Genomic DNA, 56,298 nt, shown 5'->3' on the forward strand with positions numbered 1-56,298 from the left:
CGGCAGGACAGAGGGGGGTGGGGGGGAACGCAGCGCTGGCGACTAACCTGGACCATCCCCATGAACTGGGATGATGTCCGCATCTTCCTCGCCGTGGCGCGCGCCGGCCAGATCCTCGGCGCGGCAAAACGGCTGGAGCTTAACCACGCCACCGTCTCGCGACGGCTCGCGGCGCTCGAGGAAGCGCTGCGGACGAAACTCTTCCGTCGCCTGACCACCGGCAGTGAGCTGACGCCGGCCGGCGAGCGCTTCCTCGACATCGCCGAGCGCATGGAGAGCGACATGATCGCAGCGCGCTCGACCATCGCCGGCGAGGGCGACGACGTCTCCGGCACGGTGCGCATCGGCGCTCCCGACGGTTTCGGTGTCGCCTTCCTCGCCAAGCGTTTGGGCGAGCTGACGGCGCTCCACCGCGAGCTCACGATCCAGCTGGTGCCGGTGCCGCGCTCCTTCTCCCTGTCGCGGCGCGAGGCCGACATCGCGATTACCGTCGAGCGGCCGACCGAGGGTCGATTGGTGGCAGGAAAGCTGGTCGACTATACGCTCGGCCTGTTCGCCTCCCGCACCTATGCGGAAGCCAACGGCCTGCCGAAGTCAGCAGCCGAGCTCGATCGGCACACGCTGATCGGCTATGTGCCCGACCTCATCGTCAGCCCTTCGCTCGACTATGCCGCGGAGTTCAGCCCGGACTGGCGCACCAGCTTCGCCATCTCGTCAGCGCTTGGCCAGGCGGAGGCGGTGCGCTCGGGCGCCGGCATCGGCATCCTGCATACCTTCGTCGCCCGCTCGATGCCGGAGCTGGTGCCGGTAGACATCGTCGCGCCCATCCGCCGCGCGTACTGGCTGGTCTATCACGAATCGGTGAGGCCGCTGCGCCGGGTCCAGCTCGTCGCCAATTTCATCACCAGGGCGGTGGAGCGGGAAAAAGGGTTGTTCGTGTGATGCCGTCCAAAAAGGCCGATCCGCTTTCGAACCGCCATTGAGCCGCATCGAGGACGAAAGAATTCACAACCTCGTCGGCCTCAGCCGCGAACGGCGCCCACATCCGGCCGGCTTCCTCGGCGCTGTTGCCCATCAGCCCGCAGGTGACTAAGCCGTAGTGGCCCTCGCGTATCGAAATCGCGATCCTGGCGTGGCCTAGAAGCTGACATCGCCGTCGCCGAGGTGGAAAATCCATGCCGGCCATCCGCACGGGATAGCCGTCCGGGAATCGCGCCAGCCTGTCGTTGCTGAAACTGGCCGAACCGAAGGCGGAGCCGACCCGCCTTGCGCTTGCCACAAAATCGGCCAGTGTGGCACCAGTGCTTCGCCATGCCATGGCAGGCGAGGGGGAATCTTGGAAAGCCGGCGCAGACATGCGAGCCATTCTTGCCATCCTGCCGCTGCTTTGCCTCTCCGGCTGCGCCAATCCGTGGGCCAGGGTTCCCGAAGCTGAACTGCCGAAGCCGATCCGCTATGCGATGGCCCGCCCCTCGCCTTTCGTCTTCGGCAATTATTGCGGTCCCGGAACCCGCACCGGCGATCTCTCGGCCACCCCGGTCGACCGGCTCGATGCCGCCTGCCGGATCCACGATGCCTGCTATATCGCCCGCCACAATCATTGCGATTGCGACGGCGCGCTGATCGCTTCGGCAAGGACGATCCGCGGCGACAAGACGGCGCCAAGGAAGATGCGCGGCGAGGCCGAGCTCTTGATAGCCACCTTCGCGCTTCCGGTCTGCAAGGTCTTTCCGCAGGGCTTCATGCCGCCGCGCGATCCCGCCCAGCTCAAGGTCATGAACGGGGCGACCGGGTGAGACCGGGAGCCGTCGTGACCAGGCTGCTGCTTGGCCTGGCGCTGACCGCGCTCGCCGGATGCGCCGGCATGCCGGGCCGTTCCGCCTGCGCCTTCTTTCCGGGAGACGGGGCCTGCGCGCGTGCGCCCATCTCGGCGGATCGAAGCGGCGCCGAGATCGCCAGCGCCCGCTACTTCGCGGACAATGGCAATGCCGCCTATGAAAAGCGATTCGAGGCGTTGCTGGCCCAAAGCCGAATCGATGCGCTCGACCGCACCAACGGCACCGGCCGCTTCGGCCGTGACTGGCGCGACGTCCACAATGATCGTTTCCAGGCAACTTATCCGGCCCTGCGACGGCTGGCGAAGCCGCTCGACAGCACGGAGCAGCCGCTGGCTTCAGGCAAACCGGGCGAAGGCCATTTCACCGGTCGCTGGCGCATGTCGCGCCAGACGCTCTATCTCGACGCTGCCGCCAGGCCGTCCGCCCCCAAGAGCTTCAGCTTCTCCGGTCTGCAGGCGCGCTCGGTCGAGATCGTGCTCCGCCAGGCCGGCCGGCAAACGGTCGTGATCGGCGGCAGCTGCGACGGATCGCTGGCGATGCGCGTCTCGGGCCGGTCGCGCACAATTGCCAAAGGTGCCCCGTTCCATCTCAGCCTGCCGGCGGCCGAGACATCTGCCAGCCTGTTTCCAAGCGAAGCGCTCACCCGCTGCGACCTCACCGTCAGCTCCAGCCTCGCGCCGTCCGGCGCGAAGCTTACCATCCTGCGCGAGGAGGCCGCCGACCCTTGGATCACGGCACTCGACAGCCGCTATGATCGTTGTCCGGTGCCAGATCCGGCCGGGCTCGAAGCGCTCGACCGCGCCTTTTATGCCGGCCGCTGGCTGTCGCAGACCTGCGCGCTGCCGCTCGGGTCGCCGACCCTGCTGCGCAAATCGCGCGACGGCTTCAATTCCAAGGTCGAGGCGCTGCTCGGCAAGACGCTGCCCGACAGCGCCTTCGACAAGGCCGATCCCGAACTGCCGCTCGATTTCTCCAACGCGCCGAGACTCAAGCTGATCTATCTGTCGTCGCTGGAGTTCAAGGCGGACTTTTCCGGCCGCATCATGGAGCGGCTGATCCGCCACCACGCGGCGCTCGGCACCAAGGTACGCATCCTGGTCACCGACGTGCTGGAGCGCGACAAGGACGACGCCCTGCTGCATCGGCTGGCGGCGGAGTTTCCCAATATCCAATTGCAGGAATATCGCTGGCAGGCCGATCACGGCGCGCCGATCGACGAGCAGCTCTCACAGCTGCACAAGACCCATCACATCAAGATGCTGGCGACCCTGGCCGAGGAACCCGGCCGCTCGCGCGTCATCATCGGCGGCCGCAACATCCATGACGGGTTCCTGTTTCATAAGCCGATCGACCTGTCGCGCTACCCTCAGCTGCAGCAATACGGCGAGACCGACGGCTTCTCGCTCAACTACTATTCCAACTGGAGCGACTTCGACATCGAGATCGCCGACCAGGCGACGGTCGAAACGCTGGCCGCGCATTTCTCTACCGTCTGGCTGCGCGATGCCGACACCAACCTGTCGCGGCCGTTTTCCATTCCGGTTCGTTCCGGTGGCCACCCGCAAAGCGTGGTGCGGCACTTCATTTCCGTGCCTTACGAGGACGGGCATGCACTGGAAAACTACTTCGTCGAACTGATCGACACCGCCGAGCACCGCATCGAGATCGTCAATCCCTATCTCAACCTGACGCCCAGTCTCGCGAGAGCGTTCGATCGGGCGCTGGCCCGCGGCGTCAAGATCGACGTCGTCGGGCGCATCGATCTCAAGGGCGACATAGGCGGCCGCTTCCTCACCGCGCTCAACAAGCTATTCGTGGAGAAATATGGCGACCGCATCAACATCCGCGAATTCAAGGCGCCCGACGTGGTGCTGCATTCCAAGATCATGATGATCGATCAGCGCCTGGTGACGATCTCCTCGGTCAACCTCAACAATCGCAGCTTCGTCCACGACTCGGAAAACGGCATGATGGTGCTCGATCCTGCCTTCTACCGCCGCATGAAGTCGGTCTACGACGACTATCTCGCCCATTCGCAGCCGGTCGCCACCAATGTCACGATCGGCTGGGCTTACCGGCTGCTGTTCAGCAATGGGTGGGTGAAACAGGCCTTTTAAATCAAGCCTTGATGTAGCGGTCCGGGCTGAGGTCGAGCGCGTTGATCTCCGGCACCCGGTTGGAAATGATATCGGCAAGCACTTTCGCCGAGCCGCAGGCCATGGTCCAGCCCAGCGTGCCGTGGCCGGTGTTGAGATAGAGGTTGGACAATTCGCTGCGCCCGACCAGCGGCGGCCCGTCGGGCGTCATCGGCCGCAAGCCACACCAGAAACTCGCCGCCTTGAGATCGCCGCCGCCCGGAAACAGGTCGCCGACGGAGTGCTCGAGCGTGCGGCGGCGCGATTCATGCAGACGAAGGTCGAAGCCCGAAATCTCCGCGGTGCCGCCGACGCGGATGCGGTCGCCGAGCCTGGTGATCGCCACCTTGTAAGTCTCGTCCATGATGGTCGACACCGGCGCCGCCGCCGCGTCCGTTATCGGCACCGTGATGGAATAGCCTTTGACCGGATAGACGGGGATCGGCCGTTTCATCCTGCGCATGAAGGGAGCCGAATAGCTGCCAAGCGCCATCACATAAGCCTCCGCCGTTCGCCAGCCCTTGTCGGTGCCGACCTGGACGACGCGGTTTCGGTTCCTGACGACGCGCCGGATGCTCGTGCCATATTCGAAGGCGACACCGCGCGCCACGCAAAGCTCGGCCAGCTTGTCGGTGAACATCTTGCAGTCGCCGGTCTCGTCGCCGGGCAGCCTCAGCCCACCGACGAATTTTTCCCGCACACCGGCCAGCGCCGGCTCGGCCGCGATGCAGCCGTCCCGGTCGAGGAGCTCGTAGGGAACGCCATATTTTTTCAGCACCTCGACATCGCCGCCGGTGCCGTCGAGCTGCTTCTGCTTGCGGAAGAGCTGCAGCGTGCCCTTGGCTCGCTCGTCATAGCTGATGCCGATCGTAGTGCGTAGCGCCTTCAGCGTGTCGCGGCTGTACTCGGCCAAGGGCACCATGCGCGACTTGTTCAGCGCATAGCGCTGGGCCGTGCAGTTGCGCAGCATCTTCAAGAGCCATGTCCACATATGCGGATCGAAGGCCGGCCGCACCACCAGCGGTCCGTATTTCATCAACAGCCATTTGACGGCTTTCACGGGAATGCCGGGCCCGGCCCATGGCGAGGCATAGCCCGGCGACACTTCGCCGGCATTGGCGAAGCTGGTCTCCAGCGCCGGTCCCTGCTGCCGGTCGATCACCGTGACTTCATGGCCAGCCTCGGCAAGGAAGTAGGCGGTGGTGATCCCGATCACACCGCCGCCCAGCACCAGGACTTTCATTCTATTGCTCCTCAAACCGATCATGCCGCCGAAGGGCCGGGATCGTCGCCTTCTGTCTGCCGGATTTTGCCGCCCCCGCCAAGGGGCCAACGATCGCCTGCGGCGCTGTACACCAGCCTCGGGCCAAGGGGTCGCCGTCCGGCAGTCCGAGCCGCCTGATGCTCGGCCTCCGGCTGGTAGGCCACATCCTCGAGAAGGATGCGCTCGCGGCTGCCGTCGGGGCGCTCGGCCACTACCGACTGGCCCGCCCTCATGCCGAGCAGGCAGAGGCCGCGCCAGGTGCCGAGCGGCAGGCCGAATCCGACAGGAGCGGAGGCGTCGCCCAGCATCAACGTCCTCGTCTCCGGGGCTCCGTCGTTGATCCGGAAGACTACCCGGCTGTTCAGCGTGGCGATGTCGGGCTCGACCATGCCGGCCGGGATGATGTCGCTCTCGGCGAGCTTGCGTTCGAGCATCGGCACGATCGCGTCGGCAAAGGCGCGCCGGCGCATCAGCATCGCTTCGAGAACCGCGAGATCCTTCGGCGTGAGGCGATAGATGGTCCTGGTCATGGCGCTCTCCGCGACGCGGATTGCTCGACCGCGTGGATGGTCGCCGAAAGCACCCGGCCGTCGCGGCTTCGCCAGGAGACTGTGCGGCCGGCACGCGCGCCGATCAGCGCGGTTCCGAGCGGCGTCAGCACCGAGATGCGTTTTTCGGCGATGTCGGCCTCGGCGGGATAGACTAGCGTGACGCGCTGAATGCTTCCTTCCCCGTCGTGAAGCGTCACCGTCGTGCCCATCCGCACGACATCGGCTGGCATCGCCGCTTCGGCGGCGATCCGCGCGCGGTCCATCTCGGCGAGCAGGTCCTCGGCCATCTCGGGCGTCCGCTCGAGAAAGGTTCTGGCAAGGCCGCTGAGCCGGTCGTGGTCCGCGTCGCTGACGAGGATCGTGTTTCGGGAACGCGATTGGGTTGTGGCATTCATGGCAAACCTCCTGGATTTGCACGTCGACGAACCGACGCGCGCTGCAGCCCGCTCAAAGGCGGCGACGAAGAGCCGACAGCCGCGAAAGGCTGGCTGGCTCGAATGACGATGTCAGGAATTCAAATGCCCCGGCTCGGCGGTCGCCAACACGACCGCGCCGGGGCTACGCTCCCGCGATGGGGCAAACCCTGAAAAAGGTTCTGCTATGGGCGAGGTTGCTCATGCCTCGACCCTTGCCGAGATGCATCGGCTTGTCAAGCAAGCCGCCCCTTTCACCCTCCGATGTAGCGGCGGTGAAAGCGCGCACCCAAGCTGGCCAGCACCTCGTAGCCGATGGTTCCGGCATGTGCGGCCGCGTCGTCGAGGCTTTGCGACGGCCCGATGAGCTCGACGAGGTCGCCCTCGCCCAGTTGATCGACCGGAAGCGCTGAAATGTCGAGGACAATGGAATCCATCGATACCCGCCCGACGAAAGGCAGCCGCACGCCCTCAAACCAGGCGGCCGACGCCGCGCGCCGGTGCCAGCCATCGGCATAGCCGAGCGAGATTGTCGCCAGCCTGAGCGGTCCGCGCGCATGATGGGTGTGGCCGTAGCCGACGCCGGCGCCGTCTTCGACGTTGCGCGTCTGAGCCACCTTCGCCTGCAGCCGGACCACCGGCATCATCGGGTTCGCCTCGCCCGGCGTTGGGTTGATGCCGTAGAGCGCCGCGCCCGGCCGCGCGAGGTCGTGGTGGTAGGCCGATCCGAGAAAGATGCCGGACGAATTGGCAAGCGAGGCCGGCGCCTTGGGCAGCATCCCGCGCAGCCGCTCAAACGCGAGCCGCTGCGCTTCGTTGGCAGGATTGCGCGGCTCGTCGGCGCAGGCGAGATGGCTCATCACCAGGCGGATGTCGATGCCGCCGAAAGCATCCGCCGCGAGCGCCTCGACGTCAGCCGTCGGCATACCGAGCCGTGACATGCCGCTGTCGACCTGAACAGCGGCCGGCAGCTTTCGGCCGGCGGCAAGCGCCGCTTCACGCCACGCCCTCAACTGAGCGGTGCTGTTGATGACAGGATGAAGCCCAGTCGCGATCGCTTCCGGCTCGGAGCCCGGCGGCAGGCCGTTGAGCACAAAGATCTCATGTCCGGGTCCAAGCGCCTTGCGCAGCGCGATGCCCTCGCCGAGCAGCGCGACGAAGAAGATCTCGCAGCCTTCCTTCATCAGCGCCGATGCCACGCGCGCTGCACCGAGGCCATAGCCGTCGGCCTTGAGCACGCCGGCGCAGCGCACGCCCGCCAGCCGCGCCTTCAGCCGCCGGTAGTTCTCGCGGATGGCGCCAAGATCGATGGTCAGGATCGCGCCGGCTGCGGTTTCGCTGGGCATAAAGCCGCTGGTGGCGGTCGTTTGCGGCAAAGACGCTTTGGTGCCGGTCATCGGGGCAATTGCGTCAGACAAAGACGGGTCACACTTGTTGCGGAGCTGCTTGCTTCTCGACGCCAGCGAAGTGCGCTTGTCGCGCGTCGTTCATGTTTGCCTCTTTGCCTGCGGCGCATCTGCATCAACAAAGCATGATCTCGACTACGGTGCCAACCTCTTCGCTAACCGAACTTAGTTGGAAGCGCGCCTGCCATCGCCTAGCGAGCAAGATGCTGGAACGCGGCCACCACCTGCTCGTAGACCTTGCGCTTGAACGGCACGATCAGGTCGGGCAGCTCCCGCATCGGCCGCCATGCCCATTGGTCGAATTCGGCCTTGTGGCCGCCCGGCGGCGGATTGATCTCAATCTCGCTCTCGTCGCCCTCGAAGCGGTAGGCGAACCATTTCTGCGTTTGGCCGCGATAGCGGCCCTTGAAGGCGACGCCGACCAGATGCGGCGGCAGGTCGTAATTGATCCAGTGCGGCGCTTCGGCAAGCAGCGACACGCTGCGCATACCGGTCTCCTCGTAAAGCTCCCGCTCCGCCGCCGGGAGCGGCTCCTCGCCCTCGTCGATGCCGCCCTGCGGCATCTGCCAGAGTTTCGTGGTGCCGGAGAATTCGCTGTCCGGCTCGGCGATGCGATGCCCGACCCAGACCAGCCCGGCCGGGTTGAGGATCATCAGCCCGACGCAAGGGCGATAGGGCAGCGTTTCGGGATCGATCTTCTTGGCCATCGTTCAGATTTCCAGCCGTTTTGGAGATGTACTCAGGCGAAAGGGTCGGCGTCAGCCTTTTTGCGGATCGATCGCCACCGCCGAAATCGGCACGATCTCGATGCCGCGCTTCTTTGCTTCTGCCACCCAGGACGCAACCGTGTCGACGGTGATATCGAAGGCCGAGCCGATGCCGACGGCGCTGCCCTTGGCGCGTGCCGTCGCCTCGAGGCTGTCCAGCTTCTTGAGGATTTCGCCGCGGTCCTGCACCGCGTCGATCGCCATGTCGCCGGCGACGAACGGGACGCCATCCTTCAGCGCGAGGTCGGGCGCCAGGCTCCGCGCGGAGGAGCCGTCGTCGACATAGGCGAGCCCGCGCTTGCCGAGCTCAGCCATGAACGGGCCCATCGCGTTTGCATCAGCCGAGAAACGCGCGCCCATATAGTTCATGACCCCGGTATAGTTGGTCGTCCTCGACAGCGCCCAGTGCAGGCTCTTCAGGTTCTCGTCCGGACTCGCATCGACCGTCAGCGTGTTGCGCCCCGGATTGACGCTGGGATAGTCGAACGGCTCGAGCGGTATCTGCATGACGATCTCATGTCCGCTCTGGCGCGCCGCCTTCATCCAGCGGTCGATGCTGTTGCCCTGCGGCGCGAAAGCCAGCGTCACCTCGGCGGGCAATTTGGCGATCGCGGCCTGCGTGCCGGTCTGGGAGACGGCGAGCCCGCCGATGACGATCGCCACGCGCGCGCCGCGCGCGCCAGACCAGGGCCGCGCATAGACGTCGAACGGTCGGCGGCCATCGGCGGAGCGCACCGGCAGCGGGCCGCTGTCGCTCGCCTCGATCAGCGCCCTGTCGGGAATATGCGCGACCTTGAGATTCTGGCTGAGCGTGGAAGGATCGCGGATGACGATACCGGCCTTCGGCGGGCCATCGCCCTCTTCAGACTGGACATGGATGATTTGCGGGCCATCGCTCTTCATCGGCGTGCTCGCATTGGGCTTCGCCGCCGCTACCTCGGCCGGTGCCGGCGTCGGCGCCGGTGCCGGCGCGGGGGCCGGCGCCACAATTACCTTCGGCGTCGAAACGGCCGTCTCTTGCGGTTTGCGGAAAGGTTTTTCACGCAACGCGATCGCACCGGAAATACCCAATACAGTGAGGATGGCGACCGCCGCGCCAAGCGTGCCGGCGCCGAAGGTGCGCGAGGCAGGGCGCTCTGGCCGGAGCGTCTGTCCGAGCGGGCGTTCGATGTCCTTGCCGATGTCAGCCAAGCCGCATCCCCAGGCCCGTGACGCGACTGATCGGATCAGCGGAGCTGATCGAATCGTCAGCGCTCACGCGCAAATTCAAAACCTTAGGCGACGCAGCGCCCGTTGCCGAACCACCCTGTCCCCGAATCAAACTGCCGGAACCTCGCGGTCCCGGCAGCATTGCATCGCTTCGGTCGGCCGGCCAGAGCGATCTGCCCCGGCCCTCCCCGTCTTTACTGGTTCAGCACAGCCTTGTCCGGGTTCGGCGGGAAGGCCGGATCGGTCTTTTGGCCGCGCAGCAGCTGTTCGGCATAGATCAGCTGCAGGTCGTCCTTCGGCTCCGGCGGCACATAGGCGGCCGAGCCCGAGCCGGTCGAGCTCTCGTCGGCCCCCTTGATGTGGCCCTTGAGGTCCGATTCGCCGCGGGTCAGGTCCCTGCCCTGCAGGTCCGGCGGCAGCGGCTGCTCGACCTTGATGTCGGGCGTGATACCCTTGCCCTGGATCGACTTGCCCGACGGCGTGTAATAGAGCGCCGTCGTGAGCCTGAGCGCGCCGTTCTCGCCGAGCGGGATGATGGTCTGCACCGAGCCCTTGCCGAACGACTGCGTGCCGACGACGGTGGCGCGGCGCAGATCCTGCAGCGCGCCGGCAACGATCTCGGACGCGCTTGCCGAGCCGCCATTGACCAGCACGATCAGCGGCTTGCCGCCGATGTCGTCGTTCTGCTTCGGCTTGGCGTCGAAGCGGGTAACGTCCTTCGGATCGCGGCCGCGGGTCGAGACGATCTCGCCGCGCTTCAGGAAGGCGTCCGACACGCTCACCGCCTGGTCGAGCAGGCCGCCCGGATTGAGGCGCAGGTCGAGCACATAGCCCTTCAGCTTGTCGTTGGGCACCTGCTTCTTGATGTTCTCGATGGCGTTCTCAAGATCGTCATAGGTCTTCTCGGTGAAAGAGGTGATCTTCATGTAGCCGATGTCATTCTCGACCCGGTACTTCACCGCCTTGACCTTGATGATGTCGCGCACGACCGTCAACTCGATCGGCTTGTCGGCGCCCTGGCGCAGGATGGTGAGCTTGATCGGCGTATTGACCGGGCCGCGCATCTTCTCGACCGCGTCGTTGAGGGTGAGGCCGCGCACCTCCTCGCCGTCGATCTTGGCGATATAGTCGCCGGCAAGCACGCCCGCCTTTGCGGCCGGCGTGTCGTCGATCGGCGTGATCACCTTGACCAGGTCGTTCTCCATCGTGACCTCGATGCCGAGGCCGCCGAACTCGCCCTTGGTCTGCACGCGCATATCCTGCGCCTGCTCGGCATTCATGTAGGACGAATGCGGGTCGAGCGAAGCGAGCATGCCGTTGATGGCGTTCTCAACCAGCGACTTGTCGTCCGGGGGCGTCACATATTGCGCGCGCACGCGCTCGAAGATGTCGCCGAAGATCGCCAGCTGCTTGTAGGTCTCGGAACCCGCAGCATTCGCCGCCGAGCCAGGTGCGCCGTAGACCAGGCTCATTGCCGATGCGCCCATCAGCGCGCCGGCAAACAGAAGCGACAATTTCCGCATCATTTCACGTCCTTCCAGAAAATCGGTCCGCCCACCAGGGGTTCGGATCGACGGGTTTTCCATCCTTGCGGAACTCAACATAGAGTTCCGGCGTCGCATTTCCATTCTGCGAGGCCGAGGTGCTTGCCACCCGGGCCTCTCCCATCGCGCCGATCGGCTCTCCTGCGAGCACCGACTGTCCGGTCGCGACGCTGATTCTGCTCATCCCCGCCAGGACGACATGATACCCATCGCCCGCATTGAGGATCAAGAGTTGACCATAGGAGCGAAACGGCCCCGCATAAAGAACGTTTCCATCCGCCGGCGCGGTGACGATGGCCCCCGATTGTGTCGCAACCATGTCTCCCTGCATCATTGCGCCATTGCCGTCGTCGGTGCCGAAGCGCCGTTTGATCTTGCCGATGACCGGCAGCGCGATCTGGCCCTGGAGCGCCGCGAACGGGGCGGAAGCGGCTAAACGATTGCCCTCCTGCACCGGCGGCGCGGCGGGTTCCGCCGTCGATGCGGTCGTGTCGGCGTCCGCCGATTTCCGATCGGCCGCCTTGGCCTGGTCGGCCGCCTTGCGCGCCTTGTCGGCCTCGAGCGAGGCGATGAGGTCCTTGAGGCTGCTGGCCTTGTCCGCCAGCTGCTGCGAGCGCTGCCGCTCTGCTGCCAGGGCCGCTTCGGTATCGGCCTGCAGCTTCTGCTTGGCCGCGAGCAGCATGGTCAGTCGTTTCTTTTCCGCCGTCTGCTCGGTGACGGCAGCGGTAAGCCGCCCGCGTTCGGCCTCGATGGAGGCCGTCACCCGGGTCTGTTCCTTGAGATCGGCGAGCAGCCTGTCGGTCTGCTGGCGCAATTCCGGCACCACGGCGCCGAGCAGGATGGCACTGCGCACCGACGACAACGCGTCCTCCGGCTTGACCAGGATCGCCGGTGGCGGATTGAGCCCCATGCGCTGCAGCGCGCCGAGCACCTCGGCAAGTACGTCGCGCCGCGCCACCAGCGAAGCGTGCAGCTTCTCTTGCTCGGCCTTCAGTCCTTCCAATTTGGCGCCGATGTCCTCGATGTCCTGGCCGAGCTTCTGCTCGGTCATCGCCGACTGGATCAGCGCCGCACTGATCGAGGCATGGTCCTTCTTCACCGTCGCGACGTCGGCGGCAAGCTTGGCCAGCCGCTCGGAGGACAAGGAGATTTCCTTGGAGACCTGCTCGTATTCGACCCGGCTCTTGTCGGGGTCCGGTGCGACATCGAGCGAATTTTCCGCGGCCATAGCCGGCCCGAGCGCGATCAGCGCGGCGACTAGTGTCAAGCCGCAGCGGCTGCGCCAGGCGCGCGTTCTCGAATTCCAGCCTTCAGACATCAGGCCTCGACTCTATCCGCCGCTTCGTTAACGAACCATCAACCATGTTGGAGCACCCGCAACAACCGTGATGTCGGTTCATTGAGGCGGAAATCGGTGCAAGCGGACGTGATCCCCAGCTTTCGGGGTCACAGCGCGAACGATGACTCACGAGCGGTGATAGGGATGCCCGGCAAGGATGGTGGCGATGCGATAGAGCTGTTCGCCGAGCATGACGCGCACCAGCTGATGCGGCCAGGTCAGCGCTCCGAACGACAACACCAGATCGGCCTCTTCGCGCAAGGATTTGTGATGGCCGTCCGCGCCGCCGATCGCGATGACCAGCGCCTTGCGGCCGCTGTCGCGCAACTGGCCGATGCGGGCCGCCAGGTCCTCCGAGGACAGCGCCTTGCCGCGTTCGTCGAGCAGGAACAGCACGTTGCCTTGCTGCAGCTGACCCTGCAGCTTCTGGCCCTCCTCGCGGCGACGTTCGTCGGCGCTCTGGCCGCGGCTCTCGGATGTCTCGACAACGCCGGCAAATTCCAGCCCGACCGCGGGCCCACTCTTGGCGAAGCGCTCGAAATAGCGGTCGGCGAGCTCTCTCTCGGGGCCGGTCTTCATCCGGCCCACGGCATGAACGGTGATCTTCATCCTCGCCTCGGCGAGCTCTCGATCGGCGCCGGACCGGAACGGTCACGGCCCGCGATACGGCTCAGTGCAAGGTCTCTTCCTCGAGATCCGGCGCCTGCCACATCTTTTCGAGATTGTAGAATTCGCGGACTTCGGGACGGAAGACATGGACGATGATGTCGCCGGAATCGATCAGGACCCAGTCGGCGCTGGCCAGCCCTTCGACGCGCGCCATGCCGAGACCGGCATCCTTGAGCGCCTTGAGGAGATGGTCGGCGACCGCCGAGACATGGCGGTGCGATCGGCCCGATGCGACGACCATATAGTCGCCGAGGCTCGATTTACCCTGGATGTCGATTGAGACGATGTTTTCGGCCTTGGAGTCTTCCAGACTGGCAAGGACTGTCTTGATGGCGAGGGAGGCAGCATCGCTTCCGCTGATCCCGGCCGGCGAAGGCACGATATCGGCCTTCTTCCGCAGTGCTGTTCTCAGTGTGTTTCCTTTCCCAATAAGAACAACCAAATCACCCGGCAAATCAGGTGACCCTGCTTAGATAGGCAGAGTTCCATTGCAGTTTCAAGACGGGCGCGCTCTCAGGGCGGCCTCGGCAGGCCGGACAGGCCCTCGGAAGGCTGAAAAGAGCGGAACCCCTGCGCGCCGCATGGGTTATCGGCACACCGGACAAAGGGGATTCCCAACCATGCCAATCGACCCGCAGAGCGCCCTCATCACGATTCAAGCCGGGCTTGCGCAGCTCAGCTCGCTGATAGTCTCCTATTCCTTCTCGGCAATCGGTGCTGTGATCCTTCTGGTTGTCGGCTACCTCGTTGCCGGCCTTGCCGAGCGATCGATCTATGCCGGGCTCGGTCATATTCACGGCTTTGACGAGACGCTGCGCCACTTCTTCTCCCAGGTCGTCCGCTACGGCATCCTGATACTGGTCGTTATCATGGTGCTCGGCCAGTTTGGCGTGCAGACGGCTTCGATCATCGCCGCGATCGGCGCTGCCGGTCTGGCGATCGGCCTTGCACTGCAAGGTACGCTGCAGAACATCGCCGCCGGCATCATGCTGCTTGCGCTGAGGCCCTTCCGCATTGGGGAATATGTGGAGGTCGGTGCGATCGCCGGCTCGATCGAGGAGATCGGCCTGTTCGCGACCAAGCTGCGCACTGTCGAAGGTATCTACATCCTGGCGCCCAACCAAACGCTGTGGAACCAGCCGGTGCGCAATTTCACCCGCAACGGCGTCAGACGCACCGATATCAGCTTGAGCATCGGTTCATGGAACGACATCGACCGCGGGCAGAAGACGCTGCTTGCCATCGCCAATGCCGAGAAGCGCATCCGGCGCGAGCCGGCGCCGATCGCCTTCATCGCAGGGCTTGGCGAGAGCACGGTTTCACTGACCCTGCGCTACTGGACTTCCGCGGCCGACTATTTCGCCACCCAGATCGACTTGACCAAACGCGCCAAGCTGGCCTTCGACAACGAGGGCATTTCGATCCCCCTGCCGCCGCCCGAGATACCGTCCCCGGAAGTCCGCAAGCAATAATCTCGTCAGTCCTTGGCCGGCTTTGTCGGCTGCTCCGACGCGAAGGCGAGCTCCACCGGCAGGGGCGTCTGCGCCGACATCGGCGCGAAGCTGCCGGTTGCGGCAGCGGGCATCGGTCGCGCCGCAAACACCCGCCACAGCACGAACAGGCAAAACGCGGAAGCGATGGCGATGCCGACATAGATGAAGGTCCCGGTGCCGAAGACGGCGGAAAGCGCCGTCACGATGCCGGGTACGATGAAGCCGGACAGCGACCAGGCAAAGAGCAGCGAACTCGACAGCGCCAGCAGCTCTTCCTTCCTGGCGCGGTCGGCGGCGTGGGCGCTGGACAGCGAATAGATCGATTCCGATGCACCGTCCCAGATCAGGTAGATCGCCACCAGGGCCATCAGCGCGCCGCCGTCGAAGGCGATGGCGAGCAGGCTCGCCGCCACCGCCAGCGCCGCCGTGCCCGCCAGCACATAGCGGCGGTCGGTACGGTCCGAGAGCCAGCCGAGCGGTATCTGCAGGATCAGCGTGCCGACCGGCATCGCCGACAAGAGCAGCGCCACCTCTGCCTGGCTGTAACCCTTGGCGGTGGCGTGGATCGGCGCAAAACCGGAAATGATCATCGACAGGCCGCCCACCGCCAGCATGCCGACGACGCCGACTGGCGAGATCCTCCACGCTTGGCCGAGCGCCACCGAAGCGGCCTGCGGCGCGGGCGGCTGGGCAAGCCGCGTCATGCCCACCGGCAGGATGGACAACGCGGTGAAGGCGATGCCGATCAGCGGCGCCGCCGCCGTCTGGATGTCGATCGCGGCGAGCGTCGCATAACCGACGCCCAATCCGGCGATATAGGCGACGTAGAACACCGCCATCACCCGGCCGCGTATGGCGTTCGGCAGGGCGTCGTTGAGCCAGCTCTGCGCGACGATGAAAAGGCCGCATATGGCGAAGCCGTAGAGCGCCCGCGCCGCGATCCACAGCAGCGGCATCGGTCCGGCGCCGATCGCCACGTTGGAGAGCGCGATCAGCGCCGAAAGCACCATGAACGCGCGGGCATGGCCGACCCGGCGCACCAAGGGTCCGGTCAGGATGCAGCCGGCGAGCCCGCCGGCCGAAAGGCCGGTGACGATCAGTCCGGCCCAGGTCGGATCGAAACCGTCGGCGCCGAGCCGCACCGGAATGAAGGCGAACATCAGCCCGTTGCCGATCGCGATCAGCGCCATCGACACGATGACGCTGGCAATGGCAATCAGCGGCGCCGATTGTCCGGGATCGGTTTGGGTCTGCGTCAGCATGCCCTCGCAGCTTGGCTGATCGGAACGCGAAAGGCCGCCGTAAAAGCGACATCGCTCGGCCCCTTGTGGAAGAAGGGTGGCCTCAGCCCTTCGCCGCCTTGCGGATCGCGGTGGAGGAAAGGGACGAGCGCGGGCCGTGGATGAAGGTCCAGGCCGGCGCCCGCATGCGGGCAAGCAGCGGCGCGTCGCCTTCGTCGACGCGGGCATAGTCGAAGGTCTTGGCGACGACCGAGGACAGGAAGGAGAGCGTGGCGCCCGGTCGGTCGATGACCGCGATCGGGAAGGTCAGCACGATCTCGCGCCAGCGCTGCCAACGATGGAAGTCGCGTAAGGAATCCGCACCCATGATCCAGACGAAGTCGACGCCTGGATTGCGCGCCTTAACCAGCGCCAGCGTGTCCGCGGTGTAGCGGACATGCTGCGCCGCCTCGAAGGCAGTGACCTTGATCTTCGGATTCCTGGCGATCCTTTCGGACAGCGCGACGCGCTCGGCGAGAGGCGCCAGCTCGCGCGCGCTTTTCAGCGGATTGCCGGGCGTCACGATCCACCAGAGCTGGTCGAGGGCCAGCCTTCTCAGCGCAACCTCGGCGACCAGCGCGTGGCCCGCATGCGGCGGGTTGAACGAGCCGCCGAACAGGCCGACGGCCAGCCCTTTGCCGGCATGCGGCATGTGGAGATAGGGCGCGGGGACGGGCTGCTCGGGCTGGGAAAGCATGACGCTAGGCACCCCCCTCTGCCCTGCCGGCCATCTCCCCCGCAAGGGCGGATATTGGCAGCTCCTTCGCAGCCGCAAATCTTGCAGTGTTGGCGACTGGCGAAACCGGGAAAATCAGCTGATCTCCCCCCTTGCGGGGGAGATGCCCGGCAGGCCAGAGGGGGGTGCCTAGGCGCAAGCTTCAGCCTCTTAGAGCAAGCGACATCAAGGCCTCACTTGCCCCGACCCGCGCACGCAGTACTTGAACGAGGTCAGCTGCTCGACGCCGACCGGTCCGCGCGCATGCATCTTGCCGGTGGCGATGCCGATCTCGGCGCCCATGCCGAACTCGCCGCCGTCGGCGAACTGTGTCGAGGCATTGTGCAACAAAATCGCCGAGTCGATCTCGCTGAAGAATGTTTCGACCGCTTGCGCATCCTCGGCGACGATCGCCTCGGTGTGATGCGAGGAGAAGGTCTCGATATGCTCGATCGCGCCCGCCACGCCGTCGACCAGCTTCACCGCGATGATCGCGTCGAGATATTCCGTCACCCAGTCGGCGTCGGTCGCCGGGCTGGCGTCGGCAAAGGCTTTCATCACCTCGGCGTCGGCATGGACCTCACAGCCGACCGCGCGCAGGGCCTTCAGGATCGGCACCAGATGGGTGGACGCGACCGCGCGGTCGACGAGCAGCGTCTCGGCGGCGCCGCACACGCCGGTGCGCCGCATCTTGGCGTTGACGGCGATCTGGACCGCCATGTCGAGCTTCGCCGAACGATCGACATAGAGATGGCAGATGCCTTCGAGATGGGCAAAGACCGGCACGCGCGCCTCGGTCTGCACGCGCCCGACTAGGCTCTTGCCGCCGCGGGGGATGATGACGTCGAGATTGCCGGCTAGGCCCTTGAGCATCTCGCCGACCGCGGCGCGGTCGGTGGTCGGCACCAATTGGATGGCGTCTTGCGGCAGGCCGGCTGCCTTCAACCCTTCGACCATGCAGGCATGGATAGCCGACGACGAATTGATCGAATCCGAGCCGCCGCGCAGGATCACGGGATTGCCGGCTTTCAGGCAGAGCGCGCCGGCATCCGCCGTCACGTTCGGGCGGCTTTCATAGATGACGCCGATGACGCCGAGCGGCGTGCGCACGCGCTCGATATGGAGGCCGTTCGGCCGGTCCCATTCGGCAATCACCTCGCCGACCGGATCCTTGAACGCCGCGATCTCGCGAATGCCGTCGGCCATCGCCTTGATGCGTGAGGGGTTAAGTTTCAGCCGGTCCATGAAGGAACCGGACAGCCCGGCTTCCTCGCCATTCGACATATCGATGGCGTTAGCCTCTAGGATCGCCTGCTCGTTGCGCAGGATGGCGTCGGCCATGGCGGCCAAGGCGTCGTTCTTGGCCTTGGTCGATGCGACGGCCAACGGTCCGGCAGCAGCGCGCGCCTTGCCGCCTATCTGTGCCATCAAACTGGCTACATCTTGGCCTTGGTGTTTGTCCAACATTTGACCGCTCCGGTGAAGCTGGTGGATTTACACGCGGTTGGGCCTCGCGGCAATGGCTGCAAAGTTGGGGGAGGCAGCATGAAGGGCGCCATAATCCTCGTTGTTCTGGGCGCGATGTTCGTGCCGACCGGGCTGCGCGCGGCCGATTACTGCGACGACAAGATCGAACCCGGCGAAAGCCCCGATGGCAAGGCTATGACCATGATGAGTTCCATATTCTCCATCGGACTCGCCGAGCGCTATTGCGGCGCACCACCGATGCCGCTTTCCCAAATCTTTGTCGTTGTTGAGGAGGCCCACGGGTGCGGTCCGCGCGCACGACTCGAGGCGAAATTCAAGAAAACGCTGGACGAAGGCGGGTCGAAGATAACGACAACCGCCGAACTCGTCCGCGAGATGCTATCAGAAGGCGGGAGCGATCTCCCTCAGGCCGAAGTAGATCGACAAGCCAAGGCCGCCATTGAAACCGAGATGGGCGGTTGCAGTGAGCTTGTGAAAATGCAGCGAGAATTTCAGGAGAGATACCGCAATCCACCCCAATGGCCACCGAAGCCCGAGAAGTAGCGACCATAAATCAATGGACCGCGTCTCAGTTGGCGGCGCCGCTTACCACAAGGTCGTCGCGATGGATCATCGCCGAGCGAGCCTCGTAGCCGAGCACATTTTCGATCTCGGCCGTCTTCAAACCCGCGATCCTTACGGCATCGGCGGCATCATAGGCAACCAGCCCGCGCGCGATCTCGCGGCCCTCGGGCGACAGGATCGCCACCGTGTCGCCGCGCGAGAAATTGCCGCTGACGAGCTTGACGCCGGCCGGCAGCAGCGACTTGCCCGATTTCAGCGCGCCGACAGCGCCGGCATCGACGGTGAGCCGCCCGGCCGGCTCCAACTGTCCCGCGATCCAGGTCTTGTAGCCCTTCACCGGGTTGGCGCTGGGGTTGAAGAAAGTGGCGCGCTCGCCGCGCTCGATCGCCATCAGCGGCGACAGGCGCGTGCCGGCGGTGATGATCATCGCGGTGCCGGCGGCGTTGGCGATCTTGCCCGCGTCGAGCTTGGTCCGCATGCCGCCGCGCGAGAGTTCCGAAGCGGCGGCGCCCGCCATCGCCTCGATGTCCGGCGTGATGCGGTCGACCACCGGAATGAACTTGGCTTGCGGGTCCTTGGCCGGCGGCGCCGTATAGAGTCCGTCGATGTCGGAAAGCAGCACCAGAAGATCGGCGCCCATCATCGTCGCCACCCGCGCCGCCAGCCGGTCGTTGTCGCCATAACGGATTTCGGAGGTCGCGACCGTGTCGTTCTCGTTGATGACCGGCACCGCCTTCATCTTGAGCAAGGTCGAGATCGTTGCGCGGGCGTTGAGGTAGCGGCGGCGCTCCTCGGTATCGCCGAGGGTCAACAGAATCTGCCCGGATTTGAGCCCGTCCCTGCCCAGCGCATCCGACCAGGCGCCCGCAAGCGCGATCTGGCCGACGGCCGCCGCCGCCTGGCTTTCCTCGAGCTTCAGCGCGCGTTTGCCGAGCCCGAGAATGGTGCGGCCGAGCGCAATGGCGCCCGAGGAGACGACGAGCACCTCCGCGCCGGCATTGGCGAGCACCGCGATGTCCTCGGCTAAAGAGGTCAGCCAATCGCGCTTCAAGCCGGTCGCGCGGTCGACGAGCAGCGCCGAGCCGATCTTCACGGTTATGCGCCGGTATGATTTCAGCGATTTCATGGGTTTTGCCGCCAGCGCGTATCGACTGGAGCGGGAACGGCATCGCGTGCCTCGGTGACCACCGCCATCAGCGCGCGCTGCACAGCCTCGACGCCTTCGCCGGTGACGGCTGACAACAGCATCGGCGCGCGGCCGACGGCGCGTTTCAGCGAGGCAGCCTTCTTCTTGCGGGCGTCCGCGTCGAGTATGTCGACCTGGCTGAGGGCGACGATCTCAGGTTTGTCGGCCAGCCCATGGCCATAGGCTGCGAGCTCGGCGCGCACGGTCTTGTAGGCCTTGCCGGGATTTTCCTCCTGCGCCGAGACGAGATGCAGCAGGACGCGCGTGCGCTCGACATGGCCGAGGAAGCGGTCGCCGATGCCGACGCCCTCATGCGCGCCCTCGATCAGGCCGGGGATGTCAGCCAGCACGAACTCGCGGCCGTCGATGCGGGCGACGCCGAGGCCCGGATAGAGCGTGGTGAAGGGATAGTCGGCGATCTTCGGCTTGGCGGCGGTGACGGCCGCAAGGAAGGTCGACTTGCCGGCGTTGGGCAGGCCGACGAGGCCGGCATCGGCGATCAGCTTGAGCCGCAGCCAGATGCTCAACTCCTCGCCCGGCTGGCCGGGATTGGCGCGGCGCGGCGCCTGGTTGGTCGAGGTCTTGAAATGCTGGTTGCCGAAGCCGCCATTGCCGCCCTTGGCGAGCAGAAAGCGTTGGCCGACCTCGGTTAAATCGCAGATCAGCGTCTCATTGTCCTCGGCGAATACCTGGGTGCCGGCCGGCACTTTCAGCGTCGCGTCGGCGCCCTTGGCGCCCGTCATGTTGCGGCCCATGCCGTGCATGCCGGTCTTGGCCTTGAAATGCTGCTGGTAACGGTAGTCGATCAGTGTGTTCAAGCCATCGACGGCTTCGATCCAGACATCGCCGCCTCGGCCACCGTCGCCGCCGTCCGGACCGCCGAACTCGATGAATTTCTCGCGGCGGAACGACATCGATCCGGCACCACCGTCGCCGGACCGGATGTAAACTCGGGCTTGGTCGAGGAATTTCATCGGATTTTCAGGTTTCTGCTATTGCGCTTGCGGGATTGCTCTAAACCAAGGTGGAGCCAAGGGCGAGGCCCGTTTGCAACTAAAGCGCCGGATGCACTTTAGCCAGGGGCGCGGTAGCACTGTTCGCGGGCGAGACCGGGAGGCGCGAATGAAGCTTGTCACTTACAACATCCAGTATGGCATCGGCCTCGACGGCAAATACGATGTCGGCCGCATCGCCGACGCGGTGCGCGGCGCCGATGTCATCGCCCTGCAGGAAGTCACCCGCAACAACCCGCGCAACGGCGACCGCGACATGGTGGCCGAGATCGGCGAAGCGCTGCCGGACTATTTTGTCGCCTATGCCAGCAATTTCGAGGTCAATATCGGCTCGCGCCTGGATGCCGGCCGCGCCGTCACCCGCACCTTCCAGCTCGGCAATATGGTGCTGTCGAAGACGCCCATTCATCTGTCGCGTAATCTCCTTCTGCCGCGCAGCCGCAGCCTGGAGCGGATGAACTTCCAGCGCGGCGCGCTGGAGGCGCTGATCGAGACGCCGCTCGGCTTCATCCGCTTCTATTCCACCCATCTCGACCACCGCAGCCCCGTCGAGCGTCAGAGCCAGATCCGTTTCCTGCGCCAGCGCCTGCTCAACTACGCGCTGGAAGGCGGCGGCCTTTCCGGCATTCCCGAAATCGGCCTGCCGGACCTGCCCTATCCGGAAGCCTTCATCGTCATGGGCGACTTCAACATGCTGCCCGGATCGCCCGAATATGTCGAACTCGCCGGACGTCCGGACCATGAATTCGGCATGCCTCTCACCGCCGATCTCGCCGTCGATGTCGCCCAGCGCCTGGAGGTTTCCGGCCTCTTCACCTGGATCGACCCCAATCGTCCCAACGATGCGGGCCGCCACAAATGCATCGACTACGTCTTCACCAGCGCTTCGCTCGCCGGCTCGCTGAAGCGCCTGTGGGCCGACCGGCAGGCGCGCGGATCGGACCACCTGCCGGTCTGGGTCGAATTGGGCTGAGTCGTCTTTGAGCGCCGACGCCTAGGCGTGTTGCTATTCAGGTCAGGCTGAGCCGAAAATGACGGCTTCCGAGAACCGGAGCGGAGCGTACTGAAAGTACGCGAGCACCGGAAGCGCAGGAAACCGTCATTTGCAGGCCGGCTTCACCTGAATTTCAACATGCCTAGAAGTGCACCCAGTTGCGCAGGCTCGTCCAGGTCTTGCGGTCCAGCCGGTAGCGCTCGACCGGCACCTGGCCGGCGACGATCGAGTTCAGCATGCCCTGGCCGGCATACTGAAAGCCGCACTTGTGGATGACGCGGCGCGATGCCGGATTGATGACCCTGGTCGAGGCATGCAGCACCTGGATCGAGGTCTTCTGGAAGGCAAGGTCGACCAGCGCGTGCGCCGCCTCGGTCGCATAGCCGCGCTTCCAGTAAGGCTCGCCGATCCAGTAGCCCAGCTCCAGCCCGCGATCGGTGGTATTCAACCCCGCGCAGCCGACGAAAGTGCCGGTGCCGGCGAGCGTCAGCGCATAGGCGATGCCGGCGCGGCGCGACGAGGCCATGGCGAGGAAGGCGCGGGCCTCGGCTTCGCCGTAAGGATGCGGCATGCGGGCCAGCATTTCGGCGACGTGACGGTTGTCGGCCAGAGCGACGAGTTGCGCGAGATCGCTCTCGCGCGGAGCGCGCATGACCAGGCGCTCGGTGGCGAGCACCGGGCAATCGATCGCGTAACTTTCGTCTTCGGTGTCTTCCGCTTCGGCAACCATTTTAGTCCTCCAGGGCAAAGAAAAATGAAAAAGGAGAGATGGAAGCCCATCTCTCCTGATCCTTTTCCTGGCCTGGCCAGACACCGGTTCCCGAGATGGGCGCCGGTGTTATGGTGCGGAACCGGCTACTCCGCTGCTTTGGTGATCGGGTTTACCGAGACGTAGGTTCGGCCGTTGGCTTTTTTGTTGAAGGTGACTGCGCCGGCTTCGAGCGCAAAAAGGGTGTGGTCCGTGCCCATGCCAACGTTGGTGCCCGGATGCCATTGCGTGCCGCGCTGACGAATGATGATGTTGCCGGCGACGACGGCTTCGCCACCGAACTTTTTCACGCCGAGACGCTTGGAGTGCGAATCGCGACCGTTGCGCGACGAACCGCCAGCTTTCTTGTGTGCCATCTAACTAACTCCGATGCGCCCTGAGGCGCTTGAATGGTCTTATGAACGCGTTCGCGTTCCGTTTCAAGTGCGTACCGGCGACGATTATCGCCGACCGTCCTTACTTCTTTTTCGCCAGCTCCTTGGCCTGCTCGCGCCAATCCTTGATCTGGTCGGCGCTGAACGGCATGTGCTCGTCGATCTTGGCGACATCCTTCTCGGTCAGCTTGGCCAGCTGCGCAAAGGTGACGATGCCCTGCTCGGCGAGATCCTTCGCCGCGACGGGACCGATGCCCTTGATCACGGTCAAATCGTCCGGCTCGCCCTTCGGTGCCTTGAACAGCGGCGCGGCCTTGGCCTCTTCGCTGGCGGGAGCTTCCTTGGGGGCGGCCTCTGCCTTGGCTTCCTTCTTGGCCTTGGCCTCCTTCGGAGCGGCTTCGGCCTTCGCCTCGGCGGCGACGTCTGCCTTGGCTTCGGGCGCCTTGGCCTCAGCCTTGGCGGTGGCCTTCTTCGACGGCTTGGCGCCGCCCAGCAGGATCTCGGAGATCCGGACGGTGGTCAGAAGCTGGCGGTGGCCGATCTTGCGGCGCGAATTCTGGCGGCGGCGCTTCTTGAAAGCGATGACGGTGCGGTTCTTGCCCTGCTCGACGACTTCCGCCGTGACCAGAGCGCCATCGACGAACGGCGCGCCGAAGGTGACATTCTCACCCTCGCCATGCGCGAGAACAGTGCCGATCTCGACGATCTCGCCGACCTTGGCTTCGACTTTCTCGATCTTGAGCAGATCGTTGGCGGCGACGCGATACTGCTTGCCGCCCGTTTTGATGACTGCGAACATTTTTTGCCTTTCGCTGTTCGGTCGGCCTCGATGAACCGCTTCAGGCGGTTCGGCCGTCTTTTTGTCAGTCTGCGGGTTCAAAAACAAGCGGCGCGGAGAAGCCCCACGCCGGATGCGGGCTGTCCCTAACCGAAGGTCGCAAGGAAGTCAAGGCGAGCGGCCCTTGCTCCTGAGCATGCCGCGGGCCGCGCGCCGGTCCGTCGCCTCGCCGACGCTTTTTCAAGAAGCGGGAAATCGGTCGACTAGGGCCTTGTAACTGCGGCGGTCAGCCGTTATCTAGTGCGCCGCGCCGGCAACGGCCGACCATGACCTCGCGGAGAGGTGGCAGAGTGGTCGAATGCACCGCACTCGAAATGCGGCATACTCGCAAGGGTATCGGGGGTTCGAATCCCTCCCTCTCCGCCATCCTGCTTCGAGCTGCGCGCTTTCGCAGTACAAGCCTCAAATCCCTTAAGAGCGAGCGAGATAGCCTCCGAAGCCTTGGCGAAGGAGCGCGACAGTCGCCCTCAGCGATATCCGAAATAGGTCATCAGCTCCTGGGCCTCACCTGCCTCGAAACGCGAGGCGAATTCCGCAGGCAGCTTCGATCGCCAGCCGCCCCTGTAGTCGGTGATCGGTTGGTTGACCTGCGTCGAACGGCGAGCCGAATGCGCCGTGCGAACTCTTCTTGCCCTTCCCCACACGACCGGATGCCGGTGATAGTCCAGGATGGCAGCATCGAAGGCCACATCCATGAAGCGGCATAGCCGTTCGATGGAGAGCGCAGGCGACTCGATAAAGTCCTCGTAGCGCCACAACATGGCCCCGCCCCTCTCGATGCAGAGCATCGAGGCCCTGCTGTCGGCGACCCACCTTTGGAAAGCTCTGTCGAAATCGCCCTCGTAGCGCTGCCCGAGCGATGCCACGACATCACGGCCATCGCGCGTCACCACAATGAAACGGGCGTCCGGGATCGTCTCGCGTATCTGACGGGTGTAATGAATATGCCCGGGGGTTTTCTCGACCCAGACGCTCCGGCGCGAAATCGCCGCCTCAAGCAAAAGCAAGCTTAGCTTAGTCCATCTGGCGCCTTTGTCCGAGACGAAAGCGCTTGTCTCCCGCGGAACACTGAAGACATCCGGATGCGCTGCCAATATCCGGGCGAGCAAGGTCGACCCGGTATGACCGCAACCACAGATGAATATTGAGGCCCTCGGCTTTGGAATAAGCCGTACCACACCCTTGTTCACAATTCTTGTTCCCCCGGAAAGACTTTATTCGAGCTGTTTGCCTCGAAGATTGCAACAGGAATGTTTCCACAGGAACGGCGCGGAACCACCGATCGGCGCCGTTCACATTTCAACGGCTCACCTTCGGCGATGCGCAACGAGCGCCCGCAGGGCCGCGGCACCATCGCCCGAAAATGACCGGCCGAGCATGAGCGCCAGCGTGCACGCTGGTGCGCGAGGCCGGCTTGCAGCCCTTGGACGCTGTGAGAACCATGGTCGGGGCCATCCAGGGCGCAACTTGAGAGCGGGCGTTGCGCGTCGGCTGCGGGCAATCATCGTTTGAATGCGTGATCCGGTTTGTAGGTTGGGCCGGACGAGCGTGATGCGCCGGCCGATTTTGCCTCAACCTGATCCGCCGGATTGATGCTCCGCAATCGCGCTCAAGAAGACCTCGCCGAATTCCTTGAGCTTGGCTTCGCCGACACCGTTCACCTCGGCGAAGGCAGCGAGGTCGCGCGGGCAGCGCTCGGCCATGGCGATCAGCGTGCGATCGGAGAAAACGACATAGGCCGGGACTTGGCGTTCCTTCGCCAGGCGCAGCCGCAGCGCCTTGAGCGTGGCGAGCAGCGCGGCGTCCAGGTCTTCGGCGTCCGCCGCTGCCTGGGCCGAACGCGCCTTGTCGCGCAGGGAACGGTGCCGCGTCTCGACGCGATACTCGAAGGCGATCTCGCCGCGCCCGAGCGCGCGGCCGCTCTCGGAAATGGCAAGGCCGCCATAGCCGTCCGGGTCCGGCACCAGGTACCCGCCCGCCACAAGCTGGCGGATCAGCGACAGCCACGCGGGTCGCTTGTGCGCCGCGCCGGTGCCGAAGCTGGCAAGCCTTTGATGACCTCGGGCCAGCACTTTCTCGGTCTCGTGGCCGAGCAGGATGTCGACGATGTGCGAGGCCCCGAACCGCTCGCCGGTTTGCGCGACGGCCGAAAGGATGATGCGCGCCTCGATGCTTCCGTCCGCGCGCGGCGCCTGGCTGAGGCAGTTGTCACAATTGCCGCAAGGCGAGGCGCCTTCGCCGAAATAGCCAAGCAGGACCTGGCGCCGGCATTGCGCCGTCTCACAATAGCCGATCAGCGTGTCCAGCCGGCCATGCGAGCGCCGCCTGTGCTCCGGCGAGGCATCCTCGTCGTCGATGAACAGGCGCCGCGTGCGGATGTCGCCGAGGCCGTAGAGCATATGCGCCTCGGCCGGCCGCCCGTCGCGGCCAGCACGGCCGATCTCCTGGTAATAGGCCTCGAGGCTCGCCGGCAGGTCGGTGTGGAAGACATAGGCGACGTCCGGCTTGTCGATGCCCATGCCGAAGGCGATGGTCGCCACCATGACCACGCCGGACAGCGTCATGAAAGCGTTTTGGTTCGCGTCCCGCCCCTCCTTGCTCATGCCGGCATGGTAAGCGAGCGCGGTGACGCCGTTCTTTTCGAGGAAGGCCGCCATCTCCTCTGTCTTCCTGCGCGACAGGCAATAAACGATGCCGCTCTGTCCCGCATGGCGTTCGACGAAACGCAGCAGCTGGCGCTTGCTGTCCTGCTTCGGCTCGATGGCAAGCTTGATGTTCGGCCGGTCGAAGCCCAGCACCAGCGTGTCGACACGCTCGGCAAACAGCCGCGCCGAAATGTCGGTGCGCGTCGTTTCGTCCGCGGTCGCGGTCAGCGCGATCATCGGCACTTTCGGAAAGAGGTCCCGCAGCCGCGCAAGGTCCTCATATTCGCGCCGAAAGGCTGGCCCCCATTGCGAGATGCAATGCGCCTCGTCGACGGCGATCAGCCGGATGTCGAGCCTGGCCAACGCGTCGAGCATCCGCTCGGTCATCAGCCGCTCCGGCGCCAGATAGAGCAGACGCGTCTGGCCCGAGGCGACGCGGCGCCACGCCGCGACATTGGCATCGCGATCGAGCGAGGAGTTGATCGTATCGGCGGCGACGCCGGCGAGCCGCAGCGCCGCGACCTGGTCCTGCATCAGCGCCACCAGCGGCGAGACGACGATGGTGAGCCCGCCAAGGACCAGCGCCGGAACCTGGTAGCAGAGCGACTTGCCGGCGCCGGTCGGCATGACCGCCAGCACGTGGCGGCCGCACAGCAGCGTCTCTATCACGTCGGCCTGACCGGGCCGAAAATCGTCGAAGCCGAACACGTCCTTCAGCACGCGACGCTTCGGATCGCGTCCCTCCGCCGCAATGCCCGACACCGATGCCCGCCCCGCCATCGCGTTTTGCATTGAGAGTGATTCCCGGTTTCGGCTGAGGTCACGTTCTTAAGGCGCGGATCGCCCGAACGCCATCGCAACCCGCGCTGTCCGCCGTTTTTGCCTGGCGATGCCGCCGTCTCTGCCGGAGGTGTCGGCTCCTCCCTGCGCCGCAACCCGGCGATACTGAGATGGCAGGGCAAGGCGGTCGGCAGTGTCCACTGAGCCGAGGTTAGCAAAGGCAGGGCGCGTCAGACTCCGAGCCGGCTCCATAGATCCGCAATCGATCTTCGCAGCCCGGCAGCCCGCAGTTCCCCCGGTCGGATTTCGGCCAGCGCGATGCCGCTCTCGCCCGCGATGGCATAGAGCAGCCAGGTCCGGCCATCCTCCTCGAAAATGGCCGGATCGCGCAGCCCGTTCTCCTTGCTTCTTGCCACGCCCGCCTTGCTGCGGCGAACCGGCAGGCCGGAGCCCTCGTAGTCGGTGCCGGGTCTCAGCAATTCGGTCCTGCCGCGCACGACCCAGCGCCGCCAGTCCTTGGAAAGATCGATGCTGCCGTAAATCACGCGCTCCGGCGCGTCGCCCTTGCGCGTATAATAGACAATCAGCAAATCCCCGTTCTTCTGCACTGCCACATGCCGTGGCCGGACCCGGCCCGAGCCCGGCAGCACGACCGGCCCTTCCTCGAAACCGGAAAGACCATCGATCGAACGGCGAAGCCTGATGCTGCCGGTGCCGAAAAGCCCATACCACCAGCCGTCGTGCCAAAAGATCCGCGCATAGAACGGCCCTAGCGCCTGGGGACTGGGGTTGAAGTAAAGGCCGTCGACCGATGTCGCCGCAAAGGTCGTCTGCTCGCGGCCATGTCGCTCAGGGCCGTGAAAATACATGACGATGCGTCGGGTCTGCTCGTCGACATGCACGTCGGGAGAGGCGATGTGATCCCTCAGAAAAGGACACTTGCCAAGCGAAAGCACGCCGCCCGGGTGAACGCGCCAAGGGCCTTGCAGTGTATCTGAATAGGCTAGGCGGATGTGGGTGCCGTTGTGATGCGCGAAATAGAGGTGATACGTTGCGAGCCGGCCGGTCGCCCACGCCGGCATCCTCACCAGCGATGGGCCGTTTATGCTGGCTCCCTCATCGCCCGGCAGCATATCGGGCGTAATCAACGGTCCTCGCCGTTCGGCTGAAAGGCCGAGCATCGACGTCATGCGTTTGCCCACTCCGGCATGTCATAGCCGAACTCGTCACAGAACCCTCTCAGCCGGGCGAGGAAGGCGGCGGGCAGGGCTTTGAGATAGGCAAGGTATTCCTCGTTCCGTTCCCACTTCTTGAGCGATGTTGCCCGTATCGGGTTGCCGGCATCCTCGCTGAAGCGGATACGCGGCCTGAGGTCAAATGCTCGCGCGATCCTCTCCTGGACCTCGTCCGGCCGAGCGATCATGTCCTCGTAGCGGACATAGACGATCGCGCGCTCCGGCTGCGCCTTTCTCAGCCGCAGCAAGGCCTCGTACTCGGCCAGCCAGCGTTCGGAGGTGACATGGAACCGGCGCTCCGCCCTGCTTTCCGGATGCGAGCTGGTGAGCACGTCGAAAGGATGGCGAACGCAATAGATCAGGCCAATGGCGGCGGGCAATTTCGCCAGATGCATATGACCCCGATCCGTGCGCTTGACGACAAGGTTGGATTCGGAGCGGTCCAACATATCCAGCTGGGTGTATTTCGCTTCGGCTCGATGGACGAAGGTGTCCTCGAAACACCTCATCAGGCGCTGGGTCAGCGTCGTGCCGCTGCGCGCGCAACCGGCAATGAATATCTTCTTGTAAGGCGCCGAGCGTCCAGCAAACCAAAGCCGCCACAGCCGCTTCACATCCAGCGCCAAGCGCCGAACCTCTCTGATCGGCCGCCTGATGGCCTTGCGCAAAAAGGCTTCTGATTTTCGTGCGACGTCCATTTCCGACTTCCGCTCCCGCCGGCTTAGTTCATCCGTTGCCAAAGCTGCGGCGCGCCGTCTCTTTGGCCGATATGCCGGCAGAGTGCCAGTCCTCTTCGTTAAACCTATCTTCACCATGTTGCGGCACCGTTGTCGTCCTGCGGCAATGTTTGAGTACCGCGGCGGCGCCACCTGCGCCCAGGCAACAAACCCGCGCCTCACGGCGCGGGTTTTTCTTTGGCAACAGGAATATCGCTATAGGAAGTCGGCCGGATAAGGCGCAAAACTGTCGACCAGCCGCCCCGCTTCCAGCGCCCTGACGCCGTGCACCAGGTTGGACGGCACGATGAAGCTGCTTCCCGCTGCCAGGATCTCTGACTTGTCGTCGATGGTGACTTCGAAGCGGCCTTCGGCGACATAGCTTGCCTGGACGTGCGGATGCGAATGCAGCGCGCCGAGGCCGCCCTTTTTGAAGGCGAATTCGACCATCATCAGTTCGGCCGTGTGCACCAGCACGCGCCGTCTGTTGCCGTCGGGCGTCGGCTCCCAGGCTTTTTCGCCGGCATGTGAAAAGAGAGGCATCATCGCTTAGCTTCCGTTCGAAATTGGCAGAATGGTCACCGCGCCAGCCAGCCGCCGTCCACCGGCATCACCGCGCCATGCATGTAGTCCGACGCGGGCGCGAGCAGGAAAACGGCCGCGTCGCCGATGTCGCCCGGCCGGCCCCAGCGCCCCGCGGGAATGCGTCCGAGGATGGCGGCGCTGCGGTCGGGGTCGGCGCGCAAGGCTTCGGTGTTGTTGGTTTGGATATAGCCCGGTGCGATGCCGTTGACGTTGATGCCTTTCGCCGCCCATTCGCAGGCGAGCAGCCTCGTGAGGCCAAGCACACCATGTTTCGAAGCGGTGTAGGAGGCGACGCGGATGCCGCCCTGGAAGCTCAGCACCGAGCCTATATTGACGATCTTGCCGCGCCGCCCGGGCTCGGCCAGCACGCGTCTGGCAAAACTCTGGCAAAGCCGGAAGACCGTCTTCAAATTGATGTCCATCACCTCGTCCCAGTCGGCTTCGGTCAGATCGACCGCGTCGGCGCGCCGTATGATGCCGGCATTGTTGACCAAGCCGTCGAGCGGTCCCTTCTCGTCCCATATCCGGTCGAGCATGACGGCAGCCGCGGCAGGATCGCCGAGATCGGCGGCCACGGTTTCGAACTGGCCACCAATGGCCGCGATCTTCTCCGCGGTTTCATCCATCGCCGAGCGCCCGACGCCGATGACGGCGCCGCCGGCGCGCGCGACCGACACGGCAATGCCTTGGCCGATGCCGGTGTTGGCGCCGGTGACGAGGATGCGTTTTCCCGCAAGGCTGAAGGCGAAAAGATCGCTCACTTGAGCTGGTCCATCGTCACCTGGTCGACCTCGGTATAGTCGACATTGTCGCCGGCCGTGGCCCAGTTGAAAGCGCCGGTGTGTGTCTGGTCCATCTCTACCTTGCTCGAATGATTATCCGGTCGACGCAGCCGCCACGGACTTTGCGTAATAGGCCTGCCGCGCCTGCAGGCGCTCGCGGTAGCGCTGCTGGCTCGAGGTGAGATGTGCCCGCATCGCCTCGCGCGCGGCTTCGGCGTCGCCCGCCGAAATCTCATTGAGGATCACCAGATGCTCCCGTTGCAGGCCACGCTGGTACTCGTCGGCCTGGACGAGCTCGGCCGACCAGGGCGAGGTTACGTCGCAGGGAATGGCGCGGCGGCCGAGCACGTCGAGCATCTCGACATAGAGCGGGTTATTTGTGGCGCTGGCGATTGCCCTATGGAAGGCGATATCCGCCGGACCGGTCGGCTGACTGGCGAGCAGGAGCCGCTCGAACTCGAAGAAAGCCTCCTGGATTGCCGCCTCTTGCGCCGCGTTGCGGCGGATGGCGGCAAGGCCGGCCGATTCGATCTCGATCGCCAGCCGGACCTCGAGCACGTTGAGCGCGATCGAATCCTTGGCGCCCATATCGGCGGCTAAAACGCCGAGCGTGGTGGAGATGTGTTCGGTTACGAAGACGCCGGCGCCCTGCCGCGCCTCGACGAGACCGTCGGCGGCAAGCTTTGCCAGCGCCTCGCGAATGACGGTGCGGCTGACGCCGAAGGTTTCCGTGAGCTGCCCCTCGGTCGGCAGCTTGTGCCCGGGCGGGATCTCGCCCGCCAACAGCTGCTTGCGGATCGCCGCGACCACCGTTTCCGACAGCTTCGGCTTCCGTTCGACCCTGAGATCCGTCGTGGGCCCGGCCACCGTCGCACTCCTATCTGAACGCCCTATTTGAGGACGCCTACTTGAAGACACTTGGCAACCACAGCGAGATAGCGGGAATATACGTCACCAGCGCCAGAACCACGATACCCGCGCCGTAGAACGGCCAGATCGAGCGCATGGCTTCCCAGACCGTGATCTTGCCGACCATGTTCGACCAAGACGTCGGACTGGATGACGCGGAACTTCATGCCTCTCAAATCCTGGCGACCGCCTCAGAGCCGGTACGCCTTCTTGGCAAGCGTGTAGGCAAGCTCGCGCGCCAGCTCATGCGCTTCCTCCTCGCGCAGCCGATGTTCGGCGACGAGCCGCGCCAGGAAGGCGCAGTCGACACGCCGCGCGACGTCGTGGCGCGCCGGGATCGATGGAAAGGCGCGCGTGTCGTCGTTGAAGCCGACCGTATTGTAGAAGCCCGCCATCTCGGTGGTCATTTCGCGGAAGCGGCGCATGCCTTCCGGGCTGTCGTGGAACCACCAGGCCGGCCCAAGCTTCAGCGCCGGATAGACGCCGGCGAGCGGCGCCAGCTCGTGCGCATAGCTCGTCTCGTCGAGCGTGAACAGGATGATCGTCAGGTCTCGCTCCAGCCCGACGCAGTCGAGCAGCGGCTTCAGCGCCGTCACATAGTCGGTCCGGGTCAGGATATCGAAGCCCTTGTCGCGGCCGAATTTCTGGAAAACAGCCGGCGAATGATTGCGCCACGACCCGGGATGGATCTGCATTACCAGCCCATCGTCGCGACTCATCTTGGCCATCTCGGTCAGCATCTGGGCGCGGAACAGTTTTCGCTCGCGCTCGTCCTCCGAACCGCGGCGGATGCTGTCGAACAGCTCCTGCGCCGCCGTGTCGGAAAGATTGGCGGTGTCGGCGGTCGGATGGCCGTGATCGGACGAGGTGGCGCCGAATTCCTTGAAATAGGCGCGGCGCTTTCGGTGCGCCTCGAGATAGCCGGCCCATGTGCCGGTGTGGCATCCGGTGATTTCGCCCAGGCGATCGAGATTGGCTAGAAACCCTTCGAAGTCGGGATCGACCACGGCGTCCGGCCGGTAGGCGGTAACGACGCGGCCCTGCCAACCGCTGTCACGGATCATCCGATGCCATTTGAGATCGTCGAGCGCCCCTTCGGTGGTGGCGATCACCTCGATGTTGAAGCGCTCGAACAGCGCCCGCGGCCGATAGTCGGCGCGCTGAAGCAACGCCGCGATCGTGTCGTAGCACCGATCGGCGGTGCTGGCGTTCAGCGGCTCGTCGATGCCGAACAGATGCTCGAACACATGGTCGAGCCAGAGCCGGGTCGGCGTGCCGCGGAAGAGATAGTAATGCTCGGCAAAGCGGCGCCAGATCGTTCGGCCGTCGGTCTCGACCGGTGCACCGTCGAGCGTCGGCACGCCGAGTTCTTCCAACCGAACGCCCTGGCTGAACAGCATGCGGAAGATGTAGTGGTCCGGCACGATCAGGAGCTGCGCCGGGTCGGGAAAGGGTTTGTTGAGCGCATACCAGCGCGGGTCCGTGTGGCCATGCGGGCTGACGATCGGCAGGTCCTTGACCCCTGCATGAAGGGCGCGAGCCAGCGTTCGCGTTTCCGGCGCGAACAGCAGGTCCGGATCAGTCAATGCAGCCACTTCGCTTCTCCCAGGCTAACCCATTGGTAGATTGACAAAGAGTAATGTCAACATACAAAAACCAGCTGGTTGTATGATGACTTTTGCATAAAGCCCGGCCATTGTACGGGGCAGCGGCGGGTGCTACGCCGCTGCCGCCATTCCTGCCAGGCTCGACGCGCCGATCGGAGACTTCAAACCAATGAACAGCCGACTGTCGAACGCCACGATCGCGCAGCTGCCGGGCACAATCGCCATACCCCGCTACGATCGCGGCGCCGTGACGCCCGGCATCGTCCATCTCGGCGTCGGCGCCTTCCATCGCGCTCATCAGGCGGCCTATGTCGACGCCTCCCTGGCTGATGGCGAGACGGGTTGGGGCATCACTGGCGTCTCGCTGCGCAGTCCCGACACACGCGATGCGCTGTCGCCGCAGGACGGTCTCTACACGCTGGCGGTGAGGGAAAGCGCCGGCGAGCAGTTGCAGGTCATCGGCTCGATCCTGTCGTTGCTGGTGGCGCCCGAAGATCCGGGCGCCGTGCTTACCGCGCTCACCGATCCGCGCACCCGCATCGTCACGCTGACCATCACCGAAAAGGCCTATCTAAGGGCCGCCGACGGCAGGCTCGACGAAACTCATCCCGACATCGTCCACGATCTGGGAAACCCTGGATCGCCGAAGACGGCGCATGGTTTCCTGGCCGAGGCGCTTGCGCGCCGCCGCGCCGCCGGCACGCCGCCCTTCACGGTGCTGTGCTGCGACAACCTTCCGGCCAACGGCGCCACGCTGCACAAGCTGTTGCTCGAGTTCGCGAAACTGCGCGACTTACGGCTCGCTCGACAGGGCGATGCCGGGCTCGCTCGACAGGACGATACCGAACTCGCCAGCCATGTCGCCAACGAAGTGGCCTTCCCGTCTTCCATGGTCGACCGCATCGTGCCGGCGACCACCGACGCCGACCGCGCCCGCATCGCCGGCGAGCTTGGTCTCGAGGATGCCTGGCCGGTGATGACCGAGCCGTTCCGGCAATGGGTGATTGAGGATCGTTTCCCCACCGGGCGGCCGGCCTGGGAGAAATTCGGCGTCACCATGGTCGAGCATGTCGGTCCCTTCGAGGACATGAAGCTGAGACTGCTCAACGGCGCGCATTCCGGCATCGCCTATCTAGGGCTGCTCAGCGGCCACGCGACCGTCGACCGCGCCTTCGCCGACCCGTCGATCCGACGGTTTGTCGACGCATTGTGGGCCGAAGCCGTGCCGACGCTGCCCCAGGATGCAGGCCTTGATACCGCCGCCTACACCGCCGAGCTCGCCCAGCGCTTCTCCAACACCGCGCTTGCTCATCGCACCGCGCAAATCGCTAATGATGGCAGCCAGAAGCTGCCGCAGCGCATCGTCGCTTCCGCGCTTGCCCGGCTGGAGGCGGGCCTGCTGCCGGAACATCTGTCGCTGGTTGTCGCCGCCTGGATCGCCGCATGCTCCGCGCGCGGTGGCAGCTTGCCCGAGGGTCATTTCACCGACCCGCTCGACGACGCCCTCAGCAACCTGTTCGGCCGCAATCTGCCGGCGGCAACAATGGCCGAGGCCGTGTTCGACCTCGCCGGCTTTGCCAAAGATCATCCGGAGCGACAGAAATTGATCGAGTTTGTCGCGACGCATCTCGTCCATTTCAAGCAGGGCGGTCCGAAGCTGGCTCTCGCGGCGCTCGGCATCGGCAAGGAACCGCCCCGGCTGGCCGAGTAGCGCGTCTCTGAACCGAGACTACTCGCCCGACTCGTTCACGACCTGCCGTGCGGCAGAGTAGGCCCCGTCCAGAACAGGCGCACTGCCTTGCCAACGAGATTGCCGTACGGCACCGTGCCCGGTGAAGCGGCTGTCGGCCAAATTGTCGCGATTGTCGCCGAGCATGAAATATTCATCAGGCGGCACGACGATTTCCGGCGTGTCGTCGCCTGCCGAACTCGTGTCGGGGTCGATCACCCAAACAAGAAGATAGAGCGGCTCGCCGTTTGCATGAAACCGCAAGACACCCTGACAAGCAGGGCGAACTGTCTCCCAAACGAGAAAACGGGCAAACGAGGCAAACAAAAAAGCGGGGCAAGCCCGCTCTCTTTCAGTCCATCCTAAGATGCCGCCGTCAGGCCGGCAGCAGCGCGCCTTCCAACGTGGTGAGCTGGCTGAGAAACTGCTCGGCCTTGCTGCGGGCTTCGTCGTCCTTGGCGTCGGCGGCGTCTTCCCTGGCTTCCTGGATGCGGCGGGCGAGATCAGCGCGGTCGATGTCGCCGACGGCGACCGCCGATTCGGCCAGCAGCGTGCAGCCGGAAGGCAAGATGTCGGCGAAGCCGCCGAACACGACGTAGCGCTCTTCCTTGCCTGCCGCGGTTTTCACCGTGACGACGCCGGGCTTGATCGTGGTCATGACCGGAGCGTGCTGCGCCATCACGGTCATCTCGCCTTCGGCGCCCGGGATGACGACGGACTCGACCTGCTCGGAAAGGAGCAGCCGCTCCGGCGAGACCAGTTCGAACTTGAAAGCTTCAGCCATGCCAATCTAGCGAGTAGGGAATAGCGAGTAGCGAGTAGTGAAAAACTCGGCCGGCCCACTGATCCCTATTCGCTACTCCCTATTCGCTATTCGCTTCTTTACGCCGCTTCAGCCGCCAGGCGCTGCGCCTTCTCGACCGCTTCCTCGATGCCGCCGACCATGTAGAAGGCGGCCTCGGGCAGATGGTCGTAATCACCGGCGCAAAGGCCCTTGAAGCCCTTGATGGTGTCGGCAAGGTCGACCAGCTTGCCGGGCGAGCCCGTGAACACTTCGGCGACGAAGAACGGCTGCGACAGGAAGCGCTCGATCTTGCGGGCGCGGGCAACGGTCTGCTTGTCCTCTTCCGACAGCTCGTCCATGCCAAGGATGGCGATGATGTCCTGCAGCGACTTGTAGCGCTGCAGGATGGACTGCACCTGGCGGGCGACCTGGTAGTGCTCCTCGCCGACAACCATCGGGTCGAGCATGCGCGAGGTCGAATCGAGCGGATCAACGGCCGGGTAGATGCCCTTTTCCGAGATCGCGCGGTTGAGCACGGTCGTGGCGTCGAGGTGGGCGAAGGACGTGGCCGGCGCCGGGTCGGTCAAGTCGTCGGCCGGAACGTAGATGGCCTGCACCGAGGTGATCGAACCCTTGGTCGTGGTCGTGATGCGCTCCTGCAGCGCGCCCATGTCGGTGGCGAGCGTCGGCTGATAGCCCACGGCCGAGGGGATGCGGCCGAGCAGCGCCGACACTTCCGATCCCGCCTGAGTGAAGCGGAAGATGTTGTCGACGAAGAACAGCACGTCCTGGCCCTGGTCGCGGAAATACTCGGCGACGGTGAGGCCGGTCAGGCCGACGCGGGCGCGCGCGCCCGGCGGCTCGTTCATCTGGCCGTACACCAGCGCGGCCTTCGAGCCCTGGCCGCCGCCCTTCTTGTTGACGCCCGATTCGATAAACTCGTGATAGAGGTCGTTGCCTTCGCGGGTGCGCTCGCCGACGCCGGCGAACACCGAGAAGCCGCCGTGGGCCTTGGCGACGTTGTTGATCAGCTCCTGGATCAGCACGGTCTTGCCGACGCCGGCGCCGCCGAACAGGCCGATCTTGCCGCCGCGGGCGTAAGGCGCCAGCAGGTCGAGAACCTTGATGCCGGTGACCAGGATCTGCGCTTCCGTCGACTGGTCGACATAGGCCGGGGCCGGCTGGTGGATGGCGCGCATTTCGACGGCGTCGACCGGGCCGGCCTCGTCGACCGGTTCGCCGATGACGTTGATGATGCGGCCGAGCATGCCGGGGCCGACCGGCACCGAAATCGGTCCGCCGGTGTCATAGACATCCTGGCCGCGCACGAGACCTTCGGTCGAGTCCATGGCGATGCACCGCACGGTGTTCTCGCCGAGATGCTGGGCGACTTCGAGGACCAGGCGGTTGCCGACATTGTCGGTTTCCAGCGCATTCAGAATGGCCGGCAAATGATCTTCGAACTGGACGTCGACGACGGCGCCGATGACCTGGCGCACCTTGCCGGCGGCGCCGACCCGCTTCGCCGCAACGCTGGCCGCCTTCGCCGGAGCCGCTGCCTTGGCCGGAGCGGCCGCCTTCTTGGCCGGAACGGCATTCGCGGCTGCTGCCGGAGCCTTTGCCGCCTTGGGGGCCGGTGCCGCCTTGGCGGCGGTCTTCGGGGTAGCTGCTTTCGCCATCGTCTTTGCCCTTTTCGTCTGTCTGTTGCTCACGCCGTCTGCCGCGAGGTCGATGGCCTCGGCGGCGGGGCGCGCCTAGAGCGCCTCGGCGCCCGAAATGATTTCGATGAGTTCCTTGGTGATCTGCGCCTGCCGCTGGCGATTGTAGGTGATCGACAGCCTGTTGATCATGTCGCCGGCGTTGCGCGTCGCATTGTCCATCGCGCTCATCTTGGCGCCCATCTCGCCGGCCGCGTTTTCCAGCAGCGCGCGGAAGATCTGCACCGCGATGTTGCGCGGGATGAGGTCGGAGAGGATCTCGCCCGGCTCCGGCTCGTATTCGTAGACGGCCGTGGCGCCGTTGCTCGTCTCGGCAGCGGCGGAAGCCGGGGCCGCCGGGATGATCTGCTGCGCCGTCGGAATCTGGCTGATCACCGACTTGAACTGCGAATAGAACAGCGTGCAGACGTCGAAGCCGCCCTGGTTGAACAAGTTGATCACCTTGCGAGCGATCGCATCGGCATTGACGAAGCCGAGCGTCTTGACCTCGCGCAGGTCGACGCGCTCGAGGATCAGCGAACCGTACTCGCGGCGCAGGATGTCAAAACCCTTCTTGCCGACGCAGATGATCTTGACCTGCTTGCCGTCGGCGAGAAGCTTACGAATATGCTCGCGGGCTAGGCGCGCGATCTGGGAGTTGAAGCCGCCGCACAGGCCGCGCTCGGCGGTGCAGACGATGAGCAGATGCACGTCGTCCCTGCCGGTGCCCGTCATCAGCGCCGGGGCATCGCCGCCGCCGCCGATCGCCTGGGTGATGTTGGCCAGCACCGCCCCCATCCGCTCGGAATAGGGACGCGCCGCTTCCGCCGCTTCCTGCGCGCGACGCAGCTTCGCCGCGGCGACCATCTGCATCGCCTTGGTGATCTTCTGCGTCGCCTTGACCGAGGCGATACGGTTACGAAGGTCTTTTAATGAAGGCATGCTTCAAACCTCATCCCGTGCGTCCGGCTGCTCGTTAAGCGAAGGTCTTGGCGAAGGCGTCGATCTCGGCCTTGAGCTTGCCGCGCAAGTCGTCCGACAGCGCCTTCTCCTTGCGGATGCTGTCGAGCACGTCCTTGCCGGCCGAGCGCATGTGGCTGAGCAGGCCATGCTCGAACTTGCCGACCTGATTCAGCGCCAGCTTGTCGAGATAGCCATTGACGCCGGCGAAGATCACCGCGACCTGCTCTTCGGTCTTGAGCGGCGAGAACTGTGGCTGCTTCAGGAGCTCCGTCAGGCGCGAACCGCGATTGAGCAGACGCTGGGTGGCGGCGTCGAGGTCGGAGCCGAACTGCGCGAAGGCCGCCATTTCGCGGTACTGCGCGAGCTCGCCCTTGATCGAGCCGGCGACCTGCTTCATCGCCTTGACCTGCGCCGAGGAGCCGACGCGCGACACCGACAGACCGACGTTCACCGCCGGGCGGATGCCCTGGAAGAAGAGGTTGGTCTCGAGGAAGATCTGGCCGTCGGTGATCGAGATCACGTTGGTCGGGATGTAGGCCGACACGTCGTTGGCCTGCGTCTCGATGATGGGCAGCGCGGTCAGCGAGCCGTTGCCATTATCGTCATTGAGCTTCGCGGCGCGCTCCAGCAGGCGCGAATGCAGGTAGAACACGTCGCCCGGATAGGCTTCGCGGCCCGGCGGGCGGCGCAACAGCAGCGACATCTGGCGGTAGGCGACGGCCTGCTTCGACAGGTCGTCATAGCTAATGAGGGCATGCATGCCGTTGTCGCGGAAATATTCGCCCATGGTGCAGCCGGCGAACGGCGCCAGGAACTGCATCGGCGCCGGATCCGACGCGGTCGCGGCGATGATGATGGAGTAGTCGAGCGCGCCGCGCTCCTCCAGCACCTTGACGAACTGCGCGACGGTCGAGCGCTTCTGGCCGACGGCGACGTAGACGCAGTAGAGCTTCTCCTTCTCCGGGCCGTTGTCGTGCACCGACTTCTGGTTCAGCATCGTGTCGAGGATGATGGCGGTCTTGCCGGTCTGACGGTCGCCGATGACCAGTTCGCGCTGGCCGCGGCCGACCGGGATCAGCGCGTCGATGGCCTTGAGGCCGGTCGACATCGGCTCATGCACCGACTTGCGCGGAATGATGCCGGGCGCCTTGACGTCGACGCGGCGGCGTTCGGTCGCCTGGATCGGGCCCTTGCCGTCGATCGGATTGCCGAGCGCGTCGACCACGCGGCCGAGCAGGCCGGGACCGACCGGAACGTCGACGATGGCGCCGGTGCGCTTGACGGTGTCGCCTTCCTTGATGTCGCGGTCGTTGCCGAAGATGACGACGCCGACATTGTCGGCTTCGAGGTTCAGCGCCATGCCGCGGATGCCGCCCGGGAATTCGACCATCTCGCCGGCCTGGACGTTGTCGAGCCCGTAGACGCGGGCAATGCCGTCACCGACGGACAGAACCTGGCCGACTTCGGAGACCTCGGCCTCCTTGCCGAAATTCTTGATCTGGTCTTTCAGAATTGCGGAAATTTCCGCGGCGCGGATGTCCATCAGCCGACCTCTTTCAGTGCAAGCTTGAGCGAATTGAGTTTGGTTTTGAGCGACGTATCGATCTGGCGCGAGCCCATCTTGACGATCAGGCCGCCGAGCAGCGACGGGTCGACGGTCATGGCGATGGCCACGTCCTTGCCGGCGATTCCCGTCAGCGTCGCCTTGAGTTCGGCCTGCTGCGCATCCGTCAGCGCATGCGCGGAGGTGACTTCGGCGGACGCCTCGCCACGGTGGTCGGCGGCAATCTGGCGGAACGCCTTGATCATGCCGGGCACGGCGAACAGGCGGCGGTTGCGGGCGACGACGCGCAGGAAATTGCCGACGAGGCCGGTGATGTTGGCTCTGGAGATGATCGCGCCGATCGCCTTGGCCTGATCGTCGCTGGAGAACACCGGGCTGTTGATGAGCCGGGCAAGGTCGGCGCTGCCATTGAGCATCGCCTCGAAATCGTTGAGGTCAGCCTCGACCTGGGCGACCGAATTTTCCTGCAGCGCGAGCTCGAACAGCGAGCTTGCATAGCGCTCTGCGACAGCTGAGATTGGCGATGACGATTGGGCCACGGACCGTCTTTTCTCTTGTCTGACAGGCCGCAGATTGTTGGCGCGAGCGAAAACTCTGGCTAAATCTTTGACCTTACTGCGATTTTTCCAAGCACGGAGGGATGGCTTCCGCTATCCCCGGCCGAAAGTCGATTGCCGTCTAGCACAGGCCTTTTGAGACCGCAATGCATCGTCCGGCATGGTTTCAGGCACTTTTGTCGCATCAGACGGCGAAGGCCGAGCCTGAGCGGCGGATTAGCCACGAATTCACGGTACGAAGCCGAAGGCGAAGGCAAGCGGCAGCGCCGCCAGGGCCAATTCAACCACGATGGAAGCCCAGTTGAAAGGTGTATTGGCGCCGTCCGACATCATCGACAAAAGCCGACCGAAAGCGGTGAACAGCCATGAGAAGCCGAGCGCCATATAGAGCAGCGGCTGTGCGAGCAGGATGCAGCACAGGCTGACGCCGAGATAGAAGCCCGACATGCGGCCGCGCCCTTCGGCGATCGCCGCCGCTTTCTCCGGCTTTGCCTGCAGGCGCAGGATGCGGAAGGCGAGACTCGGCGCCAGGAAGAGGCCGAGGCCGATGAGCAGCGTCACGACGGCGCTCGACCATGCCAGCCACTCGCCCTGGCTCGCCGGCCACGGAAACGCGAACTCCATCTGATCCCCCTCGTAAAGTCTTGTTCTGAAATTGCCGGCATTCTAGCCGAGGAAAATCCGCGCGCCAGATGTCGGCCGGCACATTTGAAAAGACCGCAAGAGAAGAAGCGACAGAAGAGCGCCCGATCAGGACAATGCGAAGTCGATCGCTGCCTCGGCCTGGATGCGCGTGGTGTCGAACACCGGCATGTCGAAATCGCCCTGGCCGATCAGTATGGTGATCTCGGTGCAGCCCATGATGAGGCCGTCGATCTTTTCGTCGCGCCGCAGACGGCCGACTTCCTCGACGTAGGCGGACTTCGAGTCGGCTTTGACGACGCCTTGGCAGAGCTCATCATAGATAATCCGGTGCACCATGTCGCGGCCGGCCTGGGCGGGCACGACCGGCTGCAGGCCGTATTTGTCGGCGAGCCGCCCTTTATAGAAATCCTGTTCCATGGTGAAGCGTGTCGCCAGCAGCGCCGGGCGCTTCACGCCTGCGGCGACAACAGCGTGTCCAGTTGCGTCGGCGATATGGATAATGGGAATCGAGATGGCCGCTTGCACCGTGTCGGCGAGTTTGTGCATCGTGTTGGTGCAAATCATCAAGCCCTCGGCGCCGCCGGCCTCCAGCTTGCGCGCTGCTTTTACCAGAAGGACACCGGCGCCGTCCCAGTCGCCGGCATGCTGGCGTTCGGCGATCTCGGCGAAGTCGAACGACCAGAGCAACAGCTCGGCCGAATGCAGCCCGCCCAGCCGCTCGCGCACGATCTCGTTGAGCAGTCGGTAGTAGATCGCCGTCGATTCCCAGCTCATGCCGCCGATAAGGCCGAGGGTTTTCATAAAGCGAGCACTCCGTTGGGACTGTCTTTCTCGCTTATAGGAAGCTCTGCGGGTCGATGTCGACCTGCACCCTGACCGAGCCGCGCAGCTTCGGCCCATCCGCCAGCATGGCTCGGATAAACCCTTGCATGTCGGCGCGCCGCTCGCCTTGCACCAGCAAGCGGAAGCGGTGGCGGCCGCCGATCAGCGACAGCGGCGCCTCGGCCGGTCCGAGCACGAAGAGATCGGAGGCTGTAGGTGCCGCGCGCCGCAAGCCCCGCGCATGGGTTTCGGCCTCGGCGCGTGTCGCGGCACTGACGATGATGCCAGCGAGCCGGCCGAACGGTGGCAGTACGGCCCGCTCCCGCTCGGCGATTTCGCGCTCGTAAAAGGCTTCCGAATCGCCGGAGACGATCGCCCGCATCACCGGATGGTCGGGCTGATAGGTCTGCAGCAGGCCGAGGCTCTTCTTGCCGGTGCGGCCGGCGCGCCCGGTCACCTGGCTGAGCAGCTGGAACGTGCGCTCGGCGGCGCGCGGATCGCCATTGGCGAGGCCGAGATCGGCGTCGACCACGCCGACCAGCGTCATGCCGGGGAAGTTGTGACCCTTGGCGACGAGCTGCGTGCCGATGACGATATCGGCCTCGCCATTGGCGACGGCCTCGAGCTCGAGCCGCAGCCGGCGCACGCCGCCCAAGAGATCGGACGACAATACGATCGTGCGGGCTTCCGGGAAATGCGCCACCACTTCCTCGGCGATGCGCTCGACGCCCGGCCCGCAGGCGACCAGATGATCGAGCGTGCCGCATTCCGGGCAAGCTTCCGGCCGCCGCTCATTGTGGCCGCAATGATGGCAAACGAGCTGGCCGCGAAAGCGATGCTCGACCAGCCAGGCCGAGCAGACCGGGCAGCCGAAGCGATGGCCGCAGACGCGGCAGAGCGTCAGCGGCGCATAGCCGCGCCGGTTGAGGAAGAGCAGCGACTGCTCTTGTCTCTTCAGCGTGCGCTCCATCTGCTCCAGAAGGAGAGGCGACAGAAAACCGCCGCGCGCCGGCGGCGCGCGCCGCATGTCGATCGATTTCAGGTCGGGGAGCGCCGCCTCGGCAAAACGCGCCGACAGCACCGCGCGCTGGTAGCGGCCCTGGCTGGCGTTGACGCGGCTCTCGACCGACGGCGTCGCCGAGGCGAGCACGACCGGGAAAGCGCCGATATGGCCGCGCACCACCGCCATGTCGCGCGCATTATAGAAGACGCGGTCTTCCTGTTTGTAGGCCGGGTCATGCTCCTCGTCGACGACGATCAGGCCTAGCTCCTTGAACGGCAAGAACAGCGCCGAGCGCGCCCCGGCGACGACGCGCACGCCACCCTCCGCCGCCTGCCGCCAGACGCGTTCGCGCATCCGGGGCGGCAGGTCCGAATGCCATTCCGCCGGTTTGGCGCCGAAGCGGTCCTGGAAGCGTTCGAGGAAAGCGTGCGTCAGCGCGATCTCCGGCAGCAGGATCAGTACCTGCTTGCCCTTGTCGAGCGCCGCCGCCACCGCCTCGAAATAGACTTCCGTCTTGCCCGATCCGGTGACGCCGTCGAGCAAGGTGACGTTGAAGGCGTCGGCGGCGATCACCGCGCGCAGCTTCTCGGCCGCCGCCTTCTGGTCCGGCATCAATTCCGGCACAGCATGGCCGGGATCGGGTGCGGCGACCACCGGCCTTGGCGGGATCATCACCGTCTCAAACACGCCTTGTGCCCTCAAGCCATCGATGACGGTCGAGGAGACACCCGCCGCATGGGCGAGACCGGAGCGCGTCCAGGCAAGCCCGCCTTCGGCCGTCTCCAGCACGCGGCGTCGCGCGTCGGTCAATCGGTCGGGCTCGGCAAGCGTGCGCTGCAGGCCTTCGATCCACGGCTCCGGGTCGAAAGCTTCCGGCGCCCTCAACAACATCCGCGCCACCATGCCGGGCGCCGACAGCGTGTATTGGGCGATCCAGTCGACGAAACGGCGCATGGCCTTGTCGATCGGCGGGCAGTCGAAGACCTCCTCGATCGGCCGCAGCTTTTTCGGATCGACGGATTCGACGACGGCGTCCCAGACGATGCCGGCGACCTGCCGCGGCCCCAGCGGCACGCGCACGATCGAGCCCGGCACCACGCGCATGCCTGGCGGCACGGCATATGTGTAGGGCCGTTCGGCCGGCATCGGCACCAGCACCGGCGCGGCCGCGACAAAGGGCGAATCTTCGATCATCGGGCGTGACCTTGCCCCGACTTTGCTCTAGATCAAAGGGGACCCCCGCATCTGCCTGGCCGGCGTCAGGCAATCCCCAAGGAGACAGCCATGAAGTTTTTTGTCGATACCGCTGACATCAAGGAAATTAAGGAGCTGCACGATCTGGGGCTGCTCGATGGCGTCACCACCAACCCGTCGCTAATCCTGAAATCGGGCGGCAAGATCGCCGAGGTCACCAAGCAGATCTGCGACATTGTCGAAGGCCCGGTCTCGGCCGAGGTCGTGGCGACCGAGTACAAGGAGATGATGGCCGAGGCCGAGGTGCTGGCCAAGATCGCACCGAATGTGGCCATCAAGGTGCCGCTGACGCTGGATGGTCTGAAGGCCTGCAAGACGATCCGCACCGAGATGAACCGCATGGTCAACGTCACGCTCTGCTTCTCGGCCAACCAGGCGCTGCTTGCCGCCAAGGCCGGCGCCTCCTTCATCTCGCCCTTCGTCGGCCGCATCGACGACACCGGCTCGGACGGCATGGAGCTGATCTCGGAAATCCGCACCATCTACGACAATTACGATTTCAAGACCGAGATTCTGACCGCTTCCGTGCGTACGGTGAACCACGTCAAGCAGGCGGCTTTGATCGGCGCCGATATCGTGACCGCGCCGCCGGCGACGTTGAAGGCGCTGGTCAACCATCCGCTCACCGACAAGGGCCTCGCCGCCTTCCTCGCCGACTGGGCCAAGACCGGCCAGAAGATTGGCTGAGGCCCGAGATCAGACAACAAAAAGGCCGGGATAACCTGGCCTTTTTGTTGCATCGAATAGGGAAATAGCGCGGCGGCGCTCAGAGACCAGCTCAGGCCTTCTTGCCATTCTTGGCCAGGTCCTGGGCGATCGCCAGCCTGAGCAGATCGGCGAGCTCGCGGGCGGCGCGGTTCTCGGCGTCGATCTGCGCCCGGTAGGCCGCAAACTCCTGGCGCGGCCGGTCGAAGGAGGAAGGAATCGAGCGCTTGCCGAGCGCGACCACCGTGCCGGTCGCGGCGTCTCTGAGCACATAATTGGCGGTGAGGGTCACGGTGCCGGCCGTCGGCTCGTCCTCTTCGGTCTGCACCTGAACGATGGCCGCCGACTCGACAAGCTCGGTGACGCCGAGGTCGAGCGTATAGGCAGGCGATGCCGGCTCGCCCGAGCCCTGGCCGAAAGCGAAGATCAGGTTGTTGCGCACCTGCTGCGCAGGGCGCGTGCTGACCGGCTTGATCGATATCGAGGCCAGCTCGGCAGCGGCCCCGACCTGCGACCCGGCGGTGAGCGGCGCGCTGGAATAGAGCGGCCGCACCGTGCAGGCGGAGACCAGTGCCAGCGAGGCGATCAGGCCGCTGAGAGCAGCGCGACGCAGCAAACGCGCCGCCTGTGACTTTTCCGGATCAGGCAACGACATTGACGATCCTCTGCGGGATGATGATCACCTTGCGCGGGGCTTTACCATCGAGCGCTTTCTGCACGAAGTCGAGAGCCAGCACCGCCTTTTCGACGGCACCTTGATCCGCGTCGCGGGCAATTGTCAAATCCCCGCGCTTCTTGCCGTTGACCTGCACCGGCAGCATGATCTCGTTGTCGACGACTAGGGCCGGATCGTAGGCAGGCCAAGGCCGTTCGGCGACCATCTCGGTGCCGCCCAACGCCTCCCAGCATTCCTCGGCCAGATGCGGCATCACCGGCGCGATCACATGCACCAGGATCTCGACGGCCTCGCGGCAGGCGCCCTTCAGCGCCGCGTCAGCCTTGCCTTCGGCGACGTCGTTGAGCGGCACGGCCAGCGCATTGGCAAGCTCGTAGATGCGGGCGATAGCTCGGTTGAAGCCGAGCTTCTCGATGTCCTCGCCGATCGCCTTAAGGATCTTGTGCGCGGCCTTGGAAACGGCACCTGCCTCGCCTTCGCTCGCCGCGGCCGGCTTCACGTCGGCAAGCTGTTCGGCCGCGATCTGCACCAGGCGCCAGACGCGCTGCACGAAGCGATGCGCGCCGGCGGCACCTTCGTCGGTCCATTCGACGTCGCGCTCCGGCGGCGAGTCCGACAGCATGAACCAGCGCGCGGTATCGGCCCCGTAGCCGTCGGTGATCTCCTCCGGACTCACCGTGTTCTTCTTCGATTTCGACATCTTCTCGAGCGCGCCGATCGTCGCTTCCTCGCCGGTCGCGATCTCGATGGCGCGGCGCTTGCCGCCGGCGTCCTCGATCCTGACCTCGCTCGGCGACAGCCAGCGCCCATTTGTCGACGGACCGCCGACGCGGTAGGTCTCGTGCACCACCATGCCTTGCGTGAACAGGCCCTTGAACGGCTCGGCGAGGTTCAAATGGCCGGTCTCGCGCATGGCACGTGTGAAGAAGCGCGAATAGAGCAGATGCAGGATCGCGTGCTCGATGCCGCCGATATACTGGTCCACCGCCAGCCACTCGTCCGCCGCCTTCGGCTCGGTCGGCTCGTTTGCCCAGGGGGCGGTGAAGCGCGCGAAATACCACGACGAATCGACGAACGTATCCATCGTGTCGGTCTCGCGCCGCGCGTCGCGCCCGCATTGCGGGCATTTCACGTGACGCCATGTCGGATGCCGATCGAGCGGATTGCCCGGACGGTCGAACTCGATGTCGTCAGGCAGTTTCACCGGCAGATCGGCCTTCGGCACCGGCACCACGCCGCAGGCCTCGCAGTGGATCATCGGGATCGGGCAGCCCCAGTAGCGCTGGCGCGAGATGCCCCAATCGCGCAGGCGGAAATTCACCTTGCGCTCTGCCATCGGCCGGCCGCCGATCGTCCTCTGTTCGAGCAGCTTCGCCACCTCGTCGAACGCGCGCTGCGGCTCCATGCCGTCGAGGAAGCGCGAATTGATCATCACGCCGTCGTCGACATAGGCCTCCTCGATGATCTGGAAGGTCTTGGCGTCGCCGTCTTCCGGCATCACTACCGGGACTACGGGCAGGCCGTATTTGTTGGCGAAGTCGAGGTCGCGCTGATCGCCCGACGGGCAGCCGAAGATGGCGCCCGTGCCATACTCCATCAGCACGAAATTCGCGACATAGACAGGCAGCGTCCAACTGTCGTCGAAAGGATGGACGACGCGGATGCCGGTATCGAAACCCTTCTTTTCGGCCGTCTCAAGCGCCGCCACCGAGGTGCCCATATGGCGGACCTCGTCGATGAACTTGGCCAGCGCCGGATTGTTCTCGGCGGCTTGTTTGGCCAGCGGATGATCCGCCGCGACCGCCATGAAGGAGGCACCGAAGATGGTGTCCGGCCTGGTCGTGTAGACTTCCAGCTCATGCATGTCGCCGCCGATCTTGGCAGAGCTTGCAGCCGCCAGCGGCCAGCGGATCAGCAGCCCTTCCGAGCGGCCGATCCAGTTATGCTGCATCAGCTTGACCTTTTCAGGCCATTCGTCGAGACGGCCGAGCGAATCCAGCAGGTCCTGCGCGAAATCGGTGATCTTGAAGAACCACTGCGTCAACTCGCGCTGCTCGACCAGCGCGCCCGAGCGCCAGCCGCGGCCGTCGATGACCTGCTCGTTGGCGAGCACCGTCATGTCTGCCGGGTCCCAGTTGACCTTGGACGATTTGCGCGTCACCAGCCCCTTCTCGACGAAGTCGAGGAACAGCATCTGCTGGCGGTGATAGTAGTCGACGTCGCATGTGGCGAACTCCCGCGCCCAGTCGAGCGACAGGCCCATCATCTTGAGCTGCTCGCGCATGACGGCGATGTTTTCGTAGGTCCAGTCCTTGGGATGGACCTTGTTCTGCATCGCTGCGTTCTCGGCCGGCATGCCGAAGGCGTCCCAACCCATCGGGTGCAGCACGTTGAAGCCCTTGGCCCGCTTGTAGCGCGCGACGACGTCGCCCATCGTATAGTTGCGGGTGTGGCCGATATGGATCTTCCCCGAGGGATAAGGGAACATCTCGAGCACGTAGTATTTCGGCTTCGGGTCCTCGTTCCTGGCCTCGAACAGCTTCTTTTCGGCCCAGGCCTTTTGCCATTTGGGCTCTGACGTGCGCGGATTGTATCGTTCGGTTGCCATCGAATGTTTTTCACTTAAAAGCGGGTGCGCGGCGCTGGGCAAGGCCGGCAGCCGAGACAATGTCGTCGCGGTGTTCACCATGGATTGCCAGACCCGTCAACTGTGGCGATCCGGCGTTGGTGCTAAAACTATGGGCAGGTATGGACATGACGAGCCCCGTCGAACAGCTTCGCGCGGTCAAGGCGAAGATCGCAAGCGCCGAACGCGAGGCAAAGCGTGAGCCCGGCGCCGTCATGCTGGTTGCGGTCTCGAAGACCTTCGCGGCCGAAGATATCCGCCCGGTCATCGAGGCGGGCCAGCGTGTTTTCGGCGAGAACCGCGTGCAGGAAGCTCAAGGTAAATGGCCGGCGCTGAAAGCGGCGTTTCCCGACATCGAGCTGCACCTGATCGGGCCGCTGCAATCCAACAAGACGAAGGAAGCGGTGGCGCTTTTCGATGTCATCGAGACCGTCGATCGCGAGAAGATCGCCGCCGAGCTTGCCAAGGAGACCGCCAGGCAAGGCCGGGCGCCGAAACTCTATGTCCAGGTCAACACCGGTTCCGAGCCGCAGAAGGCCGGCATCGAGCCGCGCGACGCCGTCGCTTTCGTCAAACGCTGCCGCGAGGTGCACGGCCTCGCCATTGAGGGCCTCATGTGCATCCCGCCGGCGGACGAGAATCCCGGCCCGCATTTCGCGCTTTTGGAAAAGATCGCCCGCGAGGCCGGCGTCGCAATGCTCTCGATGGGCATGTCCGGCGATTACGAGACCGCGATCGCCTTCGGCGCGACCGGTGTCAGGCTGGGCTCGGCAATCTTCGGCAGTCGCTAAGCGCCTCGACACGCTGGCAGCGATCTTGTTACCGACCCGACAATCGAACGATAACGCTTCCGCCGGCGCTTGAAACGAACCGGGCCGTTCCTACCAAGCCCGCGGATGACGAGTGATGGGCGTTTCCGCCAACATTCGACGTACAGAGAACCTCTGCGCCGCTCAGTGCAGCACGAACTCCCCGTCCACTTTCCGCCACTCGTTCGGCGCGATCAGCTTCTGGTGCGTGTACGTCACCGAATGCAGCGGGCCGTCGAGCTTGGTCTTCCAGAATTCGATGAAGCGGATCAGCACCGGAAACTCCGGCGCGATGTCGTAATCCTGCCAGATATAGCTTTGCAGCAGATGTGGATGGTCTGGGAAGTGATAAAGGATCTTGGCTGTGGTCAGCCCATAGCCGCTGAGCATCAAGTCCATTTCGAGATGATGGCGCATTGCCGTCCTCAGTTGATTCTCCTTTCCTCCCAACGCGAAACTCTGCGCCTCGTTGCTTAACCGTCTATTGATTTTCGCACATCAGACCCAAGTTTTCCATCGGAAAAACAGATGGTTAGCAGCCCTATGGCGAGAGTGCTGACAGGCGTTTGCACTTGCCCCTGCGTCATCCCGCCGCGCGAATCCAACGTCTAATGTTGCCGTCACGGCGGAACTGTTAATAATGCCGCGAATTCACGGCTGCTTCGCCGTGATGCCGTCGGCACATCAAGCCGGCGGAACGATTTCGGAGGAAAGCTAGAAAATGTCCGATGTCCATGTCCACCGCGTCCAGCCGGCGTGGAAGAAAAACGCGCTGATCGACAACGACACCTATCTCAAATGGTATGCCGACAGCGTGAAGAACCCAGACAAGTTTTGGGGCAAGCACGGCAAGCGCATCGACTGGTTCAAGCCCTTCACCAAGGTCAAGAACACTTCCTTCGACGGCAAGGTCTCGATCAAGTGGTTCGAGGACGGCCAGACCAATGTTTCCTACAACTGCATCGACCGGCATCTGAAGAAGCGCGGCAACCAGACCGCCATCATCTGGGAAGGCGACAACCCTTACGATGATAGGAAGATTACCTACAACGAGCTCTATGCGCATGTCTGCCGCTTCGCCAATGTCCTGAAGAAGCACGGCGTCAAGAAGGGCGACCGCGTTACCATCTACATGCCGATGATTCCCGAAACGGCTTACGCGATGCTTGCCTGCACGCGTATCGGCGCCATCCATTCGGTCGTCTTCGGCGGCTTCTCGCCCGATGCGCTGGCCGGCCGCATCGACGACTGCAAGTCGACCATCGTCATCACCGCCGACGAGGGCCTGCGCGGCGGCAAGCCGATTGCGCTGAAGGACAACACCGACAAGGCCATCGACATCGCCGCCAAGGCCGGCACCAAGGTGGAAAAAGTGGTGGTGATGCGACGCACCGGCGGCAAGACCGGCTGGGTGCCGGGCCGCGACGTCTGGTACCACGATGAGGCCGCGACCGTTAAGGCCGACTGCAAACCCGAGAAGATGAAGGCGGAGGACCCGCTGTTCATCCTCTACACATCGGGCTCGACCGGCAAGCCGAAGGGCGTGCTGCACACCACCGCCGGCTATCTCGTCTATGTTTCGATGACGCACCAGTATGTCTTCGATTACCATGACGGCGACATCTACTGGTGCACCGCCGATGTCGGCTGGGTCACCGGCCACAGCTACATCGTCTATGGCCCTTTGGCCAACGGCGCCACGACGCTGATGTTCGAGGGCGTGCCGAACTACCCGTCGCAGTCGCGCTTCTGGGAAGTCGTGGACAAGCACCAGGTCAACATCTTCTACACCGCGCCGACGGCGCTGCGCGCCCTGATGGGCGCCGGCGATTCCCATGTGAAGAAGACCTCGCGCAAGTCGCTGCGCGTGCTGGGCACGGTCGGCGAGCCGATCAATCCGGAAGCCTGGGAGTGGTATTTCAACGTCGTCGGCAACGCCAAGGTGCCGATCGTCGACACATGGTGGCAGACCGAGACCGGCGGCATCCTGATCACGCCGCTGCCGGGCGCCACCGACCTTAAGGCCGGCTCGGCGACACGGCCCTTCTTCGGCGTCAAGCCGCAGCTGGTCGATGGCGAAGGCAAGGTGCTGGAAGGCGCGGCCGACGGCAATCTCTGCATCACCGATTCCTGGCCCGGCCAGATGCGCACCGTCTATGGCGATCACGACCGTTTCGTGCAGACCTATTTCTCGACTTACAAGGGCAAATACTTCACCGGCGACGGCTGCCGCCGTGACGCCGACGGCTACTACTGGATCACCGGCCGCGTCGACGACGTCATCAACGTTTCAGGCCACCGCATGGGCACGGCGGAAGTTGAATCGGCGCTGGTCAGCCACGACAAGGTCTCGGAAGCCGCCGTCGTCGGCTATCCGCACGATATCAAGGGTCAGGGAATCTACTGCTACGTCACGCTGATGTCCGGCACGACGTCGAGCGAGGATCTGCGCAAGGAGCTTGTCGCCCATGTCCGCAAGGAGATCGGCGCCATCGCAACGCCCGACAAGATCCAGTTCGCGCCGGGCCTGCCCAAGACCCGTTCAGGCAAGATCATGCGGCGCATCCTGCGCAAGATCGCCGAGGACGATTACGGCGCGCTGGGCGACACCTCGACGCTCGCCGATCCCGCCGTGGTCGACGATCTCGTTGCCAACCGGCAGAATAAAAGGGCCTGATGAACGCGCAGGCCGCACTCGGCACCGTCAGCCAGCTATGGCGCTATCCGGCGAGCTCGCTTGCCGGCGAGCGGCTGGACGCCATCTCCGTCGGCACGTCGACTGTCGACGGCGACCGGCTGTTCGGCCTGGTCGATGCGTCGGATGGCGAGATCGCCAGGCCGGACCGCGGACCGAAATGGCACAAGGTGCCGCTGATCCGCACCCGGCTGACCGAAGACCGCCGGCTCGAAGTGGCCGTGCCCGGCGGCGACTGGCTGCCGGCGCCCGACCCGGAAAGCGACCGGGTTCTTTCCGGATTTCTTGGCTTCGACGCCTCGATCCGGCCTTACTTCCGCGAGCACGCGCCGGGCTATGCCGGCCCGCTCACGGCCGAGCGATACAGCAGGACGCCGATCCATCTGCTCACCACCGCCTCGCTGGCGCGGCTGAAGGCGCTGCATCCGCAAGGCGTGCCAGATTCGCGCCGCTTTCGCCCCAACATCGTCGTCGACATGGAGCCGGTCGAAGGCTCCTTCCCGGAGACGGAATGGCTCGGCCGCAAGCTCGCGATCGGCGATCTGTTGCTCACGATCTCCGAGCCCTGCCGCCGCTGCGGCTTCACCATCATCGCCCAGGACGGCTTCGACAACGACCCCGGCATCCTGCGCAACCTGGTCCGCTACAACGCCCACAATATCGGCGTTTATTGCACCGTCGACCGGCCGGCACGCGTCGAGATCGGCGCGGAAGTGCGGTTCGCCTGACCTGCCTTGTCCCTACCGGTACAAATCTTCACGCGTCGGCGGCAGGACGCTTGGTCCCCGCGCGCGCTTGGTGGCGACGGTCTGGAAAATCTGCGCCGAGGCGCGTTCGAAGGCGATCGAGCAGCCGGTGAGATAGAGCAGCCATAGCCGCGCTTTCGCCTCGCCGACCTCGGCGATCGCCTCGTCGAAGCGCGCATGGAGACGCTCGGCCCACAGCCGGCAGGTGCGCTGATAATGCTCGCGAAGGTTCTCGACATCATGGACGAGGAAGCCACGCGCCTCGAGATTGCCGAGCGTCATGCCGATCGTGTCGAGCTCTCCACCTGGGAAGATGTATTTGATCAGCGCCTTGTATTCCGGGCCCTTGCGCAACGTCTTGCGGATGTCGCCCTTGCTGCGCCTGGTGATGGCGTGGTGCAGATAGATTCCGCCGGGCTTGAGCAGACGATGGACGGCCGAAAAGTAGGCGTCGTGATTGGCAATACCCAGATGCTCGAACATGCCGATGGACGATATCTTGTCGAACGTGCCGGAGAGCTCGGCGTAGGATTTGATCTCGATGGTGATACGGTCCTCGAGACCCTCGGCGCGGATGCGCTCGCGGGCAAGCTCCGTCTGGGCCCGCGACAGCGAGACGCCATGGCCGACGACGCCGTAATGCTTCGCCGCATGGATCAGCATCGCGCCCCAGCCGCAGCCGATGTCGAGCAGCCTTTCGCCGGGCTTCAGCCTGAGCTTGCGGCAGATATGGTCGAGCTTGTCGACTTGCGCCTGGTCGATGCCGTTGGCGAAATCCTTGAAATAGCCGCAGCTATAGACCATGCGCTCGTCAAGGAAGAGCCGGTAGAAGGCATTCGAGATGTCGTAGTGATGCTGGATCGCTTCCTTGTTCGACCCGCTGACATAAGGGTTGCGGCCGGAGAGGTCGCTGCGCGCCGTCATCTGTTTTCGCGAGAACAGCACTACCGGGAGGTCGCGCAGGATCTCCAGCTTGGGCAATGATCTGAGCTTCGTCTTGAGCCTGCCCTGCGAGGGCACGGCGTAGAAGTCGAACAGCGTGCCCTCTTCGATGTCGACGGTCTTGGAAATCCACATCTCGACAAGCGTCGAGAAGGCAGGACGCCGCAGCAGTTGCCAGACGATGTCCTGATCGTTGATGGCAAGCACCGGACCGTCGGCGGGCCCGATCCGCTCGCCGGTCCAAAGCCTGACCGCAAAACCCGGCTTCAACGTCTCGACGACCCTGCGTACGATCCGCGCGGCTCTGTCGGCGGCGTCCATTCCCACCTCCCGATAGGCGAAACACCGCCCTCGAGCGCCACTGTCGTCTACCGGCCTGTCGACCGCAATCCCGATCTGTTGCGAAAAAGCATCGCGCGAGGATGATCCTCGCCCGATGCACGGCCATTCCGTTGCGTCATCTTGTCTTTTGCCGCGACGCACCCCATCATTTGGCTGTGTTCAACAAACCGAAAGGAGGTGATCCGATGTCGAGTGATTTCGTTTTCCATAACGTGAGCTCAGCGGATTGCACTTCCGGGAAGCAGTCTTCCCGTTAAGGCGCGAGACGCGCGGCAGGTGACCCGAAGGGGTCGCCGCCAGGGGCCGCGTCATGGACGGAAACACGGAAGGCCGCCTGCTTCGTCAAGAAGCGGCGGCCTTTTCCTTCTGCGGGCTGACCTGTGGATCAGCGATTGATGGTGAGCTTCTCGATATTGCGGGTGATCTGATCGAAGGCATCTGACAGTTCGGTGCCCGTGGCGGCCTCGTAAAAATGCTTCAGCGACGACGTGTCGTCGGTCGCACAGTCCTTCAATACGGATCTCGCTTGATCCCTCTCGGTCGTCGTCATCGACGGATCGTTGAGATCGAAGCCGATGGTGAAAACCTCTATGCCGTCGTGCTTCATATTCTCGCAAATGGCTTCGGCATTGGCGCGCGACCTCCGGCCCTCGTCGTCGGACGCGGACGTGCCGCGCCCGCGGGCAAAGGCGGTGTTGAACTGGCCATCCGTCATCAGGATGGCGATCTTTGCCACTTTCTTCGGATCGAAATTCGCCGGACCCGCGCCCAGGCGGGCATCGGCGATGGCCGAACGCCAGGACGGCGAAAGCATGTAATAGCCCCATTGCGCGGCAATCCCACCTGCCGTCACGCCCGCAGCTTGGAAATGACCGATGGCCGTGAGCAGCGTGTTCTGATCGGCCGTCAGCGGAACCAGAGCCGCGGATGGACACACTTTCATGCGGTAGTCGCGGTTGACCTTGGCCTGATAGGTCCTGCCATTGTTGTCCTGCCTCAGCGTATACGGGCCATCCGACGAATAATCGGCATAGCCGTCCTTGTCCTTGCGCTCGGTGGCGCATTTGTCAGGCGCGGTCGTCACGGAAATGGAAAGCGGCGCATCGATCGGCGGCGGCAGCTTCGGTCCGGCCGACGTCTCGACGAAGACGGTGTCGGCGAGGCCGCCAGTGTTGACGGCCTCGGCATAGGGGACGATCGCCACCCGGACCCGAGGCTCGCTGGGATCCCGGTTCTGTCCCAGGAGATCCTTGACCGTCTGCGACGCGGCCGCCTGCAGGTCGCCGATCTTATTGGTCTTGGCGCGCTTGTTGGCCGCCATGGAGCCGGTGATGTCGAGCATCAGCGCCACCTCGATCTTCTTGTCTGAATAGAGCGCGGTGGTCGAGGCGCCGACACGGTGCATATCGCCAACGCTGAACAGCGGAAAATAGAGGCCGACATCGGCATGCGCATTCACCTGCACGGTCTTCGATGTCCTGTCGATGGTGAGCTTGTCGAGCACGATCTGTTTGGCCTGCAGGATGCCGGCCGCGCTGTTGGCGTCGAGAAATGCCTGTACCGACGCGTCGGCATCGGCTTCCTTGATGACACCAAGGGTGAGATCGCGTGCCGTCGAGGTCACAGCGGCATCGACGACGCTCTGCAGACTCGATCTCGCATTGTAGACCTGCGCGATATTGACTGCGAATCCCACCCCCAGCGCCAGCACCGATGCGGCAGCCCCAAACAGAACCGCGAAATTGCCTCCGCGATCCCGCGCAAAGCCGTCCACCCCACGAGCGAGACCTTTCAACTGCCGCATCGTCACCCTCGCCTGCTGCGGCTTCGGTGCCGCTCAACGGAAGCGCTGCAGGATTTCGGCCAGACACGGCCACCCTTCTGTTCGAAAGCGCGGAGCGACAGCTAACTCATTGTTTCTGCTGGAACACGGCAGACAGGAAGGTGAATGGCGGGTAAATGGAAACACAATAGGGAAATGCCGTTCATAAAGCGCTTACCATGAGTGGCGGAGCCATTGCGGCCCTTCCCGCTTCGGCACAGTGCGCCTGTGCCAAAGCGGGTCAGCGCTGGTGCTGGCGCCGCAGTGAAACAGCCGCCTGGCTTACGCGAGCATCTGGGCGCTCGCGGTCCTGTCGATGCCGTGATGCGGCGGCTTGAACAGATTGCCTTGCTGCTCATAGGTCCACACCTTGAACAGGGTAAGCCGATGCGGGCCGAAGCTGTGCAGCAGCGGCACGTCGGTGGCGTCGCGGCCGCGCGCGATCACGACGCGGCCGATCCTTGGACGATTGTGGCGCGGATCGAACGCGTACCATTTCCCGTCGAGGAACACTTCCATCCAGGCTGAGAAATCCATCGGCGCCGGATCGGCCGGCACGCCGATGTCGCCGAGATAGCCGTTCACATAGCGCGCTGGAATGTTCATCGCGCGGCAGAGCGCTATCGCGAGATGCGCGAAGTCGCGGCAAACGCCGACGCGCTCCTCATGCGCCTGCGCCGCCGTGCGGGTGGCGCGGGCATAGCCGTAGCCGAACGAAAGCCGGCTATGGACATAGTCGACGATCGCCTGCGCGCGCGCCCAGCCGGGCGGCAGGTGGCCGAACAGCTCCCAGGCGAGGTTGCTGAGGT

At 64.6% G+C, this 56,298-nt stretch carries 53 protein-coding genes, 1 tRNA gene and 1 pseudogene (1 of these 55 only partly in view); 12 read left to right on the plus strand and 43 right to left on the minus strand.

Annotation, left to right across the window (positions count from 1 at the left end; genetic code table 11):
* Positions 1-60: 60 nt before the first annotated feature.
* Positions 61-942 (plus strand): LysR family transcriptional regulator, encoded by an 882-nt coding sequence (locus tag EOA49_RS06370; protein WP_127239276.1) that lies wholly within the window; start codon positions 61-63, stop codon positions 940-942.
* Here EOA49_RS06370 and EOA49_RS06375 read toward each other — a convergent pair.
* Complete coding sequence (locus EOA49_RS06375) at positions 902-1,357, minus strand: hypothetical protein (RefSeq protein WP_127239275.1); 456 nt, start codon at positions 1,355-1,357, stop codon at positions 902-904. The genes EOA49_RS06370 and EOA49_RS06375 overlap by 41 nt on opposite strands.
* Between EOA49_RS06375 and EOA49_RS06380 the strand changes: the two genes are divergently transcribed.
* Positions 1,356-1,796: a hypothetical protein gene (locus tag EOA49_RS06380; protein ID WP_067002179.1), complete on the plus strand. Its 441-nt coding sequence runs from the start codon at positions 1,356-1,358 to the stop codon at positions 1,794-1,796. The two genes, EOA49_RS06375 and EOA49_RS06380, sit on opposite strands and share 2 nt — an antisense overlap.
* A 68-nt stretch (positions 1,797-1,864) precedes the next feature.
* The gene (locus tag EOA49_RS06385) at positions 1,865-3,955 is read left to right on the plus strand and encodes a phosphatidylserine/phosphatidylglycerophosphate/cardiolipin synthase family protein (protein ID WP_127239278.1); all 2,091 of its coding nucleotides are present in this window, start codon (positions 1,865-1,867) and stop codon (positions 3,953-3,955) included.
* A gap of 1 nt (position 3,956) precedes the next feature.
* Here the strand turns inward: EOA49_RS06385 and EOA49_RS06390 are convergent, their stop codons facing one another.
* The 10 genes from EOA49_RS06390 to rsfS form a co-directional block, all read right to left on the minus strand.
* Positions 3,957-5,216, minus strand: coding sequence for a D-amino acid dehydrogenase (locus EOA49_RS06390; RefSeq protein WP_127239274.1), 1,260 nt, complete (start codon positions 5,214-5,216; stop codon positions 3,957-3,959).
* 20 nt (positions 5,217-5,236) lie between these two features.
* Entirely contained in the window at positions 5,237-5,767 is a 531-nt protein-coding gene (locus tag EOA49_RS06395) for a nucleoside-diphosphate kinase (RefSeq protein ID WP_127239273.1), read from the minus strand.
* The gene (gene rnk / locus EOA49_RS06400) at positions 5,764-6,183 is read right to left on the minus strand and encodes a nucleoside diphosphate kinase regulator (protein ID WP_127239272.1); all 420 of its coding nucleotides are present in this window, start codon (positions 6,181-6,183) and stop codon (positions 5,764-5,766) included. Before rnk ends, EOA49_RS06395 begins: the two co-directional genes overlap by 4 nt.
* Positions 6,184-6,455: 272 nt before the next feature.
* Positions 6,456-7,598, minus strand: a complete 1,143-nt coding sequence (gene alr / locus EOA49_RS06405; RefSeq protein WP_245460553.1) for an alanine racemase — start codon at positions 7,596-7,598, stop codon at positions 6,456-6,458.
* A gap of 200 nt (positions 7,599-7,798) precedes the next feature.
* On the minus strand, positions 7,799-8,314 hold the full coding sequence (locus tag EOA49_RS06410) for an RNA pyrophosphohydrolase (RefSeq protein ID WP_067319545.1): 516 nt from the start codon (positions 8,312-8,314) through the stop codon (positions 7,799-7,801).
* A 51-nt stretch (positions 8,315-8,365) separates the two neighbouring features.
* Positions 8,366-9,565, minus strand: coding sequence for a divergent polysaccharide deacetylase family protein (locus tag EOA49_RS06415; RefSeq protein ID WP_127239271.1), 1,200 nt, complete (start codon positions 9,563-9,565; stop codon positions 8,366-8,368).
* Positions 9,566-9,777: 212 nt separating this feature from the next.
* The gene (locus EOA49_RS06420; protein ID WP_067001610.1) at positions 9,778-11,109 is read right to left on the minus strand and encodes a S41 family peptidase; all 1,332 of its coding nucleotides are present in this window, start codon (positions 11,107-11,109) and stop codon (positions 9,778-9,780) included.
* Between the two features lies 1 nt (position 11,110).
* A complete protein-coding gene (locus EOA49_RS06425; RefSeq protein WP_127243095.1) occupies positions 11,111-12,445 on the minus strand; it encodes a murein hydrolase activator EnvC in 1,335 nt (444 codons plus the stop codon).
* 147 nt (positions 12,446-12,592) lie between these two features.
* A complete protein-coding gene (rlmH, locus tag EOA49_RS06430; protein WP_095799737.1) occupies positions 12,593-13,075 on the minus strand; it encodes a 23S rRNA (pseudouridine(1915)-N(3))-methyltransferase RlmH in 483 nt (160 codons plus the stop codon).
* Between the two features lie 61 nt (positions 13,076-13,136).
* Positions 13,137-13,514 (minus strand): ribosome silencing factor, encoded by a 378-nt coding sequence (rsfS, locus tag EOA49_RS06435; protein ID WP_059189846.1) that lies wholly within the window; start codon positions 13,512-13,514, stop codon positions 13,137-13,139.
* A gap of 241 nt (positions 13,515-13,755) precedes the next feature.
* Here rsfS and EOA49_RS06440 point away from each other — a divergent pair, with 241 nt between their 5' ends.
* On the plus strand, positions 13,756-14,607 hold the full coding sequence (locus EOA49_RS06440; RefSeq protein ID WP_095799736.1) for a mechanosensitive ion channel domain-containing protein: 852 nt from the start codon (positions 13,756-13,758) through the stop codon (positions 14,605-14,607).
* Between the two features lie 5 nt (positions 14,608-14,612).
* On the opposite strand, the gene EOA49_RS06445 is transcribed toward EOA49_RS06440, so the two are convergent.
* The 3 genes from EOA49_RS06445 to EOA49_RS06460 all read right to left on the minus strand — a co-directional run bounded on the left by EOA49_RS06445 (position 14,613) and on the right by EOA49_RS06460 (position 18,090).
* Positions 14,613-15,890, minus strand: a complete 1,278-nt coding sequence (locus EOA49_RS06445; RefSeq protein ID WP_127239269.1) for an MFS transporter — start codon at positions 15,888-15,890, stop codon at positions 14,613-14,615.
* A gap of 82 nt (positions 15,891-15,972) precedes the next feature.
* A complete protein-coding gene (locus tag EOA49_RS06450) occupies positions 15,973-16,560 on the minus strand; it encodes a nicotinate-nucleotide adenylyltransferase (protein WP_095799734.1) in 588 nt (195 codons plus the stop codon).
* A gap of 249 nt (positions 16,561-16,809) precedes the next feature.
* Positions 16,810-18,090, minus strand: a complete 1,281-nt coding sequence (locus EOA49_RS06460) for a glutamate-5-semialdehyde dehydrogenase (RefSeq protein ID WP_095799732.1) — start codon at positions 18,088-18,090, stop codon at positions 16,810-16,812.
* Between the two features lie 78 nt (positions 18,091-18,168).
* On the opposite strand from EOA49_RS06460, the gene EOA49_RS06465 reads away from it, so the two are divergent.
* Entirely contained in the window at positions 18,169-18,654 is a 486-nt protein-coding gene (locus tag EOA49_RS06465; protein ID WP_095799731.1) for a hypothetical protein, read from the plus strand.
* A gap of 25 nt (positions 18,655-18,679) precedes the next feature.
* Here the strand turns inward: EOA49_RS06465 and proB are convergent, their stop codons facing one another.
* Both proB and obgE read right to left on the minus strand, forming a co-directional pair.
* On the minus strand, positions 18,680-19,801 hold the full coding sequence (gene proB / locus EOA49_RS06470; protein ID WP_095799730.1) for a glutamate 5-kinase: 1,122 nt from the start codon (positions 19,799-19,801) through the stop codon (positions 18,680-18,682).
* Positions 19,798-20,835, minus strand: a complete 1,038-nt coding sequence (gene obgE / locus EOA49_RS06475; RefSeq protein ID WP_095799729.1) for a GTPase ObgE — start codon at positions 20,833-20,835, stop codon at positions 19,798-19,800. The genes proB and obgE overlap by 4 nt, the downstream gene beginning before the upstream one ends.
* A 148-nt stretch (positions 20,836-20,983) precedes the next feature.
* On the opposite strand from obgE, the gene EOA49_RS06480 reads away from it, so the two are divergent.
* Complete coding sequence (locus EOA49_RS06480; RefSeq protein WP_095824117.1) at positions 20,984-21,847, plus strand: endonuclease/exonuclease/phosphatase family protein; 864 nt, start codon at positions 20,984-20,986, stop codon at positions 21,845-21,847.
* 163 nt (positions 21,848-22,010) lie between these two features.
* Here EOA49_RS06480 and EOA49_RS06485 read toward each other — a convergent pair whose 3' ends face one another.
* The 3 genes from EOA49_RS06485 to rplU all read right to left on the minus strand — a co-directional run bounded on the left by EOA49_RS06485 (position 22,011) and on the right by rplU (position 23,810).
* Positions 22,011-22,598, minus strand: coding sequence for a GNAT family protein (locus tag EOA49_RS06485; protein WP_067001577.1), 588 nt, complete (start codon positions 22,596-22,598; stop codon positions 22,011-22,013).
* A gap of 125 nt (positions 22,599-22,723) precedes the next feature.
* Entirely contained in the window at positions 22,724-22,993 is a 270-nt protein-coding gene (gene rpmA, locus EOA49_RS06490) for a 50S ribosomal protein L27 (protein ID WP_040991608.1), read from the minus strand.
* A gap of 100 nt (positions 22,994-23,093) precedes the next feature.
* Positions 23,094-23,810 (minus strand): 50S ribosomal protein L21, encoded by a 717-nt coding sequence (rplU, locus tag EOA49_RS06495; protein ID WP_067001574.1) that lies wholly within the window; start codon positions 23,808-23,810, stop codon positions 23,094-23,096.
* Between the two features lie 315 nt (positions 23,811-24,125).
* On the opposite strand from rplU, the gene EOA49_RS06500 reads away from it, so the two are divergent.
* Positions 24,126-24,215 (plus strand) — tRNA-Ser (locus tag EOA49_RS06500).
* Positions 24,216-24,316: 101 nt separating this feature from the next.
* Here the strand turns inward: EOA49_RS06500 and EOA49_RS06505 are convergent.
* The 9 genes from EOA49_RS06505 to uxaC form a co-directional block, all read right to left on the minus strand.
* Positions 24,317-25,039, minus strand: coding sequence for a sulfotransferase (locus EOA49_RS06505; RefSeq protein WP_164746618.1), 723 nt, complete (start codon positions 25,037-25,039; stop codon positions 24,317-24,319).
* Between the two features lie 381 nt (positions 25,040-25,420).
* Positions 25,421-27,286, minus strand: a complete 1,866-nt coding sequence (gene recQ, locus EOA49_RS06510) for a DNA helicase RecQ (protein WP_245460554.1) — start codon at positions 27,284-27,286, stop codon at positions 25,421-25,423.
* Positions 27,287-27,504: 218 nt separating this feature from the next.
* Complete coding sequence (locus EOA49_RS06520; protein WP_127239268.1) at positions 27,505-28,464, minus strand: hypothetical protein; 960 nt, start codon at positions 28,462-28,464, stop codon at positions 27,505-27,507.
* Complete coding sequence (locus EOA49_RS06525; protein WP_127239267.1) at positions 28,461-29,207, minus strand: sulfotransferase; 747 nt, start codon at positions 29,205-29,207, stop codon at positions 28,461-28,463. The genes EOA49_RS06520 and EOA49_RS06525 overlap by 4 nt, the downstream gene beginning before the upstream one ends.
* 234 nt (positions 29,208-29,441) lie before the next feature.
* Positions 29,442-29,771 carry a cupin domain-containing protein gene (locus EOA49_RS06530; RefSeq protein WP_127239266.1) on the minus strand — a complete coding sequence of 110 codons (330 nt, stop codon included), beginning with the start codon at positions 29,769-29,771 and terminating at the stop codon, positions 29,442-29,444.
* Between the two features lie 32 nt (positions 29,772-29,803).
* On the minus strand, positions 29,804-30,571 hold the full coding sequence (gene kduD, locus EOA49_RS06535) for a 2-dehydro-3-deoxy-D-gluconate 5-dehydrogenase KduD (RefSeq protein ID WP_127239265.1): 768 nt from the start codon (positions 30,569-30,571) through the stop codon (positions 29,804-29,806).
* A 114-nt stretch (positions 30,572-30,685) separates the two neighbouring features.
* Positions 30,686-31,459 (minus strand): FadR/GntR family transcriptional regulator, encoded by a 774-nt coding sequence (locus tag EOA49_RS06540; protein ID WP_127239264.1) that lies wholly within the window; start codon positions 31,457-31,459, stop codon positions 30,686-30,688.
* A 37-nt stretch (positions 31,460-31,496) separates the two neighbouring features.
* The gene (locus tag EOA49_RS33930; protein ID WP_278052899.1) at positions 31,497-31,628 is read right to left on the minus strand and encodes a hypothetical protein; all 132 of its coding nucleotides are present in this window, start codon (positions 31,626-31,628) and stop codon (positions 31,497-31,499) included.
* 64 nt (positions 31,629-31,692) lie between these two features.
* Entirely contained in the window at positions 31,693-33,096 is a 1,404-nt protein-coding gene (gene uxaC / locus EOA49_RS06545) for a glucuronate isomerase (protein ID WP_127239263.1), read from the minus strand.
* Between the two features lie 181 nt (positions 33,097-33,277).
* Between uxaC and EOA49_RS06550 the strand changes: the two genes are divergently transcribed.
* Positions 33,278-34,819: a mannitol dehydrogenase family protein gene (locus EOA49_RS06550; protein ID WP_127239262.1), complete on the plus strand. Its 1,542-nt coding sequence runs from the start codon at positions 33,278-33,280 to the stop codon at positions 34,817-34,819.
* A 35-nt stretch (positions 34,820-34,854) separates the two neighbouring features.
* Here the strand turns inward: EOA49_RS06550 and EOA49_RS32550 are convergent.
* The 9 genes and pseudogenes from EOA49_RS32550 to EOA49_RS06590 all read right to left on the minus strand — a co-directional run.
* A pseudogene (locus EOA49_RS32550) lies at positions 34,855-35,038 on the minus strand (S26 family signal peptidase); the annotation flags it as partial.
* A gap of 175 nt (positions 35,039-35,213) precedes the next feature.
* Positions 35,214-35,621: a F0F1 ATP synthase subunit epsilon gene (locus EOA49_RS06555; protein ID WP_127239261.1), complete on the minus strand. Its 408-nt coding sequence runs from the start codon at positions 35,619-35,621 to the stop codon at positions 35,214-35,216.
* 98 nt (positions 35,622-35,719) lie between these two features.
* Entirely contained in the window at positions 35,720-37,300 is a 1,581-nt protein-coding gene (atpD, locus tag EOA49_RS06560; protein ID WP_164746617.1) for a F0F1 ATP synthase subunit beta, read from the minus strand.
* A gap of 75 nt (positions 37,301-37,375) precedes the next feature.
* Positions 37,376-38,260, minus strand: a complete 885-nt coding sequence (locus EOA49_RS06565; protein WP_067001531.1) for a F0F1 ATP synthase subunit gamma — start codon at positions 38,258-38,260, stop codon at positions 37,376-37,378.
* Positions 38,261-38,294: 34 nt separating this feature from the next.
* Complete coding sequence (gene atpA, locus EOA49_RS06570; RefSeq protein ID WP_127239260.1) at positions 38,295-39,824, minus strand: F0F1 ATP synthase subunit alpha; 1,530 nt, start codon at positions 39,822-39,824, stop codon at positions 38,295-38,297.
* Positions 39,824-40,384: a F0F1 ATP synthase subunit delta gene (locus EOA49_RS06575; RefSeq protein ID WP_067324965.1), complete on the minus strand. Its 561-nt coding sequence runs from the start codon at positions 40,382-40,384 to the stop codon at positions 39,824-39,826. The genes atpA and EOA49_RS06575 overlap by 1 nt, the downstream gene beginning before the upstream one ends.
* Before the next feature lie 246 nt (positions 40,385-40,630).
* On the minus strand, positions 40,631-41,026 hold the full coding sequence (locus EOA49_RS06580) for a DUF4345 family protein (protein ID WP_127239259.1): 396 nt from the start codon (positions 41,024-41,026) through the stop codon (positions 40,631-40,633).
* A 126-nt stretch (positions 41,027-41,152) separates the two neighbouring features.
* A complete protein-coding gene (locus EOA49_RS06585; protein WP_095799715.1) occupies positions 41,153-41,848 on the minus strand; it encodes an aspartate/glutamate racemase family protein in 696 nt (231 codons plus the stop codon).
* A gap of 34 nt (positions 41,849-41,882) precedes the next feature.
* A complete protein-coding gene (locus EOA49_RS06590) occupies positions 41,883-44,066 on the minus strand; it encodes a primosomal protein N' (RefSeq protein WP_127239258.1) in 2,184 nt (727 codons plus the stop codon).
* 90 nt (positions 44,067-44,156) lie between these two features.
* Here EOA49_RS06590 and fsa point away from each other — a divergent pair, with 90 nt between their 5' ends.
* On the plus strand, positions 44,157-44,813 hold the full coding sequence (gene fsa, locus EOA49_RS06595) for a fructose-6-phosphate aldolase (protein WP_095799713.1): 657 nt from the start codon (positions 44,157-44,159) through the stop codon (positions 44,811-44,813).
* Between the two features lie 91 nt (positions 44,814-44,904).
* On the opposite strand, the gene lptE is transcribed toward fsa, so the two are convergent.
* Entirely contained in the window at positions 44,905-45,486 is a 582-nt protein-coding gene (gene lptE / locus EOA49_RS06600; RefSeq protein WP_067324955.1) for an LPS assembly lipoprotein LptE, read from the minus strand.
* Positions 45,473-48,115 (minus strand): leucine--tRNA ligase, encoded by a 2,643-nt coding sequence (gene leuS, locus EOA49_RS06605; RefSeq protein ID WP_127243096.1) that lies wholly within the window; start codon positions 48,113-48,115, stop codon positions 45,473-45,475. Before leuS ends, lptE begins: the two co-directional genes overlap by 14 nt.
* Before the next feature lie 146 nt (positions 48,116-48,261).
* Here leuS and EOA49_RS06610 point away from each other — a divergent pair, with 146 nt between their 5' ends.
* Positions 48,262-48,924: a YggS family pyridoxal phosphate-dependent enzyme gene (locus tag EOA49_RS06610; protein WP_127239256.1), complete on the plus strand. Its 663-nt coding sequence runs from the start codon at positions 48,262-48,264 to the stop codon at positions 48,922-48,924.
* Positions 48,925-49,086: 162 nt separating this feature from the next.
* Here the strand turns inward: EOA49_RS06610 and EOA49_RS06615 are convergent, their stop codons facing one another.
* A complete protein-coding gene (locus tag EOA49_RS06615) occupies positions 49,087-49,359 on the minus strand; it encodes an aspartate-semialdehyde dehydrogenase (RefSeq protein ID WP_067001506.1) in 273 nt (90 codons plus the stop codon).
* A gap of 304 nt (positions 49,360-49,663) precedes the next feature.
* On the opposite strand from EOA49_RS06615, the gene acs reads away from it, so the two are divergent.
* Together acs and EOA49_RS06625 are read left to right on the plus strand one after the other, a co-directional pair.
* Positions 49,664-51,619 (plus strand): acetate--CoA ligase, encoded by a 1,956-nt coding sequence (gene acs, locus EOA49_RS06620; RefSeq protein WP_127239255.1) that lies wholly within the window; start codon positions 49,664-49,666, stop codon positions 51,617-51,619.
* Positions 51,619-52,365: an MOSC N-terminal beta barrel domain-containing protein gene (locus EOA49_RS06625; RefSeq protein ID WP_067324949.1), complete on the plus strand. Its 747-nt coding sequence runs from the start codon at positions 51,619-51,621 to the stop codon at positions 52,363-52,365. Before acs ends, EOA49_RS06625 begins: the two co-directional genes overlap by 1 nt.
* A 12-nt stretch (positions 52,366-52,377) precedes the next feature.
* On the opposite strand, the gene EOA49_RS06630 is transcribed toward EOA49_RS06625, so the two are convergent.
* The 3 genes from EOA49_RS06630 to EOA49_RS06640 all read right to left on the minus strand — a co-directional run.
* A complete protein-coding gene (locus EOA49_RS06630; RefSeq protein ID WP_067324947.1) occupies positions 52,378-53,646 on the minus strand; it encodes a cyclopropane-fatty-acyl-phospholipid synthase family protein in 1,269 nt (422 codons plus the stop codon).
* A 406-nt stretch (positions 53,647-54,052) separates the two neighbouring features.
* Positions 54,053-55,471 carry a pilus assembly protein gene (locus tag EOA49_RS06635; RefSeq protein ID WP_127239254.1) on the minus strand — a complete coding sequence of 473 codons (1,419 nt, stop codon included), beginning with the start codon at positions 55,469-55,471 and terminating at the stop codon, positions 54,053-54,055.
* Positions 55,472-55,771: 300 nt separating this feature from the next.
* Positions 55,772-56,298 carry the 3' portion of a transglutaminase family protein gene (locus EOA49_RS06640; RefSeq protein WP_127214102.1) on the minus strand. It continues 343 nt past the right edge of the window, so only the last 527 of its 870 coding nucleotides appear in the window; the start codon falls outside the window, past its right edge; its stop codon occupies positions 55,772-55,774.

The sequence above is a fragment of the Mesorhizobium sp. M1A.F.Ca.IN.020.04.1.1 genome (assembly GCF_003997315.1).
Lineage (GTDB): Bacteria > Pseudomonadota > Alphaproteobacteria > Rhizobiales > Rhizobiaceae > Mesorhizobium.

Excerpts from the sequence above, each read along its gene's own strand:
- EOA49_RS06525 (WP_127239267.1), bottom strand. The coding sequence starts at position 29,207 with ATGGACGTCGCACGAAAATCAGAAGCCTTTTTGCGCAAGGCCATCAGG.
- EOA49_RS06485 (WP_067001577.1), bottom strand. The coding sequence starts at position 22,598 with ATGGTTGCCGAAGCGGAAGACACCGAAGACGAAAGTTACGCGATCGAT.
- EOA49_RS06565 (WP_067001531.1), bottom strand. The coding sequence starts at position 38,260 with ATGCCTTCATTAAAAGACCTTCGTAACCGTATCGCCTCGGTCAAGGCG.
- EOA49_RS06395 (WP_127239273.1), bottom strand. The coding sequence starts at position 5,767 with ATGACCAGGACCATCTATCGCCTCACGCCGAAGGATCTCGCGGTTCTC.
- rplU (WP_067001574.1), bottom strand. The coding sequence starts at position 23,810 with ATGTTCGCAGTCATCAAAACGGGCGGCAAGCAGTATCGCGTCGCCGCC.
- EOA49_RS06420 (WP_067001610.1), bottom strand. The coding sequence starts at position 11,109 with ATGATGCGGAAATTGTCGCTTCTGTTTGCCGGCGCGCTGATGGGCGCA.
- EOA49_RS06440 (WP_095799736.1), top strand. The coding sequence starts at position 13,756 with ATGCCAATCGACCCGCAGAGCGCCCTCATCACGATTCAAGCCGGGCTT.
- atpD (WP_164746617.1), bottom strand. The coding sequence starts at position 37,300 with ATGGCGAAAGCAGCTACCCCGAAGACCGCCGCCAAGGCGGCACCGGCC.
- rpmA (WP_040991608.1), bottom strand. The coding sequence starts at position 22,993 with ATGGCACACAAGAAAGCTGGCGGTTCGTCGCGCAACGGTCGCGATTCG.
- EOA49_RS06555 (WP_127239261.1), bottom strand. The coding sequence starts at position 35,621 with ATGGCTGAAGCTTTCAAGTTCGAACTGGTCTCGCCGGAGCGGCTGCTC.
- alr (WP_245460553.1), bottom strand. The coding sequence starts at position 7,598 with ATGACCGGCACCAAAGCGTCTTTGCCGCAAACGACCGCCACCAGCGGC.
- EOA49_RS06450 (WP_095799734.1), bottom strand. The coding sequence starts at position 16,560 with ATGCCGCATGCCGGCAAAGGGCTGGCCGTCGGCCTGTTCGGCGGCTCG.
- EOA49_RS33930 (WP_278052899.1), bottom strand. The coding sequence starts at position 31,628 with ATGGTCGGCAAGATCACGGTCTGGGAAGCCATGCGCTCGATCTGGCCG.
- EOA49_RS06530 (WP_127239266.1), bottom strand. The coding sequence starts at position 29,771 with ATGATGCCTCTCTTTTCACATGCCGGCGAAAAAGCCTGGGAGCCGACG.
- EOA49_RS06585 (WP_095799715.1), bottom strand. The coding sequence starts at position 41,848 with ATGAAAACCCTCGGCCTTATCGGCGGCATGAGCTGGGAATCGACGGCG.
- EOA49_RS06615 (WP_067001506.1), bottom strand. The coding sequence starts at position 49,359 with ATGCGCCATCATCTCGAAATGGACTTGATGCTCAGCGGCTATGGGCTG.
- proB (WP_095799730.1), bottom strand. The coding sequence starts at position 19,801 with ATGAAATCGCTGAAATCATACCGGCGCATAACCGTGAAGATCGGCTCG.
- EOA49_RS06460 (WP_095799732.1), bottom strand. The coding sequence starts at position 18,090 with ATGTTGGACAAACACCAAGGCCAAGATGTAGCCAGTTTGATGGCACAG.
- EOA49_RS06380 (WP_067002179.1), top strand. The coding sequence starts at position 1,356 with ATGCGAGCCATTCTTGCCATCCTGCCGCTGCTTTGCCTCTCCGGCTGC.
- EOA49_RS06390 (WP_127239274.1), bottom strand. The coding sequence starts at position 5,216 with ATGAAAGTCCTGGTGCTGGGCGGCGGTGTGATCGGGATCACCACCGCC.
- EOA49_RS06480 (WP_095824117.1), top strand. The coding sequence starts at position 20,984 with ATGAAGCTTGTCACTTACAACATCCAGTATGGCATCGGCCTCGACGGC.
- atpA (WP_127239260.1), bottom strand. The coding sequence starts at position 39,824 with ATGGACATCCGCGCCGCGGAAATTTCCGCAATTCTGAAAGACCAGATC.
- EOA49_RS06465 (WP_095799731.1), top strand. The coding sequence starts at position 18,169 with ATGAAGGGCGCCATAATCCTCGTTGTTCTGGGCGCGATGTTCGTGCCG.
- EOA49_RS06410 (WP_067319545.1), bottom strand. The coding sequence starts at position 8,314 with ATGGCCAAGAAGATCGATCCCGAAACGCTGCCCTATCGCCCTTGCGTC.
- rlmH (WP_095799737.1), bottom strand. The coding sequence starts at position 13,075 with ATGAAGATCACCGTTCATGCCGTGGGCCGGATGAAGACCGGCCCCGAG.
- EOA49_RS06580 (WP_127239259.1), bottom strand. The coding sequence starts at position 41,026 with ATGGAGTTCGCGTTTCCGTGGCCGGCGAGCCAGGGCGAGTGGCTGGCA.
- lptE (WP_067324955.1), bottom strand. The coding sequence starts at position 45,486 with ATGTCGTTGCCTGATCCGGAAAAGTCACAGGCGGCGCGTTTGCTGCGT.
- EOA49_RS06385 (WP_127239278.1), top strand. The coding sequence starts at position 1,865 with ATGCCGGGCCGTTCCGCCTGCGCCTTCTTTCCGGGAGACGGGGCCTGC.
- EOA49_RS06610 (WP_127239256.1), top strand. The coding sequence starts at position 48,262 with ATGACGAGCCCCGTCGAACAGCTTCGCGCGGTCAAGGCGAAGATCGCA.
- fsa (WP_095799713.1), top strand. The coding sequence starts at position 44,157 with ATGAAGTTTTTTGTCGATACCGCTGACATCAAGGAAATTAAGGAGCTG.
- acs (WP_127239255.1), top strand. The coding sequence starts at position 49,664 with ATGTCCGATGTCCATGTCCACCGCGTCCAGCCGGCGTGGAAGAAAAAC.
- EOA49_RS06520 (WP_127239268.1), bottom strand. The coding sequence starts at position 28,464 with ATGACGTCGATGCTCGGCCTTTCAGCCGAACGGCGAGGACCGTTGATT.
- EOA49_RS06550 (WP_127239262.1), top strand. The coding sequence starts at position 33,278 with ATGAACAGCCGACTGTCGAACGCCACGATCGCGCAGCTGCCGGGCACA.
- EOA49_RS06590 (WP_127239258.1), bottom strand. The coding sequence starts at position 44,066 with ATGATCGAAGATTCGCCCTTTGTCGCGGCCGCGCCGGTGCTGGTGCCG.
- EOA49_RS06375 (WP_127239275.1), bottom strand. The coding sequence starts at position 1,357 with ATGTCTGCGCCGGCTTTCCAAGATTCCCCCTCGCCTGCCATGGCATGG.
- rnk (WP_127239272.1), bottom strand. The coding sequence starts at position 6,183 with ATGAATGCCACAACCCAATCGCGTTCCCGAAACACGATCCTCGTCAGC.
- EOA49_RS06635 (WP_127239254.1), bottom strand. The coding sequence starts at position 55,471 with ATGCGGCAGTTGAAAGGTCTCGCTCGTGGGGTGGACGGCTTTGCGCGG.
- EOA49_RS06630 (WP_067324947.1), bottom strand. The coding sequence starts at position 53,646 with ATGGACGCCGCCGACAGAGCCGCGCGGATCGTACGCAGGGTCGTCGAG.
- EOA49_RS06625 (WP_067324949.1), top strand. The coding sequence starts at position 51,619 with ATGAACGCGCAGGCCGCACTCGGCACCGTCAGCCAGCTATGGCGCTAT.
- recQ (WP_245460554.1), bottom strand. The coding sequence starts at position 27,286 with ATGCAAAACGCGATGGCGGGGCGGGCATCGGTGTCGGGCATTGCGGCG.
- leuS (WP_127243096.1), bottom strand. The coding sequence starts at position 48,115 with ATGGCAACCGAACGATACAATCCGCGCACGTCAGAGCCCAAATGGCAA.
- obgE (WP_095799729.1), bottom strand. The coding sequence starts at position 20,835 with ATGAAATTCCTCGACCAAGCCCGAGTTTACATCCGGTCCGGCGACGGT.
- EOA49_RS06370 (WP_127239276.1), top strand. The coding sequence starts at position 61 with ATGAACTGGGATGATGTCCGCATCTTCCTCGCCGTGGCGCGCGCCGGC.
- EOA49_RS06425 (WP_127243095.1), bottom strand. The coding sequence starts at position 12,445 with ATGTCTGAAGGCTGGAATTCGAGAACGCGCGCCTGGCGCAGCCGCTGC.
- EOA49_RS06445 (WP_127239269.1), bottom strand. The coding sequence starts at position 15,890 with ATGCTGACGCAGACCCAAACCGATCCCGGACAATCGGCGCCGCTGATT.